This is a genomic window from Allobosea sp. Root483D1, from assembly GCF_001429505.1.
Lineage (GTDB): Bacteria > Pseudomonadota > Alphaproteobacteria > Rhizobiales > Beijerinckiaceae > Allobosea.
The window spans coordinates 1127466-1182204 of the sequence record NZ_LMJW01000022.1; the positions used below are offsets into that span (position 1 = coordinate 1127466).

A 54739-nucleotide genomic window follows, 5' to 3' on the forward strand; every position below is an offset into this window, starting at 1 on the left:
CAGCCGTCTCCGGCGCAGCGCTCGCGCTGGCCGTTCCCGCCAAGGCCGACCGCATCCGCAACCCGACCGCGGTCTTCGCCGGGCTCGACAAGATCACCGGCCGGATCATCTCCTTCGAGGTGGCGATCGACGAGACCGTGCAGTTCGGCGCGCTGCAGATCACGCCGCGCGTCTGCTGGACGCGACCGCCGACCGAGGCGCCGCAGACGACCTCCTTCACCGAGGTCGACGAGGTCACCTTCAACAACGAGTACCGCCGCATCTTCACCGGCTGGATGTACGCATCGAGCCCCGGCCTGCACGGCGTCGAGCACGCGATCTACGATGTCTGGCTGACCGACTGCAAAGGCGGCACCGAGCTGGTGGTCGATCCCAAGGAGCCGGAGGCGCCGCCGCCGCCGCTCAACCCCGATCAGCGGCGCCCCGCCCGTCCAGCTCAGCAGACACCGCCGCAAAACCAGCGCATCGATGTGGCCCCGCCGCAGGGCGTGCCCGTGCAGCCGCGCCAGACGCCCTCACAGCGCTTCTTCCCGACCAATCCGGCTCCGGGCCGCGATCCGGCCGGCGGCAACTGACTATGGCGCGGGTCACCGGCATCGGCGGCCTGTTCTTTCGCGGCAGCGACCCACAAGCCCTGGCAGCCTGGTACGAACGTCATCTCGGCATCGCCGACATGAACAAGGCCGTCTGGAGCCAGGACGCGGGGCCGACCATCTTCGGCCCCTTCGCCGCGACGACCGAGTATTTCGGCCGGCCACAGCAGCAATGGATGGTCAATTTCCGCGTCGACGATCTCGACGCGATGATGGCCTCGCTCCGCGCCGCCGGCATCGCCGTCGAGACCCGGCCGGAATGGGATTCGGACGTCGGCCGCTTCTGCCGCATCCATGATCCCGAGGGCAATCCGATCGAACTCTGGGAGCCGTCGTCGACGGCGAGCGGCGGACCGGCGGCCTGAGCGACCTCAGCCCGGCAACTCGGCCAGCACCTCGCGACCACTGACGGCCTGCCCCGGCGGCCAGCCCCACCAGTCGCCATCGGCCGCGATCGCCGCGTCGAGCAGGTCGCGATAGGCCTCGCGCGGGATTTCGCGCGTCCCGAACTGGGCGAGATGCGCGGTCTGGAACTGGGTATCGAGCAAACGGTAGCCGCCGCGGCGAAGCCGGGCGACGAGATGCGCCAGCGCCACCTTCGAGGCGTCGGTCTCACGGTGGAACATGCTCTCGCCGAAGAAGGCCCCGCCGAGCGACAGGCCATAGAGCCCGCCAACCAGCCTGTCCTCGCGCCAGCATTCGACTGTGTGGACATAGCCGAGATGGAAGAGCTCGCCATAGAGCCCCCGGATGCGGCCATTGATCCAGGTCTCGGCCCGGTCCGGGCGGCTTTCGGCGCAGGCAGCGACCACGCGGGCGAAATCATGGTCGACCCGGATCTCGAAGCGATCCGAGCGGACGGTGCGCGCCAGCCTGCCCGGCAGATGGAAGGCGTCGAGCGGAATGATGCCGCGGATTTCCGGCTCGACCCAGAAAAGTCCGGGATCGTCGGCACTCTCCGCCATCGGGAAGACGCCGGCCGCATAGGCGCGCAGCAGGATGTCCGGCGTGATCGCCGGCGCGCGCACAGGTGTGGAACGGGCCTTCATGGGGCGATGGGAGCGCGGGTGGGCGGTTGAGTCAAACCGTAGTCGTCATTCTCGGGCGAAGCGAAGCGCAGACCCGAGAATCTCAGGACGACAAGGGCTCCATTGGAGCCTCGCTCGGCCGGAGATGCTCGGGTCAAGCCCGGGCATGACGGAGTGCGCCGAGGCTCACGCCTCGCCCGGCTGGTCCATGCCGCCATTGGCGAGGAATTTCTCCAGCCAGTGGATGTTGTAGTCGCCGTTCAGCATGTCCTGGTTGCGCACCAGCGTGCGGAACAGTGGCAGCGTGGTGTCGACGCCGTCGACGACGAACTCGTCGAGCGAGCGGCGCAGACGCATCAGGCATTCAGCCCGGTTGCGGCCGTGCACGATCAGCTTGCCGACCAGCGAGTCGTAATGCGGCGGGATGACATAGCCCTGATAGGCAGCCGAATCGACGCGCACGCCGAGCCCGCCGGGCGTATGGAACGAGGCGATCTTGCCCGGCGAGGGCCGGAAGGTCGCGTGATGCTCGGCATTGACGCGGCATTCGATGGCGTGGCCCTCGATGACGACGTCCTTCTGGCTGATCGAGAGCGGCGCGCCGGCGGCGATCCGAATCTGCTCGTTGACCAGGTCGATCCCGGTGATCATCTCGGTGACCGGATGCTCGACCTGGATGCGGGTGTTCATCTCGATGAAATAGAACTCGCCATCCTCGTAGAGGAATTCGATCGTGCCGGCGCCGAGATAGCCCATGTCGGCCATCGCCTTGGCGCAGACCTCACCGATCCGTTCGCGCTCGCCGGCGTTGAGGGCCGGCGACGGGCCCTCCTCCCAGACCTTCTGGTGGCGGCGCTGCAGCGAGCAGTCGCGCTCGCCGAGATGGATCGCCCGGCCCTTGCCGTCGCCGAGCACCTGGATTTCGATATGGCGCGGCTTCTCAAGGTATTTCTCGATATAGACCGCATCGTCGCCGAAATTGGCCTTGGCCTCGGTGCGGGCGGTGGAGAGCGCGACGGACAATTCGTCCTCGCTGCGAACCACCTTCATGCCCTTGCCACCGCCGCCGGACGCCGCCTTGATGATGACGGGCAGGCCGATCTCGCGAATGATGCGCAGCGCCTCGTCGTCGTCGGTGACCCCGCCCTCCGAGCCCGGAACGCAAGGGATGCCGAGGCGCTTGGCGGTGCGCTTGGCCTCGATCTTGTCGCCCATGCTGCGGATATGCTCGGCCTTGGGGCCGATGAAGGCGATGTTATGCCGCTCGAGGATCTCGGCGAAGCGGGCGTTCTCCGAGAGGAAGCCATAGCCGGGATGGACGGCATCGGCTCCGGTGATCTCGCAGGCCGCGATCAGGGCCGGGATGTTGAGATAGCTCTCGCGCGCCGGCGGCGGACCGATGCAGACGCTCTCGTCGGCGAGGCGCACATGCATGGCGTTGGCGTCTGCGGTCGAATGGACCGCGACCGTGGCGATGCCGAGTTCCTTGGCGGCCCGCAGCACCCGCAGCGCGATCTCGCCGCGATTGGCGATCAGGATCTTGTCGAACATCTTCAGCCCGCTCCCGCCCGGATGGATCCTCACTCGATCACCAGCAGGGGCTCGCCGTATTCGACCGGCTGGCCGTCCTCGACCAGGATCGCGACGACCTTGCCGGCGCGCGGCGCGACGATGTCGTTGAAGGTCTTCATGGCTTCGACGAGGAGCACGCGCTCGCCCGCCTTCACCTCCTGGCCGACCTCGATGAAGGGCTTGGCCTCCGGCGAGGGCCGGCGATAGGCGGTACCGACCATCGGCGATGGCACCGTGCCGGGATGCGCCGCGGCGGCCTTGGCCTCGACCGGCGCGGCAGCAGCCACGACCGGCGCAGGGGCAAAGGCCGGCGCGGCTGCGACCGGCGCCATCACCGTCGCGGTGATGGTGCGGGCCACGCGGATTCGCAGGTCGCCCTTCTGGACTTCGATCTCGGTGAGATCGGTCTCGTTGATCAGCTGCGCCATCTCGCGCACGAGTTCGGGGTCGATGGGGCTCTTGGTCGCCATGGCGGATTTCACCGTCTTCGTGAGCTCGATGGGCGGGACGGCAGGTCCCGAAGGGAAAGCGCATATGCGAGGAAATGGCGCCGGATCAAGCCGGCGGCCTCGCGATGTCGCGCGTCTTTACCCGGAATGGCCCGTCAGGAAAAGGGCGCAGGCGCCGGGTGGGCGCCTTGCCTATGCAAATCACCGCCGTTCAGGCCGCTGTTCCACAGGAATGACGGGTCGAAACATGGATTCAGGAGGTTGCCGAGCCATCCATGGAGATGGCCTGGCGCTCATCCGTTCAGCCGCTGCAGGTCGTCTTGCCGCATTTGCGGACGGCGTCGATCTTCTGCTTCAGCGCCGGGGCGCCGACCGCACCGAACACCACCTCGTCGCCGATGATGAAGGCCGGCGTTCCGGTGAGGCCGAGCCGGTCGCCGAGCGCGACGGTCTGCTCGATCGTCGCGCGCGTCGCCGGAGCATCCATCTCCTTCTTGACGCGCTCGATGTCGGCGCCGGCTTCCTTGGCGATCTCTAGCGCCTTGGCGCCGTTGATCCGGCCCTTGGTGGCCATCAGCTTGAGATGGAAGTCCCAGTACTTCTGGCCCTGGAGCTGGTTCTTCACCGCGATGGCGACACGGCTGGCCTCGACCGAGTCCGGTCCGAGGATCGGGAAGTCCTTGATCACCACCTTGAGCTTGGGATCGTCCTTGGCGAGCGTGCGGACATCTTCCATCGCCCTTTTGCAGAAGCCGCAATTGTAATCCATGAACTCGACCAGCGTGACGTCGCCCTGCGGGTTGCCGGCGATCACCGAGGTCGCGGGATCGGTCAGGCTGGCCTTCTCGGCGGCGAGCGCATTGCGCTGGGCCTCGACCTGCGCGACCTGGTTGCGCTTCTCGAGCTCGACCAGCGCCTCCTGGATCAGCTCCGGATTCTTCAGCAGCGTCTCCTTGATCAGCTCGACCACGGCCGTGCGTTGCTCGGGCGAAAGCGCCTGAGCCTGTGCCGGCACTGCGGCGACGCCAAGAGCGCAGGCGGCGATGCCAGCGAGCGCCAGGCGACGAAACGAGGAGAACAACATCGAAGGAATCCTTTCAGGCGCGCGGCCGGCGACACCGGGTTCTTGTTGTCCGGCCAAGACGGAACGTCAATTCACAGCTTAGCCAGCGCTTTGCCGCATGATCGTGATGCTGGCATGGCAGGAGGCGAAAATGCTTGTCACCGGCACAAGCGCGCAGCCAGACTGAAAGCCGGAACCCGTGAGGCCTGCCATGCTGAAATCCGCTCTCTTCGCCGCCGCCATCGGGCTCGCGCTGCCTGTCCTTGCAGCCGCTACGCCTGCTGTCGCCCAGAGCTGCGAGGACCTCTGGTACCAGCGCAACGAGATCTACAAGGCGCAGGGCTACTGCTTCCGCACCCAGCGCGGCATCAGCGCCTTCGGCAATGCCGGCTGCCAGTACGACAATGTCGAGGACGTACCGCTCTCGGCGACGCAGCGCCGCGTCGTCGCCGACATCCAGCGCGCCGAGCGCACGAGCCGCTGCCCGCGCTAACCCGCCGCCCGCGCCAGTCGAAAACGCTCGCTTTCGACGGCTTGCACCACAGCCGCCACGACACCGTCGACATCGAGGCCGGCGGTCGGCAGGCCGTGATGCAGGAATTCGCCAAGATCGGCGAGCTGACCGTGCAAGGCCGCGATTACCTGCGCGTCTGTCAGCGTATCGCCACCACGCGCCTGACAGCGCCGGATCGCCTCATCCAATGGCGGGCTGAGCACGACATAGTGGACCACGGCCTCGTCGCGCCTGAACGCCGGCAGGAACCAGGGTCCGACGATGCCGTCGACGACGACGAAATAGCCCCCGCGTGCATAGGCGTAGGCAGCGGCTGCAAGGGCCTCCATCACAACTGCATTCTGAGCGTGCGCTGCCGGCAGGAAGGGTGCGACAGCGCCCTGCCCGATTGCATGCCAGAAATCGTCGGCATGGAGATGGACCTTGGCCGATCCCGGCAAGTTGACGAGGGCACGTGCCGCCGTTGTCTTGCCGGAACCGGGCGAGCCGGTGAGGACGAGAATCTGGCCGGTGCAGTCGAGCATTTGGCCCTTCTAGGATCCCCAGGCGTGACCGGCCAGATCGCCCAGCGCTTATCGGACCACCGCTAACCCGCCTGGAGCCGGACCTCGCCCTGATTCAGGAAGCAGCTCTTGTTGAAGAGCGAGAGATCCAGCGGGTTCGGCAAGCGGACGTCGTCGAGATCGGGACAGGGCTTCGTCGCCGGATCGTAGGATCGGTCGATCTGCGAGATGAAGGCCAGGATCACGCCCCTCTCCTGCGCGAAGGCCCTGAGTGCGCGGACCTGGACCATCAGCTCGGGATTGCCGCGCTTCTGGTCGAGCAGTTGCAGGTAGTCGACGATCGCCAGCGTGCCCCGTGGCGCCTCGGCCAGCGACCGCATGATGTGATCGGCGCTGATCGCGTCCGAATCGTCGAAGCCGAACAGCGTCTCGAATTGCGCCGGATCGGCGCCGAGCGCCCGGAAACGATCGACTACGTCCTTCGCCGTGTACTCCAACGTGAAGAACACCGCCCGCCGGCCGGCTTTGATCGCCTCCAGGGCCAGTTTGAGGCTGAGCAACGTCTTGCCGTGCCCCGGTCTCGCGCCGATGAGGAGCAGGTCTCCCGGGACCAGGCGGGCGAACAGCTCGTCGGCTGAGAGCGAATCGGCCGATTTCGCGGCGAGCAGGCTCCAGGCACCGAAACCTTCGCCGATTGCGACGCGGTCGAGCGCGAGATGGAGCGGGATGGCTTCCTTGCGCGCCAGAACTTTGGCCTGGCGCTTCAAGCGATAGACGGGTGCGGAGAGCTTCATCGATAAACCTCCTGATGCGAGCCTGGTCCGCAACCCCTCCTTATGCGCAGCGCTCGAACAGTCGGTTCGACGATCGGATAGGCCCTGCACGGCAGCGTGCTTCCCGGTTGGAGGGAGGAGGCGCGGGCGGCGCCAGAATCAGAGCATAACCGATGCCGCCCGCGCCGTCGCCTCGTGCCGACCCCAATCGAAGTCGCGCAGATGGTCGACGAGGGCGCGCAGCTTCGGCGCCGCGGCGCGCCGGCTCGGATAATAGAGATAGAAGCCTGCGAAATACGGGGAGAACTCCTGCAGCAGCGGCTCCAGCTCGCCACGCGCGATCGCCGGGCGGAAGCTCTCTTCCATCCCGAAGGTGATGCCGGCACCCGCGACCGCGAGCTTGATCATCAGCGCCATGTCGCTGGTGGTGATCTCCGGTGCGACGGCGACGCTGAACTCCTTGCCATCCTCGGCGAACTCCCAGCGATAAGGCGGCAGCTTCGGCCCCGGCCGCCAGCCGATGCAGCGATGCGCCGCCAGTTCGCGCGGATGCTCCGGCACACCGAAGCGCTCGCGATAGCTCGGCGCGCAGACGGCAAGCTGGCGCTCCTCGCCGCCGATCACGACCGCAACCATGTCCTGTTCGATGACCTCACCGAGCCTGACCCCGGCGTCGTAGCCGGCGGCGACGATGTCGAACTCCTCATCCGTCACCGTGATGTCGAGTTCGACCTCCGGATTGGCCGCGGCGAAGCCGGCGAGGAACGGCCCCGACAGGAAGCGCTCGGCGATCGACGACACCGCGAGGCGCAGGCGTCCGCGCGCGCCGGCACGCAAATCCCGAGTCGCCTCGACGGCAGCGCGCAGATCGGACAGCGCGGGGCCGAGATCGGCGAGAAGCCGCTCGCCCGCTTCGGTCAGGCTGACGCTGCGCGTCGTGCGCTGCACAAGCGCGATTCCGAGCCGCTCCTCCAGTTTCCGGATCGTCTGGCTGACGGCAGAGCGCGTGACGCCGATGCGGCCGGCCGCACCGCGAAAGCTCCGCTCCTCGGCGACGAGCGCGAAGACGGCGAGGGCATTGAGATCCTCCATTGGTTAGAAAAACTCTCCAGACTGGAAAGGAATGGGCGGCTTATCGCGACAATGACCTGGTCCTAGCTTTCGGGCAACCGCAACGACGCGGTTCCACGGAACATCCAGACGGAGATCGACATGCCCCTCGACAAGGTCGTCCTCATCACCGGCGCCTCCAGCGGGATCGGCGCCGGCATCGCCCGCGAGCTTGCAGCGGCCGGAGCCAGGCTGATGCTGGGCGCAAGGCGCACCGACCGGCTGGACGCGCTGGCCGAAGAGATCACGGCAAAGGGCGGCGAGGTCCGCACCCGCCGGCTCGACGTCACCGATCGCGCCGATGTCGCAGCCTTCGCCGTGGCGGCCCGGGAGGCCTTCGGCCGCGTCGACGTCATCGTCAACAATGCCGGCATCATGCCGCTCTCGCCGATGGCCTCGCTCAAGGTCGACGAGTGGGACCAGATGGTCGACGTCAATATCAAGGGCGTGCTCTACGGCATCGCCGCCGTGTTGCCGCAGATGCTGGCCCGCGGCTCCGGCCATGTCGTCAACATCGCCTCCATCGGCGCACTCGCCGTTTCGCCGACGGCCGCCGTCTACTGCGCGACGAAATACGCCGTGCGCGCGATCTCGGACGGGTTGCGCCAGGAACACGCCGACCTACGCGTCACCTGCATCCATCCCGGCGTGGTCGAGAGCGAGCTTGCCGAGACCATCACCGATCCGGCCGCGGCCGAGCTGATGAAGAGCTATCGCGCCATCGCGCTCAAGCCGGACGCGATCGGCCGCGCGGTGCGCTTCGCGATCGAGCAGCCGGACGATGTCGACGTCAACGAGATCGTCATCCGCCCCACCGCCACCCGCTGAGGAGGAACACCATGACCATGTCGATGCAGTCCCCGCTGCGCGCCGCAGCCACAGCCTTCGCCATCGCGGTGATGCCCGCACCTGCCATCGCAGAGTCGAGCGAGGAGCGCCGCAAGCGCGGCGACGCCGTCGTCCGCAGCCTGAACAACAATACCCCCCAGCCGGCGCTGGAACGCATGCGGCAGGAGTTCCCCTTCCTCGCCGACGCGACCGAGGCCTATGCGCTCGGCGATGTCTGGTCGCGGACCGGCCTCGACAGCCGGACGCGCCAGCTCGCTGCGGTGGCGGCGTTCGCCGCGACCGGCCAGACCGCCTTCATGAAGGTCCACGCCGGCTACGCGCTCAACATCGGCGTGTCCGAGGGAGAGCTGAAGGAGATCGTCTACCTGATCACCGTGCCGGCCGGCATTTCGCGGGCGATCGCGGCATCCCAGGCGCTGTCTGAACTCTTCGCCGAGCGCCGGAAGCCGTGAAGGGAACGATCATGACCCCCTTGCTCGTGAACGCCTTGCTGTTGCTGGCCGCCGGCGTCGGCCTTGCCACCACGACCATCAAGACTGAACCAGAAGGACCGACCCGCATGATGATTACCCAGGCAGCCGCTCCCGAGACCCCGCAGACCCACCCCTATGTCGGCATGTGGATCACGGCCGACGGCAATGTCCGGCACGACCTTCTGCCGAACGACCGCTATGACGAGGCGCGCGGCAATCGCGAGAGCGCCTATCGTGGCCGCTACAAGGTCACCGGCAACTATATCGAGTATTGGGACGATACCGGCTTCACCGCCGACGGGACCTTCGTCGACGCGGATACGCTGCATCATGGCGGCATGATCCTGCGCCGCCGCCCCTGACGCGAGGTGTCGGAGCCACCGCGCATTTGCTGTGGATGCGGCAACCGGCGGCACCTGCGCACTCGCGCCCGCGTGCTAGACCACGCCGCTCGCTCATCCCGCTCCGGGACGGGCCGCGGGGACCTAAGGCGACACGCTGGCTGGCATGAAGACGGGCATCGACATGGGGTCGACGCGCAGCGGCGAGCCCGCTGAGCTCGACCTGGCCGAATTGCTGGCGACGCGGCTCCTGGTCCAGGGCAATTCCGGCTCGGGCAAGTCGCATCTGCTGCGCCGCCTGCTCGAGCAGAGCGCCCCGCTGGTCCAGCAGGCCATCATCGATCCCGAGGGCGATTTCGTCTCGCTCGCCGACCAGTTCGGCCATGTCGTTGTCGATGGCACGGCGAGCCCGGTCGAACTGCAGAAGATTGCCCTGCGCGTACGCCAGCACCGCGTCTCGGTGGTGCTCAATCTCGAGGAACTCGACGCCGACGAGCAGTTGCGCGCCACTGCCGCCTTCCTCGGCGGGTTGTTCGAGATCGACCGCGCCCATTGGTATCCGATGCTGGTCGTGGTCGACGAGGCCCAGCTCTTCGCCCCCGTCATGGCCGGCGAAGCCTCGGACGAGGCGCGGCGCCAGTCGCTCGGCGCGATGACCAACCTGATGTGCCGCGGTCGCAAGCGTGGCCTCGCCGGCGTGATCGCGACGCAGCGCCTCGCCAAGCTTGCCAAGAACGTCGCGGCCGAAGCCTCCAACTTCCTGATGGGCCGCACCTTTCTCGATATCGACATGCAGCGCGCCGCCGATCTGCTCGGCATGGACCGGCGCCAGGCCGAGATGTTCCGTGATCTCGAGCGCGGCCAGTTCGTCGCGCTCGGCCCGGCTTTGTCGAAGAAGCCGCTGCCGGTCAGGATTGGCCCGGTCGCCTCGATCGATCGCGGCGGCGCACCGGGTCTTCTCCCCCTGCCCGATCAGGCGCCGGAAGATGCCAGCAAGCTGATCTTCACCGCTGGCGAGGGCGAGGTCGCACCCGCACCCTGGCCGAAGCAGCCGCGCCCGCGGCCGGTGGTGGCGCCCGAGATCATCCGCCGCATCGAGACGCACCAGCCGGTGCCACCGCCCGAGCCCGAGATCGAGATGGACCCGGCCGAGCGCGCGGCGGCGCTGGTCGAGATCCTGAACGAACTGCTCGACGATCCCGAGGCGCGCGACCGGCCGGTCGCCGTGCTCTACCAGGACTTCACCGTGCGCTGCCGGATGCGCCGCGTCAGCGGTCCGGAGACCGGGCTGGAAGCTTTCCGCAAGCGCCTCGCCGTCGCCCGCGCCGGAGCGAGCGAAGCGGTGCTGTCCTCGGAGGCCTGGGAGAAGGCGCTGACGGCGGCCGAAACCCTGCCGGAAGACTTGCACGGGCTCTTCCTGTTCATCGCCCGCAGCGCGATCGAGGGTGCGCCCTGCCCGTCCGATGCCGAACTGGCCGAGGCCTATGGCAGCCATTCGCCGAGCCGGGCGCGCCGCCTGATCGGCTATATCGAGGAGCGTGGCCTCCTCGTCTGCCATGTCGACTTCCGCGGGCAGCGCACGCTCGCCCTGCCATCGCTCGGCGTCGAGACTGCGCCGGGCCTCGCCTCGCCGCTGGTCAAGGGCCTGCCGCCAAGACGGGCGCGGGGGTAGCGAACCCGTCATTCTCGGACGAAGCGAAGCGCAGACCCGAGAATCTCAGGACGAGAAGGCACCGACCGGAGCCTCTTCCGGCCTGAGATGCTCGGGTCAAGCCCGAGCATGACGCGCTTGATCAGCCCGTCAATGTCCCTTGCTGGTGCCGCTGAGGGTCATCCGGTCGACCCAGGCGATGCCGAGCGCCGAGAAGATGAAGATGGTGTGGATCAGCGTCTGCAGCAGCACGCCCGTGGTCGTGTAGTTCGTCGCCGTCGGCCCGCCGATATTGCCGGCCTCGATGAAGGTCCGCAGCAGGTGGATCGACGAGATGCCGATGATCGCCATGGCGAGCTTGATCTTGAGGATCGAGGCGTTGACGTGGCTGAGCCATTCCGGCTGGTCGGGATGGTTCTGCAGCCGCAAGCGCGAGACGAAGGTCTCGTAGCCGCCGACGATCACCATGATCAGCAGGTTCGAGATCATCACCACGTCGATCAGGCCGAGCACGACCAGCATGATCTGCTGCTCGCTGAAATTGAAGGCGTGGGTTACGAGGTGCCAGAGTTCCTTGAGGAACAGGAAGACGTAGACGCACTGCGCCACGATCAGGCCGAGATAGAGCGGCACCTGCAGCCAGCGCGAGGCGAAGATCACCATCGGCAATGGCCTCAGCGGCCCGTTGGCGGGAAGGTCAGCGGGTTCGGCGGAGTGCGACATGGGGCTCCCGGATCGGTGCTGCAGTGCGGAAATGTCCGCCAGATGGGGCCTGGCGCGGCGACGCGCAAGTCGAAAAGCGCCGAGAGCTGTCGGAAGTCGTTGAAATTTCGCCGCGTTTTGCGTTTACTTCTGGCGGTAAGGTGACTGTGCCTGGGCCGCCGATGAGTTCGCCCGGGGAATCCTCCCAGCCGGGAGGGATAAGGAGTTCGAGATGATCAGGACGACGTTGATCGCCGCCGCCCTCGCCGGCGGTTTTGCCCTCGCCACGCCGGTTGTCGCTGCTCCGCTCGCGCCGGCCACGGCCGCCGTTGCGACGGCCGGCTCGCCTAACCTGGTCGAGCAGGTGCAGTACCGCCGCTACGGCTATCGTGGCGGCTACGGTTACCGCGGCGGCTATGCCTATCGCGGCGGCTACGGCTACCGCGGCGGCTATCGCTATAATCGCGGCGCGGCCGTCGGCGCCGGCATCGCGGCCGGTGCGCTCGGCGCTCTCGCCGCCGGCGCCCTGCTGGCGCCCGGCCCGGTCTATGCCGCGCCGCCGCCCGTCTACGCAGCGCCGGCGCCCGTCTATGCCGCACCGGATGGCGACGCGATCGCCTATTGCTCGCGCCGCTTCCGCACCTATGACCCCGAGACCGGCACCTATATCGGCTCGGGCGGCGTGGTCCGCGCCTGCCCGTAAGGCGCTGTTATAGGCTGAACCCTTCGAACCTCCCGGCGTTGGCCGGGAGGTTTTTTGTGGCCACTGCTGACTTGCATTGACGGCTTGGCCGTCTCTTAGTCTCCGCTCGTCTGAATCGGAGCCGGCCCCGTGCGCATCGCCACCTGGAACGTCAATTCGATCCGCCAGCGGCTGACCCATGTCCTCGCCTTCCTCAAGGAAGCCGAGCCCGACGCGCTCTGCCTGCAGGAGCTGAAATGCGTCGACGCCGATTTCCCGCGCGCCGAGATCGAGGACGCCGGCTGGCAGGTCGCGATCCATGGCCAGAAGGGCTTCAACGGCGTCGCCATCATCTCGCGCAGCAAGCTCGAGGATGTCAGGCGCGGCCTGCCGGGCGATGATGGCGACGAGCAGGCGCGCTATCTCGAAGGCGTGCTGCCGCATGGCTCCGGCGTGGTGCGACTGGCCTCGATCTACCTGCCCAACGGCAACCCGCCGAATACCGAGAAATACCCCTACAAGCTCGCCTGGATGGAGCGGCTCGCGGTGCACGCCAAGGGCCTGCTCGCCCATGAGGAGCCGCTGGTGCTCGCCGGCGACTACAATGTCATCCCCGAGCCGCGCGACGCCCGCGATCCCGCCGCCTGGACCGGCGATGCGCTTTTCCTGCCGCCGACCCGGACCGCCTTCCGCAAGCTGCAGAGCCTGGGCTTCACCGAGGCGCTGCGCGCCACCACCGACGCAGCCGGCCTCTACACCTTCTGGGATTATCAGGCCGGCGCCTGGCAAAGGAACAACGGCATCCGCATCGACCATCTGCTGCTTTCGCCGCAGGCCGCCGACAAGCTCGGCGCGGTCTCGATCGCCAAGCATGTCCGTGGTTGGGACAAGGCCTCGGACCATGTCCCGGTGCTGATCGAGCTGAACTGAGCATGCTGAAGGTCATCGCCCAGGACTTCATCAAGCTCGACGCTGTCGAATTGGTGAAACCGCTCTACCGGGAACTGGTCGAGAAGACGCGGGCTGAGCCGCTCTGCCTCGCCTATGATCTCTTCATCGACCAGAAGGACCCCGGCCATTTCGTCTTCGTCGAGCAATGGCCGGACCAGGCGGCGCTGGATACGCATTGCCGCTCCGAGCATTTCAGGCGACTGGTGCCACTGATCAACCAGCACCAGCGGCAGGATTGCATCGTCACGCTGATGGATGCGTTCGAAGGCTAGGGAAAGGCTGGCCTCGGGCGCCGCGCTATTCCGGCGAACCGCGCTTGACGCCTTCCTTGATGAAGACGCGAAACGGCGTCGTGCCGCTGGCGCTGCCATCGGCCGAGCGCCATTGCCCCTTGCTGCAGAGCACCCCGCCTTGCGTCTCGCTCGCCTCGAACTCGATCAGGTTGTGATAGGTCGTGCCATCAGGCTCGACCGCACGGAACCGCGTTCTGCATTTGCCGCCGGCGACGACCGGATCGTAATCATGGATCATGATGCCGCCGCCACCCGTGCTCGGGAACGGGCTCGTCAGCGGAGACCACTCTTCGAAGCGCTCCTGTGCGCCGGCATTATGGCAGGCGAGCACGGCGCAGGCGGCGATGAAGCTGAAGAATGCGGCGTCGCGCATGGCAAAGCCTCCGAGGTCGAATACCTCGGCTACGTGGCTCTACAGCACTTGGATGCAGTCGCGCACGCATCGGACCGAAAAGTGGAGTCCACTTTTCGGAAGAATCCGATGCTAAAACTACGTGATAGATCATCGTGATCGCGTCCATTCGGACGCGCGATGATCTAGCGCCGCTCGGCGCGGATGTGCTGGCGCTCGACCAGCGCCAGCGCGGCCGTCCGGTCGCTCGCGCTCGCCGTGGCGAAGGCGGCATCGTAGCGCTCGACGATCCAGCCCTCGCGGGCGGTATCGGCGCCCTCGCGCGCCAGCGCCAGCCACATCAGGCCGATGATCGGATGGCGCGGTACGCCGTCGCCGCCGCGCAGCAGCATGTCGCCGAAGACGGCGCGTGCCGGGGCATGGCCCTTCTCGGCTGCGAGCTTCATCCAGCGCGCCGCCTGGCGCGCATCGCGCGAGACGCCGGTGCCGTTGAGATAGAGCCGGGCTAGATTGTACTGGCCGTCCGGGTCGCCGAAATAGGAGGCGGCGTAATGGAACATGTCGAAGGCGCGATCGGGATTGGGCTTTACATAGCTGCCCTTGATCCCGTCGAGGAAATAGCCGCCGAGCGCGACGAAGGCGGCCGAGACGATGCGCCCATCCGAGGTGCCGGGAATCTCGTCGGCGTTCTCGTCCGCGATCTTCGAGAAATACTCGAAGGCCTTGAGATCGTTGGTCGGAACACCATCGCCGCTGGCATAAACCCGGCCGAGCTTGAACTGCGCGGCGAGATGGCCCTGCGCGGCGGCATATTCGAGCGCCTTGACCGCACCGGCCTGATCGCCGGCGGTCGAATCACGCATCCAGGCCTTCAGCGCGTCGCGGGCGCTGCTGAACGGGGCGATCGGCAAGGCGGTGTGGGCAGCAGGACCGCTCGGCGCCGGCGCAATCGCGCCGCGGCCGGGAGCGAGCGGCACCGGCGCAACACGGTTGTCCACGTCCGGCTCCGGCAGGGCGATACCGGGAATCGGGCGCGGTGGCACCGGCATGCGCTCGGCCGACCCGTCCTGCGCCCGGGCCGCCTGCTGGCAGCCCAGAGCCAGCAGGGCTCCGGCAATGATGGCCTTAGATATCCGCATAGCACTGTATCTCGGCTGCGCCTCCCGGATGGGTGACGGCGCCGCCCTTGGCGGATCCGACCGTCTGCGCATATTTCCAGAGTGCGCCCGACCGATAATCCGTCTGGCGCGGCGTCCAGGCCTTACGACGCTCCTGAAGTTCGGCATCAGAAAGGCGGACTGCGAGCTTTCCTGTGATGGCGTCGAGCTCGATGATGTCGCCGTCGCGGATCAGGCCGATCGGCCCGCCGACAGCCGCCTCGGGGCCGACATGGCCGACGCAGAAACCGCGCGTCGCACCCGAGAATCGGCCGTCCGTGATCAGTGCGACCTTGTCGCCCATGCCCTGGCCGTAGAGTGCTGCGGTGGTCGACAGCATCTCGCGCATGCCGGGGCCGCCCTTCGGCCCCTCATAGCGGATCACCAGCACGTCGCCGACCTGGTAGTCGCGATTGGTGACGGCCTTGAAGGCGTCTTCCTCGCAGTCGAAGCAGCGCGCCGGGCCGGTGAAGACCAGGCTCTCGGCCGGCATGCCGGCGATCTTCACGATCGCACCTTCGGGGGCGAGATTACCCTCGAGGCCGACGACGCCACCGGTCTGCGTGATCGGCTTGTTCGCCGGGTACACGACGTCCTGCTGGTCGTTCCATTTCACGCTGGCGAGGTTCTCGGCGATGGTGCGGCCGGTCACGGTCATGCAGTCGCCGTGCAGGTAGCCGTGGTCGAGCAGCGTCTTCATCAACAGCGGGATGCCGCCGACTTCGAACATGTCCTTGGCGACGTATTTGCCGCCCGGCTTCAGGTCGGCGACATAGGGCGTCTTCTTGAAAATCTCGGCGACGGCGAAGAGGTCGAAGTCGATGCCGCACTCATGTGCGATCGCCGGCAGGTGCAGCGCCGCATTGGTCGAGCCGCCCGAGGCCGCGACGACCATCGCCGCATTCTCCAGCGCCTTGCGGGTGACGATGTCGCGCGGCCGGATGTTCTGGGCGATCAGCTCCATCACCATCTCGCCGGCGGTGTAGCAGAAGGTGTCGCGGACATCGTAAGGCGCCGGCGCGCCGCAGCTATAGGGCAGCGCCAGGCCGATCGCCTCGGCGACGGTCGCCATGGTGTTGGCGGTGAACTGGGCGCCGCAGGAGCCGGAGGACGGACAGGCGACCTCCTCGAGCTCCTTGAGGTCTTCATCCGACATCGCGCCGACCGAGTGCTTGCCGACCGCCTCGAACACATCCTGGACGGTGACCGGCTGGCCCTTGAAATTTCCGGGCAGGATCGAGCCGCCATAGATGAAGATCGACGGCACGTTGAGGCGCACCATCGCCATCATCATGCCGGGCAGAGACTTGTCGCAGCCGGCAAGGCCGACCAGCGCGTCATAGCAATGGCCGCGCATGGTGAGCTCGACCGAGTCGGCGATGACCTCGCGCGAGGCCAGCGACGACTTCATGCCCTGGTGCCCCATGGCGATGCCGTCGGTGACGGTGATCGTGCAGAACTCGCGCGGCGTGCCGGCGGCCGAGGCGACGCCCTTCTTCACGGCCTGGGCCTGGCGCATCAGGGCGATGTTGCAGGGGGCGGCCTCGTTCCAGCAAGAGGCGACGCCGACGAAGGGCTGCGCGATCTGCTTCGCGGTCATGCCCATCGCGTAATAATAGGAGCGGTGCGGAGCACGGGCCGGCCCGACGCTGACGTGGCGGCTGGGCAGTTTTGACTTATCGAAAACGCGCGCGTCCATTCAACTCTGTCCCGCCACCCCACCTGGCGGGCGCAAGCTGTGCCACGCCGCCGCCCGCCGGTGCAATCCATTCGCCCCGAGCAAGCCGCGAAGCATTTTCCTGCTCCGCACCCTGCCTGACGGGGCTTAATTCTTCCGTATCTCAGATAGTTACTGAAATTTGCAGCTGAGGCCGCTTTGTGGCGGCTTCGCGGCAATCATGGCAGCCTGGCCGTGCAGCACTGCAATAGCTGCCGATGTTGCGCAAATATCACGAGCTCAGGCGTCGCGGCAGCACAGGCACCTGCCAAGCCTGCAATCCCAGCGTGCAGCAGGCAGAGTCGCCGGTTCACGATCATGGCACCGCTCGGCCGTCAGGCGCCGCATTTCCCCCAACACGGCGGCAGCTGGCGGAACGCCCGCCCCGCCGGCCGACGAGGCGCAGACAGTAGGCTCAATTCAAACCCTTGGAGTCGTAAGACTTTCGAGTGCATCGCCCGCCGGCGAAGCGACCTCGGGCGAAGCCCGTCAACTATTCAGTTTAGAATTTGTATAATGATCATGCAGTTTAGAATTGATATAACACATTGAAACAAAAGGGATATTTCTTGACCGACCCTGTTTCGGCCTCTACCGCTCCGTCCTGCATGGCCGATTTCAACAGCCCCGCCCGAAGGAGCGAAACATGACCATTCGAACCGCGCTTGCCGCGACAGCCCTGGCCTCCTGCCTGCTGGCCGCCCCTGCCCTTGCGCAGAGCGTCAACCTCTACACGACGCGCGAGCCGGCTCTGCTCAATCCGGTCATCGAGGCCTTCACCAAGGACACCGGCATCAAGGTCAACGCCGTCTTCCTCAAGGACGGTCTGCAGCAGCGCATCCAGGCCGAGGGCGCCAACAGCCCGGCCGACGTGATGCTGGTCGTCGACGTCGGCGAGATCCAGGCAGCGGCCGATGCCGGCATCACCCAGCCGGTCAAGTCGGCGCTGGTCGACAAGACCGTTCCCGCCGCCCTGCGCGGCGCCGGTGACAACTGGATCACGCTGACCCAGCGCGCCCGCATCGTCGTCGTCTCCAAGGACCGGGTGAAGCAGGACGCGATCACCTATGAGGATCTCGCCGACCCCAAGTGGAAGGGCAAGTTCTGCATCCGCGCCGGCCAGCACCCCTATAACAACGCCTTCTTCGCGGCCTATCTCGCCCGCAACGGCGCCGAGAAGACCGAAGCCTTCCTGAAGGCGATCAAGGCCAACACCGCCCGCAAGCCCGGTGGCGGCGACCGCGACGTCGCCCGCGACATCCTCTCCGGCCAGTGCGACATCGCCATCATCAACACCTACTATATCGGGCTGATGAGCAAGGCGACGAACGAGCAGAAGGGCTGGTACGACGCGATCAAGCCGTTGAAGACCACCTTCACCGGCGGCGGCACCCATGTGAACGTCTCGGCCGCAGCGATCGCCAAGAACGCGCCGAACAAGGAGAACGCCGTCAAGCTGATCGAGTACATGCTCGGCGAGAAGGCGCAGCACCTCTATGCCGACGGCAATTTCGAGTATCCGGTCAACGCCGCCGTCAAGGAAGCCGAAGCGGTCAAGCTGCTCGGCGCGCTGACGCCCGACACGACCCCGCTCGGCGACGTCGCCAAGAACCGCAAGGCCGCCTCCGAGCTCGTCGACAAGGTCGGCTTCGACAATTGAGCTTGAACGCCTCAGCGACACATGCAGAACGGCCGCCAGCTCGCTGGCGGCCGTCGACGCGTCTGGTCTACGTCACCGCGGCCGCCGCCGCACTGGTCGCGCTGCCGGTGCTTGCGCTTGCCTTCACCGCACTGTCGCGCGAGGCGCTGGCGATCTGGCCGCATCTGGCCGCCAATGTCCTGCCGGTCGCGCTCTGGAATACGGCGCTGCTGCTCGCCGGCATCGCCCTGTTCTGCGGCGCGGTCGGCACCGGCGCGGCCTGGCTGGTGACGCAGTACGAATTCCCAGGCCGCCGCAGCCTGGAATGGCTGCTCGTACTGCCGCTGGCGCTGCCGACCTACATCACGGCCTATGTCTACGTCGAAATCCTCGGCTTCCAGGGCCCGTTCCAGAGCGCGCTCAGGGCGCTCACCGGCTGGCGCTCGCTGCGTGACTACTGGTTCCCCGATCCGCGCAACCTGCCGGGCGCGGTCCTGATCCTCGGGCTCGTGCTCTACCCTTACGTCTATCTCAGCGTGCGCGCGCTCTTCTCGATGCAGAGCGCCGCGCTGATCGAATCCGCCCGCACCCTCGGCACGAGGCGCTGGCCGCTGTTCTGGCGCATCGGCCTGCCGATGGCCCGCCCCGCCCTCGCCGCCGGCCTTACCCTCGCTCTGCTCGAGACGCTGAACGACATCGGCGCCAGCGAGTATCTCGGCGTCCGCTCGCTGACCATCTCGGTCTACACCACCTGGATCAATCGCGGCTCGCTTGCCGGCGCCACCCAGATCGCCTGTGTCATGCTGCTCGTCGTGGTCGGACTGATGGTCGCCGAAGCGCGCACGCGCGGAGCGCGCCGCTTCGCCCTGCCAGTGAAGCGGCCCCGGCCGGTCGGTCGCATCCAGCTTTCGGGCGGCCGCGCCTGGGCAGCCTCGGTCGCCTGCGTCCTGCCGGCGCTGTTCGGCGCGGTGCTGCCGCTTTTCTACCTGCTCGGCGAATTGTGGCGCCGCGACCTCTTCGCCCAGGCCGACGCGGCGCTCTGGCGGGCACTCGCCAACACCGTCGCGATCTCGGCGCTCTCGGCCGCGCTGATCGTCGCGATCGGCCTCGGCATCGCCGCAGCGCTGCGGCTCGGGCGCGAGCGCGCCTTGCCGCTGCTCGCCCGCATCGCCTCGCTCGGCTATGCCCTGCCCGGCACGGTGCTGGCGCTGGGATTGCTGGTGCCGCTCGCCGCCTTCGACAATCTCGTCGCCGATGCGAGCCGCGCGCTCTTCGGCGCGAGCCCGGGCCTGCTGCTGCTGGGGTCGGGCGCCGCGCTGCTCATCGCCTATGTCGTGCGCTTCCTGACCATCGCCGTGAACGGGGTCGAGAGCGGCTATGCCCGCATCTCGCCGCGCATCGACGATGCGGCGCGCTCGCTCGGCGCCGACAGGCACGAGCTCCTGCACCGGCTGCACTGGCCGCTGATGCGCCCGGCCATCGCCGCCGCAGCCCTGCTCGTCTTCGTCGACTGCATGAAGGAATTGCCGGCGACACTGCTGCTGCGCCCGCTCAACTTCGACACGCTGGCGACCCTGGTCTACGGCCACGCCGCCCGCGGCGTCTTCGAGGACGGCGCCCTGGCGGCGCTGCTGATCGTCGCGATCGGCATCTATCCGGCGCTCAGGCTCGCGCGCGCCGGCGAGCAGCGGCTGGTTTCGCGCGAAAATTGAGATGTTTCCCCGGTTTTACGAAGGTCCGGCCCGTGCCGAACTCGACATTCGTGAGCCGGAGGAATAAACCCTTGCCGCGCGACGACATTCCGGCCTCTCGGTCGAATCGCTCGCGCTATCGGATTGCCTGACGACGGGGCCCCGCCGTCACGCAGATGAAGGCCAAACACCCGGCCATGTCACGACGCGCACTTCTGATCGGCCTCGCCGCTGCCGCGCTGCTGCTCACGCTCGGGCTGCGGTCGTGGAATTTGGCCTTGTCGCAGGTCGAGCGCTCCGTCGTCGCCGGCATCGAGGCGCGCACCGGCCTCAAGGTGACGGGCCTGCGCCGCGCCGAGATCGCGATCCTGCCGCTGCCCCGGATCAGCCTCTCCGACGTAACCTTCGCCGACCCGCAGGGCGTGCTCTCCGGCAAGGCGGCGCGCCTGCGCGCCCGCGCCCGCCTGCTCCCGCTGATCGCTGGACAGCTCGACTTCGACCGCATCGACCTGGTCGCTCCCGAGATCGACGTCGCAGCCGACGAGTCCGATGGTGGCTACGCCCGCTGGCTCGATCGCATCCTCGGCTATCTCGCGCGGCTCGATAGCCAGACCCGGCTGGTCCTGAGCTCCGGCAGCGTCATGATGCGCTCCGACCGCACGGTCCTGACGACGCTGCGCGACGTCAACCTGCTGATCGAGGAGCGCTCGGCCCAGGCGCCGGTCGCGCTCGCCGGCTCCTTCACCTGGCGCGGCGAGGCCACCAAGGTCGACATTCTCTGGCCGGTGGCCGGTGAGCGGGCGCGCACCGCCTTCTCGCTCGGCTCGCGCTTGATGAACCTGCGCCTCAACGGCACGCGCGCCGCTGCCCAGGGCACCACCAATGGCCAGATCGAGTTCAGCACGAAATCGCTGTCCGACGCGCTGGCCTGGATCGGCCCGCGCCCGCGTATCGCTTCCCTTATCCGGCAGGTCGAACTGACCGCGCAGGCCCAGATCAGCCAGGGCGGTATCGCGCTCGACTCGGTCGTCGCCATGGTCGACGGCGACCAGCTCGAGGGGGCGCTCAAGCTTGACGGCGCCATGCCCAACTGGGCGCTGTCCGGCACGCTCGCCGGCGCCGCGTTCGATCTCGGGCGCCTGCTGCGGCAGGCCGAGCCGCAACCGGCTGCGGCGGGCACTGAAGCGAGCGGAACCCCGCTCGAATTCGACGGCTGGACCACCAACGACGTCGACCTGCGGCTTTCACTCGATGCTGCCCGGATCGGCGCCACGCGCTTCGGCGACCTCGCGGCCCAGTTGCTGATCCGCAAGGGCCGCTTCGAAGCATCGCTGCTGCGCGCGGCAGCCTATGGCGGCTCGGCTCGCGCCCGCATCCTCGCCACGCCGGTCGCGGCCGGCGCGGACGTCAAGCTGCAGCTCGGCCTCGAAAAGGTGAATCTGGCGCTGGCGGCCGACGATCTGCCGGAACTCGCCCGCCTCAGCGGCACCGCGACCGGGCAGCTCGCCTTCGAAGGCGCCGGCGGCAGCCTGGAACAGGTCGTGAGCTCGCTGACCGGACGCGCCGGCTTGACCATCCGGCAAGGCGAGTTCCGCGGCATCGCCTTCCCCGATTTGCTGCGCAAGGCCGAGAAGCCGCCGGCCTCCGCGCGCGACTGGCGCCAGGGCAAGAGCAGTTTCGAAACACTGCAGCTCACCGCCCTCGCCAATCTCGGCGTGCTCTACGTCACCGACACGCAGATCGCCGGCTCGGGCTACAACGTCGTCCTCAACGGCACGGCCGATCTCAGCCGGCGCTGGCTCGACCTCAATGGCGCGCTCAGCTCGACCACGACCTCGACGCGCGTGCCCTTCGAGGTCCGCGGCCCCTTCTTCGGCGCCGCCTTCACCCCCGAGATCGACGCAGCGCTCAGGACGCCGGGCCCGGCGATCCCAGTGCTGCGCTAGATCATCGCGCGCCCAATCGGGCGCGATCACGATGATCTATCACATTGTTATCGCATCGGATTATTCCGAAAAGTGGATTCCACTTTTCGGTCCGATGCTATAGGCGCGCGCCATTCTCGGGCGAAGCAAAGCGCAGACCCGAGAATCCCATGACGAGAAAGCGCGCACTGGAGCCTCTTCCAGCCTGAGATGGTCGGCTCAAGGCCGACCATGACGTCACGGGACGGCGGGCTTCGCCGGGGGTGGCTCACGCCTCCCCGGCCGCCTCCTCGCCTCCGCCATTCTCGCCCTCGCCGGTCTCGCCCTCTTCCTCGGCTTCCTCGCCGATGCGCTCGACCGAGACGACCTTCTCGCCATCGCCCGTGTTGAACACGGTGACGCCTTGCGTCGAGCGGCCGGCGATGCGGATGCGGTTGTTCGGGCCGGCATCGACCGGCACCCGGATCACCTGCCCGCCATCGGTGACGAGCATGATCTGCTCCTTCTCCTCGGCCGGGAAAGAGGCCACGAGCTTGCCGTTGCGGTCATTGACGACCATGGCGACGATGCCCTTGCCGCCGCGCCCGGTCACCCGGTACTCGAAGGAGGAGCTGCGCTTGCCGTAGCCATTCTCCGACAGTGTCAGGATGAACTGCTCGGCAGCACCCATCTCGGCGTATTTCTCCTGGCCGAGCTCGATGTCGCTGCCAGCCTCCTCGGCGTCACCGCTCGTCACCGGCTCGGCTGCCTCCTCGCCTTCGCCGGTCAACGCCTTGCGGGCAGCGGCGGCGCGCTTGAGATAGGCGGCACGCTCATCCGGCGTCGCATCGAGATGGTGCAGGATCGCGAGCGAGATCACCTCGTCGCCATCGGCCAGGTTGATGCCACGCACACCGGTCGAGTCGCGGCCCTTGAAGACGCGGACCTCAGGCACGGCAAAGCGGATGCACTGGCCACCGGCCGTGGTCAGCAGCACGTCGTCATGTTCCGAGCAGATCTGCACGTCGACGATGGAATCGCCCTCGTCGAGCTTCATCGCGATCTTGCCGTTGCGGTTGACCTGGACGAAGTCGGAGAGCTTGTTGCGCCGGACATTGCCCGTCCGGGTCGCGAACATCACGTCGAGCCGCTCCCAGCTCTCCTCGTCCTCCGGCAGCGGCATCACCGTGGTGATGCGCTCGTCCTTGTCCAGCGGCAGCATGTTGTTGAGGAATTTGCCGCGCGCATTGGGCGCCGAAAGCGGCAGCCGCCAGACCTTCTCCTTGTAGGCCTGGCCCAGCGAGGAGAAGAAGATGATCGGCGTGTGCGTGTCGGCGACGAAGAGGCGGGTGACGAAATCCTCCTCGCGGGTCGACATGCCGGAGCGGCCCTTGCCGCCGCGCTTCTGCGCCCGATAGGTCGAGAGCGGCACGCGCTTGATGTAGCCGGCGTGGCTGACGGTCACGACCATGTCCTCGCGGGCGATCAGGTCCTCGTCGTCGAGATCCGAACCCCAGTCCTGGATCACGGTACGGCGCGGCGTGGCGAAGGCGGCCTTCACCTCGGAAAGCTCGGTCTTGATGATCTCCTGGATGCGGGCCCGCGAGCGCAGGATGTCGAGATAGTTGGCGATCTCCTTGGCGAGCTTCTCGAGCTCGTCGCCGATCTCGTCGCGGCCGAGGGCGGTCAGGCGGGCGAGGCGCAGCTCGAGGATCGCCTTGGCCTGCGCGTCCGACAGGCGGTAGGTGCCGTCGGCGTTGATCGGATGGCGCGGATCGTCGACGAGCGCGATCAGCGGCGCGATGTCCTCGGCCGGCCAGTTGCGCGCCATCAGCGACTCGTGCGCGGCCGACGGCGTCGGCGCCGTGCGGATCAGGCGGATCACCTCGTCGATATTGGCGACGGCGGTGGCGAGGCCGCACAGCACATGGGCACGCTCGCGCGCCTTGTTGAGCAGATAGCGCGTGCGCCGCGAAACGACTTCCTCGCGGAACTCGACGAAGGCGGAGATGAAGTCCTTGAGGTTCAGGATCTCCGGCCGGCCGCCGGTCAGCGCCACCATGTTGGCACCGAAGGAGGTCTGCAGTGGCGTGAAGCGGTAGAGCTGGTTCAGCACCACATCGGCGACGGCATCGCGCTTGATCTCGATGACGACGCGCACGCCCTCGCGGTTCGATTCGTCGCGCAGGTCGGAGATGCCCTCGATCCGCTTCTCGCGGACGAGATCGGCGATCTTCTCGACCATCGTCGCCTTGTTCACCTGATAGGGAACCTCGGTGACGATGATCGCCTCGCGCTCCTTGCGAAGCTCCTCGATATGGGTCTTCGAGCGCATCATGATCGAGCCGCGCCCGGTGTGATACGCCGAATGGATGCCGCTGCGGCCCATGATCTGGGCGCCGGTCGGAAAGTCCGGGCCGGGCACGATCTCGATCAGCTCGTCGATCGTGATCTCGGGGTTCTCGATCAGCGCGACGCAGGCGTCGATCACCTCGCCGAGATTATGCGGCGGGATGTTGGTCGCCATGCCGACGGCGATGCCGCCGGCGCCGTTGACGAGCAGGTTCGGATAGCGCGCCGGCAGGACCGTCGGTTCGTGTTCCTTGCCGTCATAGTTCGGCTGGAAGTTGACGGTGTCGAGGTCGAGGTCCTCGAGCAGCGGCATCGCCGCCTTGTCGAGGCGCGCCTCGGTGTAGCGATCGGCCGCCGGGCTGTCGCCGTCCATCGAGCCGAAATTGCCTTGGCCATCGATCAAGGGCAGGCGCAGCGAGAAGTCCTGCGCCATGCGCACAAGCGCGTCGTAGACCGCGAGATTGCCGTGCGGATGGTACTTACCCATCGTGTCGCCGACGATGCGGGCGCACTTCGTGTAGGGCCGGTCCGGCAGGTTCTTGTTCTCGTGCATCGAGAACAGGATGCGCCGGTGCACGGGCTTGAGGCCATCGCGGACATCGGGAAGAGCGCGGCTCACGATCACGCTCATCGCGTAATCGAGATAGCTCCTCTTCATCTCGTCGGTGATCGCGATCGGCTTGATGTCGCCGCCGAAATGCGGGCTGCCGTCGCGCTTGTCGTCGTTGTCTTCGCTCAAGGGAAAAAGTCCCGTTTACCGCTGGTTTTTCAACGTTCTGGCTAGCCGATTCCGGCGCGCGAAGCCAGCGAAACGCGACTCTATTCAGAGAAAATAAAACCCTTTGATCGCAGCGGCTTGCGTCGGATTTTTGATTCGCTTTCGCGCCCCTTCCGCAATCTCGCCATGTTTGGCGCGTGACGGAGGCAGCCGGCCGTGCCTAGATTGACCGCGCGCCGCTGAATCAGGCCTTGGCGACACGACCGGGAACAGGCCGAGGAAGAGACATGTTCGCCGAATATCTCTCCTCCGCCCTCGTCACCCTGCTGGTGACGCTCGATCCGCCGGGCCTGGCGCCGATCTTCCTGTCGCTGACGCGCGGCATGTCGCCGAGCGAGCGCCGGCAGGTCGCGGTGCGCGCCTGCATCATCGCCTTCTGCATCATGGCCTTCTTCGGCCTCGCCGGCGACGTCGTCTTGAAGGCGCTCGGCGTCTCGCTGCCGGCCTTCCGCATCGCCGGCGGCCTTTTGCTGTTCTGGATCTCGTTCGAGATGGTGTTCGAGCGCCGCAACGAGCGCAAGCAGCAGACGGCCGACACCGCCATCACCCAGGACCATATCCGCAACGTCGCCGCCTTCCCGCTGGCGATCCCGCTGATGGCCGGTCCGGGCGCGCTGACCGCGATGATGCTGCTCGCCGGCCGCGCCAATGGCGACATCGCGATGCTGTCCTCGCTCGCGGTGATTTGCGGGCTGGTGATCCTCTCCTGCCTCGCTGTCTTCCTCCTGGCGGTGCCGATCGCGCGCCTGCTCGGCGTCACCGGCAATGTCGTGCTGACCCGCCTGCTCGGCGTGATCCTCGCCGCGCTCGCAGTCCAGTTCGTCATCGACGGCATACGCGCCGTGATCCGGAGCGGCTGAGCCCCGGATCGCGTATCGCTCAGGCGGTTCGCGCAATCCGCCAGCGGGTGATGTCGACCAGCACGAAGAGCGCGAGGCTGACGCCGGCCAGCGGCAGCGCCCAGCCTAGTCCCGCGGCGACGAGGACCGCTATCGCCCTGCCCGTCCAGCCAAGCCGCAGCCAGGCCTGGACCAGCGTCCGCGGCAACGAGCCCGGCGCCGGCCGCTGGCGCCACCAGATCCGGTAGCCGAGTACGGTCGTCACCATCAGGGCGATGCCGAGCCCGGCCATCAGGAGCTGGTTCGGCCAGCCGAACAGGATGCCCATATGGGTGTCGATACCCCAGCGGATCAGCTTGGCTATCAGCGGGAAGGTCTCGAAATCGGCCCGGCTGACCACCGACAGATCGCGCGGATCGAGGGCAACCGTGTCGACCTGCGTCGGCCAGCTCCGGTCGTATTCGCGGACCAGCCAGGCCTGGCCCTCAGCCCGAGGCGGCCGCATCTCGACATGCGGGGACTCGATCCCCGCCGCCTTCGCCGCGGCGAGCGCAGCATCGAGCTGCCCGACACTGCCGGGCGCCGCTCCCACAGCCGGACCGTGATCGCCATGATGAGCATGCTCGTCAGCTGCGGGCGCAGCGCCGAGCTTCAGCGAGACGGAGGGCGTGACCCAGCCGAGCTTCGCCCGAAGCGCGTCGATCCGGTCGCCGGCATAGTTCGACCAGGTCAGCCCGGTGATCGACAGGAAGACCAGGCCGAGCGAGAGCGTCAGCCCGATCAGGCCGTGCCAGCGCCGGTCGCGCAGCGCCGGATTGGCTCGCGCCCGCTCGGCAGCCTTCGGATGACGCCGCCAGAACCACATCGCGACACCGCCGAGCACCACCGCCCAGAGCCAGGACGCCGCCAGCTCGCTGTAATGGCGCCCGAACTCGCCGAGCAGCAGGTTGCGATGCAGATAGTCGAGCGTCGTCCGGAACGGCAGGATGCCGCTGGTGCCGTAGATGATCAGATCGCCCTTGATCGCCAGCGAGACCGGATCGACGAAGATCGCCCGGCTCTCGGAATCGCCAAGGCCGGGCTGCGCGAACATCACGCGCGTGGTCTCGCCCGCTCTCGGAGCGGGACGGATGGCAAAGAAGCGCGGTCCCGCGCCGATATGCTTGCGTGCGGCCTCGGTCTGCGCCGCGAGCGAAGCGGGTTCGCCCGCCGTGGTCGCGCTCAGCTGCTCGCGATAGATCAGGTTCTCGATCTGCGGCGTCAGCACATAGAGCGTGCCGGTCAGCGCCGCGACCAGGATGAACGGGCCGACGAACAGCCCGGCATAGAAGTGCAGCCTTCCGATGAAGACCTTGAATTCTGACGATAATGCGAAGGCGCGGCCGGCATCGGCGCGCGTCTGGATATCCGCGTGAGCGGTCATTGCTGGGTTCCTCGATAGACCTGCCAACACTCCGCCGGCTTTTCTGGGCCAGGCGGACATTCGGGCGTTGCGACGGGGCGGCCTTCAGGGCCGCTGCGGCGTCAGGTCTGGAGGGGAGGTCCTCTGGGACGGGCAGCCAGTCGCTCCTGTCCCGGCAATGGCAGCGCTGTCAGACCGTCGAAGCGGACCAGCGCGATACGAGGCGCCGGTTCGTCGAAGGAGATTGCCCGGTCAGGCGGCGCATAGGCAGCGCCGATCCAGGCGCAACCGAGCAGGCAGCAGGCCGGCAGATGCGGCGCAGGCTCTTGCCCCGGTAGCGGCACGCTTTCGGCACCGGGCGCGCAGAGTGTCAGATGCGCGGCGCGATCGAGCAGCGCCGGCGCAAGGTTCTGTCCCGACACGACCGCGCCGAACAGCCCCTGCAGCACGAGCACATAGGCCGCGACGATCGCGACCCAGGATCTTGCTCTGATGGACTTGGCTGCGCTCAAAGGCCGGCTCCCCGGCACTGTCGATAGCGGTGCCCTGGGGACCTGTCCATCAGCCGAACCGCCGCAGCCGGGCACGCACCTCGCCATCCTAATCATCGATGAATTCGCTCGCTCGACTTGCACGCCGCAAGCGGACCGATTGCTTACACGTCGCCGCTATGCAGCTTCCAAGCAGAGAGGAGCATCATGCAGCGCATCACCAGCCTGGCCGCCATCGCCTTCGCAACCAGCATCGCACAAGCCTCGGCCGCCGGGCTCGACGGCTCGCTCTGGAACCATAACGGCTCGACCGTCCTCGTCGACGAGACTCGTGGCCGGATCGTCTATGACGAGCCCAGGGCCGCGATCGCCGGCACGGTCCGCTCCGGAACCTTGCTGTTCGAGGGACGCTTCAACGGCAAGCGGGTCAGTGGAACCGCCTATGTCTTCAAGAAGGGCTGCGAGCCGGCCGCCTACCCGGTCTCGGGCATGATGGAGACCAACCCCAACGGCTTCGGCTCGCGGATCGTCCTGACCGGGCCGGCGCCAAAGCGCGACAAGGCCTCCTGCGCGATCATCGGCAGCACCGGCGCCCATTCGCGGCTGGTCTTCGAAGAGGCGGGCGACATCTGATCATGACGAGGATCATCGAGAGCTGTACCCGCCGGCTCCACTGCGGTTACCGGAACGAAGACACGGGCAGCAAGGGCGATGCCGTTTGGGGTCACATCGCACCCGACCGGTCGACGCTGGACGAACAGATGGCGGAGCTCGTCGCCGAGCTGACCGAGGGCGGCTGGGAGATCAAGTCCGTGACGCCGCTCACCGCCAGCTATTATTATGCGGCCAGCCAGTACTCGGTTTCGCTCGATCGCACCAACTGGGGCGGCTATGGCGTCGGCTATGGCGCGCCCTATACGGAGGGGCTCGTGGTGATGGCCCAGCGCTGGGTCGAGATCAGCGAGGCTCAGCAGGCCGAGCGTGACCGGGAGAAGGCGCAGCGCCAGGCGGCGGAAGCTGCAGCCGCGCTGGAAGCGAAGCGAGAGCAGCGGCAAGGCGAGCTGGCCAGGCTCACCGCCGAGCCGGTCACCAAAGCCGGGCTGCTGCGCGACAAATGGCGCTTCCGCAGCCAGGACTACCCGACGGAAGCGCTCGCGCAGGGCGCCAAGGACGCCGCGCTCAAGGCACTGCGGGAGCGCCCGCTCTAAAACCCGCGGACCAATGCGAGGCGTTCACGCCTTGACGTAGACCCACGCCTCCTTGCCGAAGCCAGCCGGACGCTGATCCGCCTGTAGTCGGCGACCTCGTAGCGATCAGCCGCCGCGAGCTCCTCGGCGCTGATGCTGAAGACTTTGCCGGCAACGCTGTCGGCCGGCTCGTCGCTCGGCGCCACCATCGGGTGGAAGCGCTTGCCGCTGGTGCGGATCACCTCGGGATCGGTGATCTCCAGCATGGTCTGGGAAAAGCCCGGCATGGCGTCGTCATGGCCGTAGAGCAGTCGACCGAACGAGGACAGCTGGACGTTTTCCTGCTGCAGCGTGCCGTAGGAGAACAGAAGGATGCTGCGCTCGTTGGCCATGCTCGCTCCGCTTCAACGGCGGCTAGAGCGCCGCCAGCAGCTTTTCGCGCGCCGCACGCGAGCCGGCAAGACGCTGCCGTGCCGCAGCCAGGATAGGCTCCGGCGCCTCCTGCGGCGTGCCGGCCCGGAAAGGTGGCTCCGGCGCATATTCGAGCGAAAGCTGGATCAGCTGCGCCTCCTCCTCGCCGAGCAATTCGGCGATCACCGTCAGCCCGAAATCTATGCCGGAGGTGACGCCGCCGGCGGTGATCAGATTGCCGTCGCGCACGACGCGCCCCTGCGTCGGGATCGCACCGAACCGCGCCAGCAGGTCATGCGCGTTCCAGTGGCTGGTGGCGCGCTTACCCTTCAGCAACCCGGCCATTCCCAGCACCAGCGATCCCGTGCAGACCGAGGTGAGATAACGCACCTGCCCTGCCCGCTCGCGCAGGAAGGCGAGCACGGTTTCATCCTGGAGCAAGGCATTGACCCCGGCGCCGCCCGGCACGCAGAGCACGTCGAGCGGCGGGCAGTCGGCGAAGGTCGTGGTCGGCGTCAGCGTAAGCCCGGTCGCGGCCTTGAGCGGCGCAGTATCCTTCCAGATCAGGTGCACCTGCGCACCCCGGGCCGAAGCGAAGACCTCATAGGGACCGGTCAGGTCGAGCTGCTGGACCTGCGGGAAGGCGAGGATACCGAAGCTGAGAGACATGGTGCGAACTCCTGATTGACGAGAGCAACCTAGCGCGCAAAGCTCTGGCCGAACTGCCAAGCATCCCTCGCTTCAGGCCAAACATGCGCCGCATCGAGATCCTGACCTTCCCCGGCGGGCAATTGCTCGACGTCGCCGGGCCCTTGCAGGTCTTCGCCACCGCCAACGACCTGGCACACCTCGCTGGCCGGCCCCTGCCGTATGAGACTGCAGTCGTGGCCACGGAGAGCCGTGTCGTCACCAGCTCAAAACTCGAACTCGTCGCTATGCCGCTCCCCGAGCCGACCGCGCCGCTGCACACTTTGGTCGTCGCCGGCGGCTATGGCGTCAACGCCGCCTGCCACGATGCGGCACTGGTCGCCTGGGTCCGGCGGCGCTCGGCGTCAGCGCAGCGCGTCGCTTCCGTCTGCAGCGGCGCCTTCATGCTCGCAGTGGCGGGCGTGCTCGACGGCAAGCGCGCCGTGACGCATTGGGGTCGCTGCGCCGAATTCCGGGCGATGTTCCCTTCCGTACGGCTCGAGCCCGATCCGATCTATATCCGCGACGGCGATGTCTGGACCTCGGCCGGCGTCACCGCCGGGATCGACCTCGCGCTCGCTCTGGTCGAGGCCGATCTCGGCCGCGAGCCGGCGCTCGCCATCGCCCGCCAGCTCGTCGTCTTCCTGAAGCGCCCCGGCGGCCAGGCCCAGTTCAGCGCGGCGCTCACCCTGCAGGAGAAGGACGAGCGTTTCGACCGTTTGCATGGCTGGATCGTCGAGAACCTGCGCGGCGATCTCTCGCTGGAGCGGCTGGCCGGCGAGGCCAGGATGAGCCTGCGCAGCTTCGCCCGGCACTATCGCCAGGCGACCGGCCGCACGCCGGCCCGCGCCGTCGAGGAGATCAGGATCGAGACCGCGCGCCGCCTGCTCGAACAGGGTCTCTCGGTCGCGCAGGCCGGCCGTCGCTGCGGCTTCGGCTCCGAGGAAACCTTGCGCCGGGCCTTCCTGCGCCGGCTCGGGGCGAGCCCGCAGGCTTATCGCGAGCGCTTTGCCGGATAGGCCGGGATGTGCACTTCTAAAGCGCCAGCTCCATCAGCTTTTCGCCATTGGCGCGGGTCTCGCCCGTATCCAGGAAACCCCGCGCCAGATAGAAGCCATGCGGCCCAGCGCCACCGGGCACATAGCTTAGCCGGGCGAGCTTGTATCCCTGCGGCGGCAGGCTCTCCAGCCAGAGCGTGATCGCTTCGCGCCCATAGCCTTCGCCCTGATGCCGCCCGTCGATCATGAAGCGCCAGAGAAAGCAGCTCGCGCCGTCATCGTCTGGCCGCCACATGATGAAACCGACCGGCATTTCATCGGCATAGATGGCGCGGAACACCGCAGCCGGATTGAAATGGGCCTGCGCGATCGAGACCGCATTGGGCGCGACGAAGCCGCTTTGCGCCTGATGCGGCTCGAGCTCGCAGATCGCCCGCACGGTCTCGGCCGTGATCTCGCGCAGCGAGACGACAGGCTTGGTCAAGCGCTCAGCCTCACTTCTCCAGGAACGCTTTCACCGCCCCTTCGGCCTGCTTCATCGAGATCACGCCGTCGAGATGGCCGCGCGTGCCCTGGATGGTGACGTGGGTCACATCGCGGCCGGCCTTCTTCGCCTCGGCGACGGTGCGCTGGATCATCTCGTCCGGGAAGACCAGGTCCTTGGGCTGATTGACGATCAGCAGCGGTGTCTTGATCCGGCTCATCGCATCGGCAAGCGACTTGCCACCGGCGGCGTAGAGCTGGTTGGCCTTGACCAGATAGAGGAAATGGTTGGCGTCCGAGACCTTGGCACGGGCCTCACCGGCGTTATCCAAAATGCTCTGAACCTGGAACTTGTTGCCGAGCGCCTTGGCGGGGTCCTCGCCTTCCTTGGCCGGGCGGCGCCCGAAGGTACCGTTGGTCCAGTCGCCATGATTGGCCTGCAGCGTCAGCACTGTGAAGGCCTTGGCTAGGCCGGCATTGGGCGGCGTCTTGCCGTAATAGTCGCCATTGTTCCAGTTCGGATCGACCAGGATCGGCGCCGCCCAGACGTCGAGCCAGGCAATGAGCTGGGCATCGGCCTCGGCCGCCCCGATCACCGCCATCGCCTTGCCGACCATGTCGGGATAACTCGCCGCCCATTCATAGGTCTGCAGCGCGCCCATCGAGGGGCCGGCGACCAAGACCAGCTTCTTGATGCCAAGACTCTCCACCAGAGCCTTCTGGACATTGACGAAATCGCCGACGGTCACGACCGGGAAGTCGAGCGCATAGGGTTTGCCGGTATCGGGATCGATCGAAGCCGGGCCGGTGGTCGTCACCTTGGGGTCGCCGGTGTTCAGGTTCACCAGCGTATCGGAGGACAGGACGAAATACTTGTTGGTGTCGATCGCCTTGCTGGGACCGATGATCGCGTCCCAATAGCCCGGCGCCGCATCGGCAGCCGCATATTTGCCGGCGGCGTGCGAATTGGCCGAGAAGAAATGGCAGATCAGGATCGCGTTGGATTTGTCGGCGTTGAGCGTGCCGTAGCTCTCCCAGCCGACCTTGACGTTCTTCAGCGTGCGCCCGCCTTGCGTAGTGTAGCTCGGCAGCTCGAAGACCTTCTTCTCGACGATCAAATCCTGCGCGTCCGCCATTCCCGTCACCATCACGCCGACAACACCGAGCATTCCCGCGATCCAGCCCTTCATGCCGCACTCCTCCGCTCCGGCCGTCGCACGGCCTCGGGCTGGATCAGAGCGGATTTGTCCGGCTAACGGAAGGGGTGGCTTGCCCTCATTCGCGGGCGGAGCGAAGCGCAGACCCGAGAATATCGCGACGAGAAAGCGCCGGTCGAAGCTTCACGCGGCCTGAGATGCTCGGGTCAAACCCGAGCATGACGGCAGGTCCTTCTCACAGCGTCTCCAGCAGCCCCTTGATCAGCGCCCGGCGCGGCGCGATCGAGGAAATCAGCGCATATTCCTGCAAGGTGTGGGCGCCATCGCCATCGATTCCGAGGCCATCCAATGTCGGAATGCCCAGCGCCGCGGTAAAGTTGCCGTCAGAACCGCCACCGGTCATCGGGCAGTCCTGCAGATCGAAGCCGACCTTGGCCGCCACAGCCCGCGCCTGCTCGTAGAGCGCCGCGACCTCCGGCGATTTCTCGTAGGGCGGCCGGTTCATGCCGCCGGTGATGCTGAGCTTCACATCCGGATCAAAGGCCTTCAGGCTAAGGATGCGCTCTTCCATGACTTTGCCGTCAGCCAGGGAGGTGACACGGCAGTCGACGCTGAACCAGGCATGCTGCGGGATGACGTTCGCCGCCGTGCCGCCGCCGACCAGCGCGACGGTCGTGGTGATGCCGCGCGAATAATCGGTCATGCCCTCGATCGCGAGAATCTGGTGCGCCGCCTCGCGAATGGCGTTGCGTCCGTCGGCATGGCGCGAGCCGGAATGCGCCGGCCGGCCCTCGAGCTTGACCTCGAAGCGGCCGACGCCCTTGCGCGCCGTGACGATCTTGCCGCCCTCGCGCGCCGGCTCGGTCACCAGCACCGCCATCGCTTCGCGGCCGATATCCTCGATCAGCGCCCGCGAAGTCGGCGAGCCGATCTCCTCGTCCGGCGTGAACAGGAAGACCAGCGGCCGCTGCACCGTGCCGGACTTGGCGGCATCTTTGAAAGCCTGCAGCGCCAGCCAGGCGCCGCCCTTCATGTCGTAGACGCCGGGACCGTAGAGCCGGTCGCCCTCGACCCTGACGGCTAAGTCCTTGGCGCTGGTCCCGACCGGGTGGACCGTGTCGAGATGCGACATCAATGCGATCGCCTTCTCGCCGTTACGGACGCCGGCGCGCAGGATCAGGTTGTCGCCGAGCCCGTCGCGGCCGGGAACGCGCTCGACCGCGATCGGCAGGCCTTCGACCTCCTTCGCGACGAGGTCCATCATCCCGTTGACGCCGGGCACGTGATGGGTGGGGCTCTCCAGCGCTACCCAGACGGTAAGCGCGGGGACGGCGGGATCGTGAATGGTCATGATGGGGAGGGGTTTCGCAGGAAAGCGTGGCGATAACAGGACATTGGCCAATTCGCCGGCTTTGTCCATGTCGAAACGCGCCTAGCTGCCCTGCGGACCGGGCGCTTCAAAAAATCTTCAACGCCCTGTCGGCAACGTCGATCCTCGTCCGTCCTCGAAGCAAACCCGTCGAGGACCAGACGATGCGCCCGCCCGCCGCCCCAGCCACAGCCATACTGCCGGCCCTGCCCCGGCTGCGCGGCCTCGTGGCGGCGCTGGCCGGCTTCGCGGCGGTCCTCGCGCTCGCGCTCCTTGCCGACCAGCTCCTGCGCGCGCTCGGCCTGCCACCGCCGGCAGCCCAGCCCATGCCGGAACTCGGCCGCCAGGCGCTGGCGGCCTGGCTGCGGGCGGGATGCCTGCTCGTCGGCAGCCTCCTAGCCCGCGCCGCCCTCGCTAGACGCGCCTGACGTTCCAGAAGGTCGGGAAGCTCGGCAGCACGCCTGTGAGCTTGCGACTGAAGGCCGTCGGCTGGAAGTACTGGCCGAGCGGCGCGTAGGGCACGTCCTCGAAAGCCTGCTTCTGCAGCTCGGCCGCGATTGCCTGCTTGGCTGGAAGGTCGGCGGCTTCCATCCAGGCCTCGCGCAGCGCTTCGATCTTCGGCGCCACCGGCCAGCCCGGCCAGGCCGCTGCGCCATTGCCGCGCAGCGAGATGTGGCCGACCGGATCGAGGATGTCGATGCCGTTCCAGCCGGTGAAGAAGCAGTTCCAGCCGCCATTGCCGGGCGGCTCCTTGTTGGCCCGGCGTGTCACCACCGCGCCCCAGTCCATCACCTGGTAGTCGACGTTCATGCCGATGCGCTTCAGCATCTCGGCGCCGACCTCGCATTCGGCCTTGAGATTGGCGAGATCGGTGACGCCGAGCAGGACGACCTTCTCGCCCTTGTAGCCGGCCGCGGCCAGCGCCTGCTTGACCTTGGCGATGTCGCGCGGGCCGTTCAGCACCTCCATGCCGGCATCGTTCGCCATCGGCGTGCCCGGCGGGAACAGCCCGACGCCGGTGCGCCACAACTCCTTGTCGGGACCGCCGACCGCCTCCATGAACTCGGCCTGGTCGATCGCCATCATCACGGCGCGGCGGATCGCCGGATTGTCGAAGGGCGGATGCAGATGGTTCATCCGCATGATCGCGATCGAACCTGTCGTCTCCTTGATCGCGACCTCGAGCTTGGGATCCTTGGCCAGGAGCGGCAGGATGTCCGGCAAGGGCTGCTCGACCCAGTCGATCTCGCCGCTCTGCAATGCCGCCGCTGCCGTCGCCGGGTCCGGCAGGGTGTGCCATTCGATCCGCTCGACATGGACGATCTTCGGCCCGGCGGTGCGGCCCGGCCTGCCGTCGCTGCGCGGGACATAGCCCGCGAATTTCTCGTACACCGCCCGGCTCCCGGACTGGCGCTCGCTTGCGATGAAGCGGAACGGCCCGCTGCCGATCACCTCGGTGACCTGCGTCGTCGCCTCGGTCCTGGCGAGGCGCTCAGGCATGATCACCGGCACCGCGGCGGTCATCTTGGCGAGCGCGTCGGGCAGCAACGGGAACGGCTTCTTCAACCGGAAGCGCAGGGTCTTGTCGTCGACCGCGGCGAGCTCGTCGGTCTGCGCCATCAGCGTCTGGCCGAAGGAATCGCGCTTGGCCCAGCGGTTCAGGCTGGCGACACAGTCCTTCGCCAGCACCGGCGTGCCGTCATGGAAGTTGAGGCCGTCGCGCAGCTTGATCGTCCACGTCTTGCCATCAGCCTCGGCGAGCGCGCCCTCGGCCATTTGCGGCTGGGCCTTGTAGCTCTCGTCCTGGCCGAACAGCGTGTCATAGGCGAGGAAGGCGTGATTGCGGGTGACGGTCGCCGTCGTCCAGATCGGATCGACGACGGCAAGATCGCCCTGCGGCACGAACTTGATCACGTTCTTGTCGGCCCCGCGGCCGATATTGGGTTTGCTGACCGCGATGGCGGCAGCCGTGCCTGCGATGAAAGCGCGACGTGTCGGCATTTCAGGCTCCCTGGAAAGCGAGAGACGGATTCACCGATCAGATTGAGTCAATCTGATCGAATCCGGCTCTAGCAACAGGGCGTCGATCCGGGATGGTGAAGCCCTGGCGATACGGCAGCGCTCAGGCAATCAGCATGCCAGCGGCCGGTCAAGCCGGCGGCGCACGAACCTGCAGCTGGTTCAGGCCGCGTCGCGCCGGTCGTCCAGGTCGAGTTCGACCAGGAAGTCCGGATCGGCTTCGATCAGCAGCGCCAGTGCCGCGTCGTCGGCAAGCGAGTCGGCCAACATCCGCGCTTCATCGCGGGCCGCCTCGGCGTCGAGCCGGCGGAGCAGCGCCATCAGCGCATTGACTCCCGGCCCCTCCAGCGCCTCGCAGGCGATCAGCACCTGGGCCAGCAGGTCCCGATCGATGCCACCGGCACCGGTTTGGCCGGGCCCCGCCTGCTTGAGTGCCTCCACGGCGGCGGCGAAGGCCGGCAGCAAAGCCTCCGGCATCGCCGCCTTGCGGTAGAGCGCCTTCAGGCCCGCGCCACGCCGGTCCCAGAGCAGCGCACGCACGCGCTTCAGCGGCAGGTCGGACAGCGCCGCGAAGGCGGATTCGGCCAGGGCCGGTTCGCCGCTGAGCAGCGAGCGCAGGATCACGCCCGGCGTCAGCCGGCCATTCTCACGCAGGCAGTCGACGATCGCCGGGGCATCGCTCGCCTCGCCGCCGGCAGCGAGCGCGACCGCGACCCGCTCGGTCGATTCGCGGGCGAGCCGGGCGCTGCGCTCCTCGGTGAGCCAGCCGCAGCCGAAGACGAAGGCCGCAAGCGCATCGGAGACCTTGGCGGCGATCGCCTGGCGCAAGCCGGCCGGCAGATCCTCGCGCGCCAGCATGGCCTCGCGCACCGCGCCAACCTCGCCTGCGCGTTCGAAGATGCGCTCCAGCGAGAAATCCGGAATCTCGGCCGTCGGATTGGCGAGCAGCGCGACCAGCGCCTCCTCGACTGCGACCTCGCCGAGCGCAGCGCAGATGCCGGGCGACAGCCAGGGCCGCTGCGCGATCGCGCGCTGGGCGAGGCCATCGCCGATCGCGGCGGCGTCGACGAGATCGGCCTCGGTCAGCACCGGCGATTGCGCCAGCAGCAGGGCCGCGACATCGCTCTGCTCGGCGATCAGGCCGAGCACCACGTTGCGCGGTGCCAGCGGCGCGGCCGCGAATTCTTCGGCGAGCGCACGGCGCACCAGCGGCGAGGGATCGTCGACAAGCGAAATCAATGCGGTCTCGGCCTCGCGCCTGTCCTCGGGAGACATCGCCGAGCGCAGATAGGCGCCGGCCAATGCGGCAGCCCCTTTCGCCCGCGCCTCGGCGGGAGCGGTCCGTGCCCAGAGCAGGAAGCGGCGCACGATCATCCGCGCCTCCCATGGAGCATGAACTGGCTGAGATCGAGCGGCCCGCGCCGCGGCTTGCGGGTCGGGGCCATTTCGCCGGAAGCAGTCTGCGTATCCGCAACCGCAAGGTCACGCGGCCGCGACGGCGGCAGCGGGGCGTTGACGGCCATAGCCGCAGGAGGGGAAGCGCTGGCGTTTTCGGCCTTGGCAACCTTGCCAGCAGACGCGGCATCGCCTTGGCTCGCCACAGAGCCGACGCGCGGGAAATAGCGGGTCGCAGGATCGTCATCCACGGCGCGGGACGCGCCGCCGCTGCGCGGCGTGGTCCAGAGATTGGCGACTGCCTTCGAAACCGGGGTACGCGGCCCTTCGGTCGAGAACAGGCCGATCAGCCCCTTGGCCCGGCCCGGCGCCAAGGCGGCGGCGATCGGCACCACCGGCGGCTCGGCCGCATAGGCCGTAGCGGTCGTGGCCGCGCCTGTCGGCTTCGCCTGCGCCAGCATGGCGCCAGTGGTCGCCGCGACCTGGGTGTTGGCGTGGCTGGCGGCGAGCAGGCCGTAGACCTCCTGGGCGCTGCGGGCCCGGCCGGCCTTGTCGTAGAAGATCGAGCGGTTCGCTGCGGCAGCCTCCGGAAAATCGCGGGCGGCGGCACGCGTCGGATCATTCCCGGCCGTGCGGATCAGGTCGGAGGCGCCGCGCGCGCCGAGCACATGCGCCATATAGAGCTCGCCGGCCTGCGGCTGGCGCCCGAGGGCCTGGCCAAGCTGCTCGGCATTCTTCTGAGTCAGCGCGCCGGCCATCACCGTCGCGACATGCGGGTCGGTGCGCAATTGCAGGATCTTCTCGCGCAGCGCCGGGTCGGAGACCGTCAAGCGACCACTGCCATCCTCGCTGATCGCGCCGGCATAGTTGGCCATTCCCTGCTTGGGCCCCTCCTGGCGCATCATCGACAACCAGGTCTGCTCGATGAACTGGAACAGGCCGGTCGCGCTCGAGGTGCGCGCCTTCGCATCCGGCGCGAGCGCCGACTCCCGTTGCGCCGTCTTCAGGAGATAGTCGAAGCCGACGCCGGTCTTGTCGGCGCCCTCCTTGATCGCGTTGACGACCGGATTGGCAGGCGTTGTCTCGCGGGTACTCGGCGTGCTGAAAAGGAACATGAGGTCACTCGGGCCGCTGCCGTTCCAGGCGGACCGGAGCACCTGAGGAGACTGGACCGGTTATGGTAAGCGAACCGTTAAAACGGGCGTTTGCCGGCGCCGGCCCAGAACCGAAAAAATGCCATAGGAGCAAGACGATGGCGGAAGCGGCGCGGCATAAACGGGGCGGGCTCTACTTCGAGGATTTCGAGATCGGCGCCTCGATCGAACATCGGCTGACCCGCACGGTCACGCAGATGGACAACATGTTGTTCTCCAACATGACGCTGAATCCGCAGCCCCTGCACATCGACGCGCATTTCTGCGCGACCGAGACCGAATGGGGCAAGCCGCTGATGAACTCGCTGTTCACGCTCGGCCTGATGATCGGCATCTCGGTCAACGACACCACGGTCGGCACCACGATCGGCAATCTCGGCATGACCGACGTGACTTTCCCGGCCCCGCTCTTCGAGGGCGATACGGTGAACTGCGTCACCGAGATCGTCGCCAAGCGCGAATCGAAATCGCGGCCGGATGCCGGCATCGTCGACTTCCATCACCGCGCCTACAAGCAGGACGGCACGCTGGTGGCGCAGTGCCGCCGCCAGGCCTTCATGAAGAAGCGCCCAGTCGGAGGACAGGCCTGATGCGTTCGCTCCTCTTCGTCCCCGCCGACAACCAGAAGAAGCTGCAAAAGGGCCTCGATAGCGGCGCCGACGCACTGATCCTCGATCTCGAGGATTCCGTCGCGCTCAATGCCAAGCCGGCAGCCCGCGAGCTCGCCTGCGACTTCCTGAAGGAGGTCAGCGCCCGGGCCAGGCGCCCCCGCCTGATCGTGCGCGTCAACGCGCTGAGCACCGGCATGACCGAGACAGATCTCGACGTCGTCATGCAGGGCAGCCCCGACGCGATCATGCTGCCCAAATCCGAGGGCGGGCCCGATCTCAGCCACCTCGCGGCCCATATCGCCGTGCGCGAGGCCGAGTACGACCTGCCCGACGCTGCGACCAAGATCATCGCGATCGCGACCGAGACCGGCAAGGGCATCTTCGGCCTCGGCAGCTATGCCGGCGCCAGCCACCGGCTTACCGGCCTGACCTGGGGCGCTGAGGACCTTTCGGCCGATCTCGGCGCCGAGACCAACCGGCTGGAGAACGGCAGCTACACCGATCCCTACCGGATCGCCCGCTCGCTCCTGCTCTTCGCCGCCGCGGCCGCGCAGGTCGATGCGATCGACACGGTCTTCACCGCCTTCCGCGACGAGGCGGCCCTGCGCGCCGAATGCATCGCGGGACGGCGCGACGGCTTCACCGGCAAGATGGCGATCCATCCCGCCCAGGTGCCTGTCATCAACGAGGTGTTCTCGCCCTCACCCGAATCGCTCACCCGGGCCGAGGCGATCATCAAGCTCTTCGACGAGAACCCCGGGCTCGGCGTAGTCGGCCTCGACGGCGAGATGCTCGACCGGCCGCATCTGATGCGCGCCCGCCGCTTGAAGGCGCGCGCGCAGAAGCTGAGCTGAACCCAGTCGCTCAGGCATCTTGTTTTGCCGAGCCGGTGCAGGTGGCAACCGCGCCGGCCTGCGCCGGGAACCTGGCGCCGCCGAAGACCGGGACACTGATCGCAGCCAGGACACCGGCACTGATGCCGCCATACAGCATCACCCAACCGAAGCCCTGCACCAGCGCCGCATGGACACCGGTACCGGACGGGTCATGCAGCGCCAGGGCGGGATAGGCCTCTCGCAGCGAGCCGAGATTGCCGGCGGCGATCGATGAGGCCAGCGCCTGCAATTGCGATCGATCGAAGGCGGTCGAGACGACATCCGGCAGCGACTGTCTGATGCCCTCGACCAGAATCAGCCCCATCACCGCGATGTTGATCGCGAGCGCGATCAGCCGCGCGCTGATGTCGATGCTCGAAGCCATGCCCGAGCGGTTGCTCGGAACCGAGCCCGTGGTCGTGTTGGTCACGGCCGTGTTGGTCAGGCCGAGACCGATTCCAGCCAGCAGAGCACCGGGCAGCAGAGTCGCCCAGCTCGCCTGGGCAAGGCTGCTGCCGAACCACATCGCGATGAAGCCGGCCCCCATCGCAAACATCCCCAAGGGAACGACAGCTTGCGGGCCATAGCGCCGCAGCAAATGGTCGGAGACGGGCGGCATCACCATGAACGGGACGGTGTAGGCCAGCAACAGGAGCCCGGCGGCCTCGCTCCCGAGACCAAGTCCGCTCTGGAAGTAGATCGGCAGGTAGATGATGAACGGCCAGTAGCTGAAATTCATGCCGATGCAGCCGATGATTGCGCCACTGAAGCGACGGATCCGGAACACGGAGAAATCGAACATCGGCTGCGGCGCGCGCCGCTCTACCACCAGGAAGGCGATGAAGCTGGCCAGTGCCAGGCCGGCAAGGCCGAGCGCTGCGACTGCGCCGAGCTCGGCGCCCTGCGTGATGACATAAGCGAAGCCGAAGACCGCGAGGGTCAGCGTGACGATGCCGGCGACGTCGAGCGTCTTCGCCTGCGGATCGCGCGATTCGCGGATGCCGATCGCAGCGGGCACGAGCGCCAGGACGGTCAGCGGGACGTGGATCAGGAAGACCCATTGCCAGCCGGCCAGGCTCGCGATCATGCCGCCGATCACCGGGCCGAAACCGAGCCCGATGCCGCTGACGATGCCCCAGATGGTGAAGGCCCTGCCCCGCTCGCGTCCGTCCGGGAACTGATGCGAGACGATGGCGACGGCGCAGGTGAGCATGGCGCCGCCGGCCATGCCCTGCAGGAATCGGCCGGCGATCAGGATCGCTGCGCTCTCAGCCAATCCGCAGATCAGCGACGTCACGCCGAAGGCTATAGTCGTCGTGATGAAAATGCGCTTGCGGCCATAGCGGTCGGCGAGCGTGCCGGCCGCCATCAGCACCGCCGTGCAGGCGATGGTGTAGGCGTTCATGATCCATTGCAGCGCCTTGAAGTCGGCATGCAGCACCGATTCCAGCGTCGGCAGGATGACCGGCACGCTGGAGATCTCGAGGCCGAACATCAGGGTCGCCAGACAGGCGCCGGCCAGTGTCGCCGCATTTCGCGTGGAAGGAGATATCGCCATGACGAGCACCTTTCGGGGTCGATCCGCATCGATCGGGATCGACGGAGGCACTCCGTCTAGGGGCAGCTACAACATGATGGAAATGATTTAATTTCCCGCGTTTCAGTTCCTGTGATAATAAATCTCTGACATGGACTTTGCTCCCGAATTGTTGCGCGCGCTCGTCGCAGTCGCGGAAGCCGGCGGGTTCACCCGCGCCGCGGAACGCTTGCACCTCACGCAATCGGCGGTCAGCCATCAGATCCGCAGGCTGGAAGACCAGATCGGCACGCCTCTCTTCGTCCGGACGACGCGCAAGCTGGCGCTCACCGAGGATGGCGAGGAGTTTCTGCGCCATGCGAGGCAGATATTGCAGGCCCATGCGGCCTTGAGCCGGCGCTTCCAGTCGTCCTCTCTCGCGGGCTCGGTCCGTTTCGGCGTGCCAGAGAACTTCCTGGGCGATGAGCTGCCGCATTTGCTGAGCCGCTTCGCCCGCGCCTTCCCGGCCGTGCGCCTGGAAGCCTCGGTCAGCGTCTGCCAGGACTTCAGCGCCAGGATCGAGAGCGGCGAGCTCGATCTCGCGGTGGCGATGCGCCCGGCCGGCGAAGCCGGCGGGACCGTGCTGCGGCGGTCGCAATATGTCTGGGCCGCCGCCGAGGACTTCGCGGTTTCACCTGGCTCGTCGCTACCGCTCGCGCTGTCGCACCCACCCTGCTTGTGCCGTACGGTCGCGATCGAGGCCCTGGCTGGCTCCAGCGTCGAATGGCACACCGGTTTCACCTCGGCCAATCTGCACGGATTGCGGGCGGCGATGCTGGCGGGGCTCGGCGCTTCCATCATCGCCTATGACGAGATCGAGCCGGGAATGAAGGTTCTCGCCCCCAGCTATGGCCTGCCGCCGCTACCCGATCTGGAATTCGCGCTGATCTGGTCTGCCGGCGGCAAGACGCCATGCGCGCGCGAACTCGGCCGGCTGATCGCCGACGCCGCGAGGAGCCTTGGCGGCCCCGTGCTGCATCGGCCGACGCGGCTCAGGGCACTGGCTGGCAAACCGGGTTAGCCAAAGGCGCCAACCGATTCGGCCGATTCGGATTTTCCCGATTCTGGGCGGGAAGTGACGGCCTGAATCAAGCGCAGCCCGCCTTCACCTAATCTGCCGGCACTGATGCCGCGCTGCGCTCGCCAGGCACTCCTGCGCCTTCTTGGCCGCGTTGAGTTCGCGCAGCAGCCAGAACCCTGCCCCGACCATCACCAGCACGGCGATGATCGCGAGCAGATTGACGGTCATGCGCCATTGCTCGTCCGGCTCCTCGTCCTGGCGCCGGACCATGGTGCTCAGCCCCCGGCAGGCCGGGTGATCGAGAACAGTTCGCTGACCTCGGCATAGTCGCTGTAGCCGCAGCGGGCGATCGGATTGGCGCCCGCGGTATCGAAGCGCCCGTCGCGCACGAAAGCCTCGTCGACATAGGCCGCGACGACCTGGCCGAGCACCATCCAGCGCGGCACATCATTGCCGTCGACGTCCCTGAGCTGCTGGATCGACAGGAGCTTGCATTCGAGCGCGGCCGGGCTGGCCGCAACCCGCGGCGGCCGGACGATCCGCGACGGCGCCATCTCCAGCCCGGCATGGCTGTATTCGCTCTCCCCGCGCGGCAGCGGCGCCGAGGTCAGGTTCATCTGCTGGTCGAGCGCCCTGGTGACGAGGCTGCAGGTGAACTCGCCGGTCTCCTCGATGAAGGCGACCGCATCCTTCTTGTTCTCGGAGGAGAACATCACGATGTTCGGCCGCGACGAGATCGCGTTGAAGAAGCTGTAGGGCGAGAGATTGACCTCGCCCTTGGCATTCAAGGCCGTGATCCAGCCGATCGGCCGCGGTGCCACGATCGCCTTGAACGGGTCGTGCCTGAAGCCGAGATCGCGCCCCTCATTGGTGTAGTACACGGCGCTCACCCCTCGAACCGGCTGACGATCGCGGCAAGATCCGGCCGCTCGCGGTCGGCGGGGCGGCCATCGGCCTTGCCGAGATGGACGAAGCCGGCGATGCGCTCGTTCGGGTCGAGCCCGAAGGCATCCAGCACCTTGCGATCGAAGGCGAACCAGTTGGTCAGCCAGGAACCGTTGAAACCGAGCGCCTCGGCGGCGATCAGCATGTTCATGCAGACCGCGCCGGCCGAGAGCTCCTGCTCCCATTCCGGGATCTTCTCGTGCTTGCGGGCACGCGAAACTACCGCGATCACCACGGGAGCGTGGAGCAGGCGCTTGCGCTCGAACCCCACCTTGTCCTCGTCGGCCTGCGGATTGCGCTCCTTGAAGACGCCGGCGACGATCTCTGCCGCTTTCTCCTTGGCCGCGCCGGAGAAGACGATGAAGCGCCAGGGCGCGAGCTTGCCATGGTCCGGCACGCGTGCTGCCACGGTAAGGATTTCACGGAGCTGGCTCTCATCCGGCCCGGGAGCGGAGAGAAATTGCGGCGGTACCGAGCGACGGAGCTTGAGCAGGGAGAGCGTGTCGGTCATGAACGATCCGGAAAATGGCGCAGCGGCGGGGGATGGTGGTCCCCAGTTAAGGTTTCGCCATGATGAGGACAAGCGAACCTGCTCCTTCCTCGGTGCAAGGACGATGACGGCGCAGCGCATGTTTCAACGCGACGAATTCCAGATCTTGGCTGCGGCGCCTGCGAAAGCGGCGCGCGCGGCAATGGTAGCGCTGTTGGCGGCACTGATCGTATCGGCCCCTGCCCTCGCCCAGACGCCCGATGCGGCGCCCTCGTCGACGACGCCCGGCTCACCGCCGCCCGTCGCCCCGGCCACGCGCCCCGGCCAGGCGACACTCTCGCTCGGCGCCCAGTTCTCCGGCAATCGCAAGCCGATCCGCTCTGGCCTGGTCTGGCGCGTGCTGACCGAATCCTTCGACGGCTCGCCGCCGCGCATCGTCGCGCGCTCGAACGAGGCCGAGCCCAGCTTCGCGCTCGATCCCGGCGTCTACCTGCTCCACGCCGCCTATGGTTTCGCCAGCGCGACCAAGCGCATCACCCTCGGTTCGCAAGGCCTGAGCGACCGGCTCAGCGTCAGCGCCGGTGCGCTCTCGCTCGCCGGCTCGATCGGGGAGACGCCGATCGCGCCCAATCAGCTGAGCTTCTCGGTGTTCGTGCCGCTACAGGGCAATTCGGAAGGCCGCCTCGTCGCCTCCAGCGTCAAGTCCGGCGAACTGATCCGGCTGCCCGAGGGCACCTATCATATCGTTTCGACCTACGGCGATTCGAACGCGATCCAGCGCTCCGATGTCCGGGTCGAATCCGGTCAGGTCACCCAGGCGACGCTGCACCACCGCGCCGCGCAGGTGACGCTGAAGCTGGTCGCCGGCCCCGGTGGCGAGGCCTTCGCGGGTACCGCCTTCAGCGTGCTCACCCCGGGCGGCGACGTCATCCGCGAGGCGATCGGCGCCTTCCCGCAGGTGATCCTGGCCGAGGGCGACTATGTCCTGATCGCCCGGCAGGAGGGCCAGGTCTTCTCGCGCGACTTCAAGGTCGAGGCTGGGCGTGATCGCGATATCGAGGTGATCGCGCGCTGAAGCGGTTCAATTCGTCGGCTTGCCGGGCTCGCGCCCGCCCGTCAGCTCACTGACGATACCGTCGGCGAGGCGGATGCCGAAGCAGCGATAGCCGGCCTCGACCACCTGGAGCCCGTCCATGCCGACGATCTCCTCTTCGCTGAACTGCTTCGAGCCCGACCAGCTCTTCATCATGGCGTAGCGCGGGAAGACCGGGACGCCGCTGTCGCTCGCCGTCTTCGCCAGCACGGCCCGGTAGTCGTCATATTTGGGGTAGCGCCCCTCGCGCTGCAGCCAGGGCATGTCCATCAGAACGAGGTCGATCCCGGCCTCCTGCAGCTTGTGGGCGCCCTTGCGCAGGATCTTGGCGAGCTTCTCCTCGCCGATGTCGCGAATGGCGTCGTTCACCGCCGTCTGCCAGATCACCAGGGACGGCTTCTCGGGAATAATCTCACTCTCAAGCCGCAGATACATCTCGTAAGCCGACTGGCCACCGACACCTAGGTTCGTGACCTTGATCTCGCGCCCCGGCAGGCGCCGGCGAAGCTCGGCCTCGAGCACGGCGGGGTAACTGCGATCAGGGTCGCTCGCGCCGGTTCCGGCGGTGCTCGAGGAGCCGAGCGCGACGATGGTGAGCCGGTTGGTCTCGGCCAGCACACGCTTCGATGCCGATAACATGGGCTTGAATGGGTGCTGGGCCGCGCCGGCGCGGCAGCGACTATCCACCATCTGGGCAAGCGGCTTGGGCCCGGCAGATGCCGGCAAGGCCGACGCCAGGATCAGAAGAAGGGCGCTCAGGCCGTAGCGGCCTGGTCGCGCGGGGCGCTGGCGGCGCGTGCCGTGAGCGTCTTGTACCACGAGAGAAAGGTTCCTAGCCCAAGCAGGATGGTAATCCCGCTCAGGTTCATGAGCAACTGGACCCAAAGGACGAAGGAAGTCTCCGCCAGGATGATCTGGCCGGTGATCGCCAGGACGATTCCGGCGCAGAATACCTCCAAAGAGTGTCGCCCGAGTGCAGCGAGCCGCCGGCCGGCCAGTCCGCTCAGGATACCCGCATCGGACCGCAGGAAGCGCAGCACCAGCCAGGCCATCGCCGCCAGATGGACGACGCGCGGCCAGGCGAGATTGGTCTTGTCGGTGCCGATCTGCAGGCTGTCGATCCAGTCGTTCAGCAACGCGACGCCGAACGGATTGCCGGAGGACAGCTTCACCGCCGCCGCGAACAGCAGGACCATGACCGCCGCGATGTCGAGCACGCGCAATTTCGGCACGCCGGCGCCGACGAGACCGAGCCGGCCGATGACGACGCCGAAGGTGAACAGCATCTGCCAGGCGAAGGGATTGAAGAACCAGCCGCCATCGCCCGGATGGTTCGGCAGGTTGAGACCGCCAAGGGTCGCGCCCTGCCAGATCGCGACGGAAATCGCCAGCGCCGCCAGCGGGCTGGTCCGGGCGGTGACGTAGATCAACGGAAACGCCGCCAGCAGGACGATGTAGAGCGGCAGGATGTCGAGATAATAGGGCTGGTAGACCAGCCCGAGCGCGTTGACGATCGCCGCCGGCGTGTCGCTGAAGAAGGGCTGGATGTTGATCGCCTCGACATAGAGCGCGTTCTGGGTACGCACCACCGCGGTCGCGACAATGCCGCAGACCAGCACGAACAGCGCCAGATGGGCGATGTAGAGCGTCCAGATCCGCGCGCCGACCTTGAGCGAGCCGACCAGCAGCCCGCGCTGGTCGATCAGCCGGCCATAGGCGAAGGCAGCCGAGATGCCGGCCAGGAGCACGAAGACGTCGGCGGCGTCGGAGAAGCCGTAATTATGCGGCATGGCGGACGAGACGATATTGCCCGGCATGTGGTTGACGAAGATCACCAGCAGGATCAGGCCGCGGATCACGTCGATGCGCAGGTCGCGGCCGGGCGAAGCCGCTTCGCGCGGCCCCTTTCCGAACAGCATCAGGCGCCAGAATCCGCTCACGTCACCACCGCTCCGCCATGCCCGGCCTGTGAGGTGGCCACGCAATCGTTCATCTGCCGTTCATCTTAACATTGTGTTGCGAGCAAGGCTCCGCGGCCAGGGATCACAACCCTGTGCATCAACGTGAGGGACGAGCTTTGGTTCGCCGCTGGCTTGCGCACGCAGCTTTGCGATCCGTCATTGGCTTCAACGGCCTATGACGGATCGCATCGCTCTTGAGCGAGTGATGGCATGAGCTGGGCGAGTGGCGGAGCTGCGCTAGGCGCCTGCGTCCTCGGCCGCCTTCGCCGCGTCGCGCTTCTTCTCGACTCGGCGCACCGAGAATATCGAGAGCTCGTAGAGGAGCAGCATCGGGATCGCGAGCATCAGCTGAGAGATCACGTCCGGCGGGGTCAAAACCGCCGCGATCACGAAGACGAAGACGATGGCGTAGCGGCGCTTGTCCTTCAGGAACTGCGCGTCGATGATTCCCGCCTGGCCGAGCAGGGTCAGGATCACCGGCAGCTGGAAGGAAATGCCGAAGGCGAAGATCAGCGTCATGATCAGCGACAGGTACTCGCTGACCTTGGGCAGGAGCGCGATGCCGGCCTGCCCCTCGGTCGCCGCCTGCTGCATGCCGATCGAGAACTTCATCAGCACCGGCATGGCGAAGAAGAACACCAGCGCCGCGCCGAGCAGGAAGAAGATCGGTGTCGCCGCCAGATAGGGGGCGAAGGCCTGACGCTCGTTCTTGTAGAGGCCTGGCGCGACGAATTTGTAGACCTGCGTCGCGATCACCGGAAAGGCGAAGAAGCCGGCGCCGAACGCCGCGACCTTGATATGGGTGAACAGCAGCTCGAGCGGACCGGTATAGATCAGCTGCGCATTGGCGCTGGAGCCCGCCGCCCAGACATAGGGCAGCACGAGCGTGTTGTAGATCTGCGTCGAGAAGGCAAAGCAGATGAAGAACATGATCAGGAAGGCGATCAGCGACTTGATCAGTCGCGAGCGCAATTCGATCAGATGGTCGATCAGCGGCGCACGCGACGCCTCGATCTCGTCCTCGCCCGCGCGCTTCGGCTCGGTATTCGCCTCGACGACGCTCATGCCGTCTCTCCGTCCTCGGCCGCGACGGCCTTGGTCTTGCGCTTGCGTGCGGGCTTGGCCGGCCGCTCCTCAGCCGCAGCCACCTCCGCCGGCACGACCGGTTCTTCGGTCGCGACGGTCTTGCGGCGGCGCTTTGGCCTTGCTTCCGGCTCAGGCTCGGCGACGGGCGACGGCGCGATGTTGACGGGCGCCGGCAGGTCGGGCGCCGGCAGCTTGGCGAGCGTCGCCTCGGCATCCTTCATCGCCTTGTCGTCGGCGCCGGCCGGCTTCGAGGCATCAGCCGCGCCGAAATCCTTCATCGGCTCGATCGGGTCGAAATTGGTCGAGGCCTGCACCGAATTGCCGATATCCTCGACCTGCTTCTTCAGGTCGGTGAGCTCGGCCTCGCGCATGGCCTCGTTGAACTGGCCCTGGAACTCGGAGGCCATACGCCGAATCTTGCCGATCGCCTGCCCGGCGGCGCGCAGCGCCCCGGGCAAGTCCTTGGGGCCGATCACGACGAGCGCGACGCCCCCGATCAGCAGCATTTCGCTCCAGGCGATGTCGAACATCGACGGCCGGTCCTTTAGGAAATCTTGTACCGCACCCGGGAGGCGCCGGAGTCGGCACCGATCGGAGTTGTTCCGATCGGCGAGCCCGCTCCTACGAGATCAGGCCTTGGTCTCGGCCTTGGCCGGCTGCGGGGTCGCAGTCTGAGCCGTCTGGTCGATCACCTTGGGATCGGCCGGCTGCTGCGCGGCCGCCGGCGGGGTCTCGTCCTCAGCCATGCCCTTCTTGAACGACTTGATGCCCTTGGCAACGTCGCCCATCAGTTCGGACACCTTGCCACGGCCGAACAGCAGCATGACGATGACGCCGACGACGATCCAGTGCCAGATACTGACGCCACCCATGGCGGAACTCCTCCGAAATTGAATGCGCGGCCCGACTTGTCCCGACGGGCCAGATGCTTGTGCCGGAAACTAGGTGTCCCCTACAGGGAACACAAGGACTTCGTCCATCTCTATGTCGATGCCGACATCCTCGCCCTCGGCGACGGAAACTCGTCGTGTCGGCAGTCGCGCCATCAACGGCTTGTCGAGGCCATCGACCGCCAGCTCGATATGATCGACCTCGCCGAGGAAGCGTCGCGTCATCACCCGCGCCGGCAGGCAGAACCCTTTCGGCACCAGCCGGATCGCCTGGGGACGCACGCCGACGACCGCGTTCGCTCCATCGGCCAGGTCAGGCGCCGGAAACCGCCCGAGCGGGGTATCCACGGCGCCATCCCGCACAACGGCCTCGATTTCGGTAAGATCGCAGAAAAATCGGGCGGCAAAGAGGCTGGCGGGCCGGCGGTAGAGCTCTTCGGCGGTGCCGGTCTGGACGATGCGACCCTGCTGCATCAGCACGATCCGGTCGGCGACGCGCATCGCATCCTCGGGATCATGGGTGACGATGATCGAGGTCGCGCCGATCTCCTGCAGCAGTGCCATCGTCTCGTCGCGCACCACGTCACGCAGCCGGCGGTCGAGATTGGAGAAGGGCTCGTCCATCAAGAGCACGCCGGGGCGCGGCGCCACCGCGCGCGCCAGCGCCACGCGCTGCTGCTCGCCGCCCGAAAGCATGTGTGGATAGGCCTCGGCGAGGTCGGCGAGGCCGACGCGGGCGATGGCGCGCAGGGCCGTGGCATCGGCCTCGGCATTGCCGTAGCCGCGCAGGCCGAAGCGGACATTCTCGCGCACCGAAAGATGCGGAAAGAGCGCATAATCCTGGAAGACGAGACCGACCCCCCTCGCCTCCGGCTCGACGAAGCTGCCGGGCGAAGACACGTCGCGCCCTTCGAGCAGGACGCGACCCGCGCTCGGCCGTTCGACCCCGGCGGCGAGCCGCAGCAGCGTCGTCTTGCCGCAGCCGGAATGGCCGAGCAGCGCGACGATCTCGCCCGGTGCGACGTTGAGCGAGACCCCGTCCAGCGCCGTCACCGCACCGAATCGCTGAGTGACGCCTTCGAAGCCGAGCGCCATCGGGATGGCGGCGCCGGCCGTGCCGCGCCGTCCCCAACCCAGCCAACGCGGCCTGCCTTCACTACGCGCCAAGTCGTTCTCCTGAGACACACCGTCATTCCGGGGCGCGGCGCAGCCGCGAGCCCGGAATCCAGAACCTATGCCGTCGCCGGAAGGAGCGGCTGGGTGCGGTGCCCTTGCAATAGGCGGCATCGGTTCTGGATTCCGGTCTCTTCGCTCCGCGAAGCCCCGGAATGACGGCGTGGTCCGCGATCTAGTCCCCCGCGCTGTGCTAGCTGGCATCGCCGTCGTCAAGCGGCGTGAACAGGTCGCCGAGCGGATCTTCGTCGTCATGCAGGCCCGGATCGTCGTCCGGCACCGGCACGGTGAGGTCCTTGGCGAGACGCCCCTCGATGAAGCCGGCGCCCTTCAATTCCTCCAGGCCCGGCAGGTCGTCGATGCGGTCGAGCCCGAAATGATCGAGGAAGGCCGGCGTGGTACCGAAGGTCACCGGCCGTCCCGGCGAGCGCCTGCGGCCGCGCAGGCGCAGCCAGCCCGCTTCGAGCAGGATGTCGAGGGTGCCCTTGGCGGTGGCGACGCCGCGGATCTCCTCGATCTCGGCCCGCGTCACCGGCTGGTGATAGGCGATGATGGCGAGCGTCTCCAGCGCGGCACGCGAGAGCTTGCGCGGCTGCTCGGCCTCAGGCGCGAGAAGATAGGCAAGATCCGGCGCAGTGCGGAAGGCAAAGCCGCCGGCGACGCGCTGCAGCGTCACGCCGCGCATGGCATAGCTCTGCTCCAGCTCGGCGATCACCCGCTCGATCGGCACGTTGGCCGGCACCGACTTCGCCAGTTCCTGCGCCGAGAGCGGCTGCACCGAGGCGAACAGCAGCGCCTCGACGATGCGGCAGGCGCGCGCCAGCGCCTGGTCGGCATCCCACCCCTCCTCGTCCTCTTCGGCTTCGACCCAGGCCATCAGCGCCTCACAGGTCGAGCGCCGGTGGCCGCGCCGAGCGGCGGCGGACATAGAGCGGCGCAAAGGCGCCGTCCTGGCGCAGGTCGAGCACGCCCTCGCGCACCATCTCCAGCATGGCCGAGAGCGACGAGGCCCGCACCGTCGCCGTCATGGTCTCGGTCGGCAGTCCGTGGCTGCGCATGTAACGGGTGAGATAGCCGTCGATGGCGGTCCATTCGCCGGCCTCGCCGACGAGCCGCGCCAAGACCTCGCGCGCCTCGACCAGCGACAGCACCTGGCGATGACCGACGCTCATCGGCTGGCGGATGCGCTTCTGGCGCTGCTGCGCATAGGCCGCCAGCAGGTCGTAGAGCTCAGCCTCCCAGATTGGCCGCCCCTCGGAAGCGATCACCTCGGGTGCGCCGCGGGCGAAGACGTCGCGACCGAGCCGCTCTCGGGTGGCGAGCCGCTGCGCCGCGGCGCGGATCGTCTCCAGCCGCTTCAGGCGCAGCGCCAGCGCCGTCGCGAGATCAGCCGCGCTCGGCTCCTCGCCCTTGGGCGGCTCCGGCAGCAGCATGCGCGATTTCAGATAGGCGAGCCAGGCAGCCATCACGAGATAGTCGGCGGCGAGTTCCAATCGCAGCGCCCGCGCCGTCTCGATGAAGGAGAGGTACTGCTCGGCCAGCGCCAGGATCGAGATGCGGGAAAGATCGACCTTCTGGCGGCGGGCAAGATCGAGCAGCAGATCGAGCGGCCCCTCATAGCCGTCGACGTCGATCACGAGCGAGGGTTCGCCGGACGCGCGTTCCGACGTGCCGTCCTCCTGGAATGGCAGCTCAGCGGCCATCGATGGCCAATTCCCCATGTCCTGCCCCGCCCATCCGGCGAGGCCGCAACCCCGGGGAGAGAATCAGCCTAACCGCCGCTCAAAGCAAGGGTGCTGGCAAGCTGCGCGCGGGTGCTGTCCACATCGAGCGGCTCCGGCTCGTGCCTGATGCGCGCCAGCGCCATCGCGGCGCGGCGGGCGCGCTGGCCGCTCATCTCCGGGACGGCGCCGGCGACCGCGACCATCTCCTCCATGATGCCGTGGCAATGCAGCACGACATCGACGCCAGCCCGGATCGCCGCCCGCGCCTTCTCTTCGAAGGAACCGGAGAGCGCCTTCATCGAGATGTCGTCGGTCATGATCAGCCCGTCATAGCCGAGCTCGCCACGCATGATCTCGCGCACGATCTTGCGCGAGATCGTCGCCGGCCGGCGCTTGTCGAGCGCGGTGAAGACGACATGCGCCGTCATCGCCAGCGGCATGTCGGCGAGATGCCGGAACGGCCGGAAATCATGGGCGCGGAGTTCGTCGAGGCTCGCTTCGACCACCGGCAGGTCGTGATGGCTGTCGGCCTTGGCCCGGCCATGGCCCGGCATGTGCTTGATCACCGGCAGCACGCCGCCGGCCAAAAGCCCCTCGGCCGCCGCCCGGCCGAGCGTCGCCACCATGGCCGGGTCGCGCGCATAGGCGCGGTTGCCGATCACGTCGTGGCTGCCGGCGATCGGCACGTCGAGCACCGGCAGGCAGTCGACATCGATGCCGACGCTTTTGAGGTCATGCGCCATCAACCGTGCCGAGAGCCGGACGATCTCGCGCTGCTGCACGGGATCGTTGATGGCGAGGAAGGCGAGCGCCGGCGGATAGGGCGGCCAGTGCGGCGGGCCCATGCGCTGGACCCGGCCACCCTCCTGATCGATCAGGATCGGCGCCTGCCAGCCGACGCAATCGCGCATTTGCGCCGTCAGCGCCGCGACCTGCGCCGGATCCTGCGTATTGCGCTTGAACAGGATGAAGCCCCAGGGCCGGGCGTCGCGGAAGAAGGCCCGCTCGTCGGGGTTGAGGCTCGTGCCGAGGCAGCCGGCGATGAAAGCGCGCGAGGTCATGGACGCGTTATCGCCGATTCGGAAGCGGGCCGCATTGCGTCATTCTCGGGCGGAGCGAAGCACAGACCCGAGAACTCTCATGACGAGAGGGCGCAGGCCGGAGCTTCCTCCGGCCTGAGATGCTCGGGTCAAGCCCGAGCATGACGCCACCTACCGCAGCGACTGCGACGCCTGCGCATTGAAGGCGTCGAAGGGCAGCTCGGCGACGCGGAACCAGAGCTGCTCCTTCTTCCAGTACGGCAGGAAGGAATCCCACAGCGCCTTGAAGGCCGGGTTCTTCGCTGCCTGGTCGGCATAGAGCGCGAAGGCTTCCTTGAAGGCCGCCTGCATCACATCCTGCGGGAACGCACGCAGTTCAGCGCCCGACGCGATCAGGCGCAGCAGGGCGTCCGGGTTGCCATGGTCGTATTTCGCCATGCAGAGCGCATTCGCCTCGGCGCAGGCCGCCTCGACGATGGCTCGGTAATGCGCCGGCAGCCCGGCCCACTTCTCGTTGTTGACGATGAAGCTGACATTGGCGCAGCCTTCCCAGAAGCCGGGATAGTAATAATACTTCGCCACCTTCACGAAGCCAAGCTTCTCGTCGTCATAGGGGCCGGAGAACTCGGCCGCGTCGATCGTGCCGCGCTCCAGCGCCGGGTAGATGTCGCCGCCACCCAATGTCTGCGGCACCACGCCGAGCTTGGCCATGATCTGGCCGCCGAGGCCGGCGATGCGGAACTTCAGGCCCTGCAGGTCCGCGACGCTCTTGATCTCCTTGCGGAACCAGCCGCCCATCTGGGCGCCGGTATTGCCGGAGGGAATCGTGTGGACGCCGAACTTCTTCATCAGCTCGCGGCAGAGCTCGAGCCCGCCGCCCTGATAGAGCCAGGCGTTCTGCTGGCGCGTGTTGAGGCCGAAGGGCAGCGAGGTCTCGAAGGCGAAGGCGGTGTCCTTGCCGATATAGAAGCTCGACAGCGTGTGGCTGCATTCGACCGTGCCGTTCTGCACCGCGTCGAGCGCCTGCAGCGCCGGCACGATCTCGCCGGCGGCGAAGGTCTGGATCTGGAACTGGCCCTCCGTCGCCTCCGCCACGCGCTTGGCGACCTGGGTCGAGATGCCGAACAGCGTGTCCAGGCTCTTCGGATAGCTCGAGGTCAGGCGCCAGTTGATCTTCGGATTGGTCTGCGCGATCGCCGGTGCGGCAATGGTCGCGGCGGCGGCCCCGACGGCCGAGGTCTTGAGAAGCTTGCGGCGGTCCATGGTGTTTCCTCTTGCTTGCCGGCTTCGGCATTCTTCGAACGCGCTATGCCCGATGGCCTGACGCGACGCTAGGGCACGCGGCGGCCGCGCTCCAGCCACGGACCTGCAACGCGAGCATGTCGGGATAGCGGGAGCAATTCGGGATTCCTGCACGGCGGCATGGGGATGCGGTTCAGCCGCCTGCGCTGCCAGCAAGCAGGCCGGCCCCAAGCATGGCCAGTCGGCAGACGCTCCGCGCACCGAGACCGCCAATGTCCTCCTC

At 67.3% G+C, this 54739-nt stretch carries 59 protein-coding genes (2 of these 59 only partly in view); 22 read left to right on the plus strand and 37 right to left on the minus strand.

What is annotated here, in order from left to right; all coding sequences use genetic code 11:
- Positions 1 to 575, plus strand: the 3' portion of a protein-coding gene (locus ASE66_RS27980; RefSeq protein ID WP_057192961.1) for a DUF2155 domain-containing protein. It extends 31 nt beyond the left edge of the window; the window shows 575 of its 606 coding nt (coding positions 32-606); the start codon falls outside the window, past its left edge; the stop codon is at positions 573 to 575.
- 2 nt (positions 576 to 577) lie between these two features.
- Complete coding sequence (locus tag ASE66_RS27985) at positions 578 to 958, plus strand: VOC family protein (RefSeq protein WP_057192962.1); 381 nt, start codon at positions 578 to 580, stop codon at positions 956 to 958.
- A gap of 6 nt (positions 959 to 964) precedes the next feature.
- On the opposite strand, the gene aat is transcribed toward ASE66_RS27985, so the two are convergent.
- From aat to ASE66_RS28005, 4 genes are all read right to left on the minus strand, one after another.
- Entirely contained in the window at positions 965 to 1642 is a 678-nt protein-coding gene (gene aat / locus ASE66_RS27990) for a leucyl/phenylalanyl-tRNA--protein transferase (RefSeq protein WP_057192963.1), read from the minus strand.
- Positions 1643 to 1807: 165 nt separating this feature from the next.
- Positions 1808 to 3172: an acetyl-CoA carboxylase biotin carboxylase subunit gene (accC, locus tag ASE66_RS27995; RefSeq protein WP_057192964.1), complete on the minus strand. Its 1365-nt coding sequence runs from the start codon at positions 3170 to 3172 to the stop codon at positions 1808 to 1810.
- A gap of 29 nt (positions 3173 to 3201) precedes the next feature.
- The gene (gene accB / locus ASE66_RS28000) at positions 3202 to 3663 is read right to left on the minus strand and encodes an acetyl-CoA carboxylase biotin carboxyl carrier protein (RefSeq protein ID WP_057192965.1); all 462 of its coding nucleotides are present in this window, start codon (positions 3661 to 3663) and stop codon (positions 3202 to 3204) included.
- A gap of 280 nt (positions 3664 to 3943) precedes the next feature.
- Positions 3944 to 4726: a DsbA family protein gene (locus tag ASE66_RS28005; RefSeq protein ID WP_057192966.1), complete on the minus strand. Its 783-nt coding sequence runs from the start codon at positions 4724 to 4726 to the stop codon at positions 3944 to 3946.
- A 190-nt stretch (positions 4727 to 4916) separates the two neighbouring features.
- Here ASE66_RS28005 and ASE66_RS28010 point away from each other — a divergent pair, with 190 nt between their 5' ends.
- Positions 4917 to 5198 (plus strand): YARHG domain-containing protein, encoded by a 282-nt coding sequence (locus tag ASE66_RS28010; RefSeq protein ID WP_057192967.1) that lies wholly within the window; start codon positions 4917 to 4919, stop codon positions 5196 to 5198.
- Here the strand turns inward: ASE66_RS28010 and ASE66_RS28015 are convergent.
- From ASE66_RS28015 to ASE66_RS28025, 3 genes are all read right to left on the minus strand, one after another.
- Positions 5195 to 5743, minus strand: coding sequence for an AAA family ATPase (locus ASE66_RS28015; RefSeq protein WP_057192968.1), 549 nt, complete (start codon positions 5741 to 5743; stop codon positions 5195 to 5197). The two genes, ASE66_RS28010 and ASE66_RS28015, sit on opposite strands and share 4 nt — an antisense overlap.
- A 62-nt stretch (positions 5744 to 5805) precedes the next feature.
- The gene (locus ASE66_RS28020) at positions 5806 to 6516 is read right to left on the minus strand and encodes a DNA helicase (RefSeq protein ID WP_057192969.1); all 711 of its coding nucleotides are present in this window, start codon (positions 6514 to 6516) and stop codon (positions 5806 to 5808) included.
- Between the two features lie 138 nt (positions 6517 to 6654).
- Positions 6655 to 7587, minus strand: coding sequence for a LysR substrate-binding domain-containing protein (locus ASE66_RS28025; protein ID WP_057192970.1), 933 nt, complete (start codon positions 7585 to 7587; stop codon positions 6655 to 6657).
- A gap of 120 nt (positions 7588 to 7707) precedes the next feature.
- Here ASE66_RS28025 and ASE66_RS28030 point away from each other — a divergent pair, with 120 nt between their 5' ends.
- The 4 genes from ASE66_RS28030 to ASE66_RS28045 all read left to right on the plus strand — a co-directional run bounded on the left by ASE66_RS28030 (position 7708) and on the right by ASE66_RS28045 (position 10940).
- Complete coding sequence (locus ASE66_RS28030; RefSeq protein ID WP_057192971.1) at positions 7708 to 8433, plus strand: SDR family oxidoreductase; 726 nt, start codon at positions 7708 to 7710, stop codon at positions 8431 to 8433.
- Positions 8434 to 8444: 11 nt separating this feature from the next.
- A complete protein-coding gene (locus tag ASE66_RS28035; protein ID WP_057192972.1) occupies positions 8445 to 8906 on the plus strand; it encodes a carboxymuconolactone decarboxylase family protein in 462 nt (153 codons plus the stop codon).
- Positions 8907 to 8917: 11 nt separating this feature from the next.
- Positions 8918 to 9289 carry an Atu4866 domain-containing protein gene (locus ASE66_RS28040; RefSeq protein WP_057193475.1) on the plus strand — a complete coding sequence of 124 codons (372 nt, stop codon included), beginning with the start codon at positions 8918 to 8920 and terminating at the stop codon, positions 9287 to 9289.
- Positions 9290 to 9434: 145 nt separating this feature from the next.
- The gene (locus ASE66_RS28045) at positions 9435 to 10940 is read left to right on the plus strand and encodes an ATP-binding protein (RefSeq protein WP_057192973.1); all 1506 of its coding nucleotides are present in this window, start codon (positions 9435 to 9437) and stop codon (positions 10938 to 10940) included.
- A 129-nt stretch (positions 10941 to 11069) separates the two neighbouring features.
- Here ASE66_RS28045 and ASE66_RS28050 read toward each other — a convergent pair whose 3' ends face one another.
- Positions 11070 to 11642, minus strand: a complete 573-nt coding sequence (locus tag ASE66_RS28050; protein WP_057192974.1) for a TIGR00645 family protein — start codon at positions 11640 to 11642, stop codon at positions 11070 to 11072.
- Between the two features lie 211 nt (positions 11643 to 11853).
- Between ASE66_RS28050 and ASE66_RS28055 the strand changes: the two genes are divergently transcribed.
- The 3 genes from ASE66_RS28055 to ASE66_RS28065 all read left to right on the plus strand — a co-directional run bounded on the left by ASE66_RS28055 (position 11854) and on the right by ASE66_RS28065 (position 13526).
- The gene (locus ASE66_RS28055) at positions 11854 to 12324 is read left to right on the plus strand and encodes a BA14K family protein (protein ID WP_057192975.1); all 471 of its coding nucleotides are present in this window, start codon (positions 11854 to 11856) and stop codon (positions 12322 to 12324) included.
- Positions 12325 to 12453: 129 nt separating this feature from the next.
- Positions 12454 to 13233, plus strand: a complete 780-nt coding sequence (gene xth / locus ASE66_RS28060) for an exodeoxyribonuclease III (RefSeq protein WP_057192977.1) — start codon at positions 12454 to 12456, stop codon at positions 13231 to 13233.
- Between the two features lie 2 nt (positions 13234 to 13235).
- On the plus strand, positions 13236 to 13526 hold the full coding sequence (locus ASE66_RS28065; protein ID WP_057192979.1) for a putative quinol monooxygenase: 291 nt from the start codon (positions 13236 to 13238) through the stop codon (positions 13524 to 13526).
- A 25-nt stretch (positions 13527 to 13551) separates the two neighbouring features.
- On the opposite strand, the gene ASE66_RS28070 is transcribed toward ASE66_RS28065, so the two are convergent.
- From ASE66_RS28070 to ilvD, 3 genes are all read right to left on the minus strand, one after another.
- Positions 13552 to 13920: a hypothetical protein gene (locus ASE66_RS28070; protein WP_057192981.1), complete on the minus strand. Its 369-nt coding sequence runs from the start codon at positions 13918 to 13920 to the stop codon at positions 13552 to 13554.
- Positions 13921 to 14084: 164 nt separating this feature from the next.
- Positions 14085 to 15038 carry a tetratricopeptide repeat protein gene (locus tag ASE66_RS28075; protein WP_244495081.1) on the minus strand — a complete coding sequence of 318 codons (954 nt, stop codon included), beginning with the start codon at positions 15036 to 15038 and terminating at the stop codon, positions 14085 to 14087.
- Positions 15025 to 16755, minus strand: a complete 1731-nt coding sequence (gene ilvD, locus ASE66_RS28080) for a dihydroxy-acid dehydratase (protein ID WP_057192982.1) — start codon at positions 16753 to 16755, stop codon at positions 15025 to 15027. Before ilvD ends, ASE66_RS28075 begins: the two co-directional genes overlap by 14 nt.
- A gap of 664 nt (positions 16756 to 17419) precedes the next feature.
- Here ilvD and ASE66_RS28085 point away from each other — a divergent pair.
- The 3 genes from ASE66_RS28085 to ASE66_RS28095 all read left to right on the plus strand — a co-directional run bounded on the left by ASE66_RS28085 (position 17420) and on the right by ASE66_RS28095 (position 22049).
- Positions 17420 to 18433 carry an extracellular solute-binding protein gene (locus ASE66_RS28085; RefSeq protein ID WP_057192984.1) on the plus strand — a complete coding sequence of 338 codons (1014 nt, stop codon included), beginning with the start codon at positions 17420 to 17422 and terminating at the stop codon, positions 18431 to 18433.
- Between the two features lie 2 nt (positions 18434 to 18435).
- Positions 18436 to 20124 carry an ABC transporter permease gene (locus ASE66_RS28090; protein ID WP_156412356.1) on the plus strand — a complete coding sequence of 563 codons (1689 nt, stop codon included), beginning with the start codon at positions 18436 to 18438 and terminating at the stop codon, positions 20122 to 20124.
- Between the two features lie 176 nt (positions 20125 to 20300).
- Complete coding sequence (locus ASE66_RS28095; RefSeq protein ID WP_057192987.1) at positions 20301 to 22049, plus strand: AsmA family protein; 1749 nt, start codon at positions 20301 to 20303, stop codon at positions 22047 to 22049.
- Positions 22050 to 22296: 247 nt separating this feature from the next.
- On the opposite strand, the gene gyrA is transcribed toward ASE66_RS28095, so the two are convergent.
- A complete protein-coding gene (gene gyrA, locus ASE66_RS28100) occupies positions 22297 to 25098 on the minus strand; it encodes a DNA gyrase subunit A (protein WP_057192988.1) in 2802 nt (933 codons plus the stop codon).
- 266 nt (positions 25099 to 25364) lie between these two features.
- On the opposite strand from gyrA, the gene ASE66_RS28105 reads away from it, so the two are divergent.
- Positions 25365 to 25997 (plus strand): MarC family protein, encoded by a 633-nt coding sequence (locus tag ASE66_RS28105; protein WP_057192989.1) that lies wholly within the window; start codon positions 25365 to 25367, stop codon positions 25995 to 25997.
- A gap of 19 nt (positions 25998 to 26016) precedes the next feature.
- On the opposite strand, the gene ASE66_RS28110 is transcribed toward ASE66_RS28105, so the two are convergent.
- Positions 26017 to 27399, minus strand: coding sequence for a PepSY-associated TM helix domain-containing protein (locus ASE66_RS28110; RefSeq protein ID WP_057192990.1), 1383 nt, complete (start codon positions 27397 to 27399; stop codon positions 26017 to 26019).
- Positions 27400 to 27500: 101 nt separating this feature from the next.
- Entirely contained in the window at positions 27501 to 27890 is a 390-nt protein-coding gene (locus ASE66_RS28115; protein ID WP_057192991.1) for a hypothetical protein, read from the minus strand.
- A gap of 186 nt (positions 27891 to 28076) precedes the next feature.
- Between ASE66_RS28115 and ASE66_RS28120 the strand changes: the two genes are divergently transcribed.
- Both ASE66_RS28120 and ASE66_RS28125 read left to right on the plus strand, forming a co-directional pair.
- Positions 28077 to 28502 (plus strand): hypothetical protein, encoded by a 426-nt coding sequence (locus ASE66_RS28120; RefSeq protein WP_057192992.1) that lies wholly within the window; start codon positions 28077 to 28079, stop codon positions 28500 to 28502.
- A gap of 2 nt (positions 28503 to 28504) precedes the next feature.
- Positions 28505 to 29077: a hypothetical protein gene (locus ASE66_RS28125; protein ID WP_057192993.1), complete on the plus strand. Its 573-nt coding sequence runs from the start codon at positions 28505 to 28507 to the stop codon at positions 29075 to 29077.
- On the opposite strand, the gene ASE66_RS28130 is transcribed toward ASE66_RS28125, so the two are convergent.
- Both ASE66_RS28130 and ASE66_RS28135 read right to left on the minus strand, forming a co-directional pair.
- Positions 29074 to 29448 (minus strand): gamma-glutamylcyclotransferase family protein, encoded by a 375-nt coding sequence (locus ASE66_RS28130; RefSeq protein ID WP_244495082.1) that lies wholly within the window; start codon positions 29446 to 29448, stop codon positions 29074 to 29076. The two genes, ASE66_RS28125 and ASE66_RS28130, sit on opposite strands and share 4 nt — an antisense overlap.
- Positions 29449 to 29470: 22 nt before the next feature.
- Entirely contained in the window at positions 29471 to 30136 is a 666-nt protein-coding gene (locus ASE66_RS28135; protein WP_057192994.1) for a DJ-1/PfpI family protein, read from the minus strand.
- Between the two features lie 83 nt (positions 30137 to 30219).
- Here ASE66_RS28135 and ASE66_RS28140 point away from each other — a divergent pair, with 83 nt between their 5' ends.
- Positions 30220 to 31173, plus strand: a complete 954-nt coding sequence (locus ASE66_RS28140; RefSeq protein WP_057192995.1) for a GlxA family transcriptional regulator — start codon at positions 30220 to 30222, stop codon at positions 31171 to 31173.
- 16 nt (positions 31174 to 31189) lie between these two features.
- Here the strand turns inward: ASE66_RS28140 and ASE66_RS28145 are convergent, their stop codons facing one another.
- From ASE66_RS28145 to ASE66_RS28155, 3 genes are all read right to left on the minus strand, one after another.
- A complete protein-coding gene (locus ASE66_RS28145) occupies positions 31190 to 31636 on the minus strand; it encodes a GNAT family N-acetyltransferase (RefSeq protein ID WP_057192996.1) in 447 nt (148 codons plus the stop codon).
- 10 nt (positions 31637 to 31646) lie between these two features.
- A complete protein-coding gene (locus ASE66_RS28150) occupies positions 31647 to 32825 on the minus strand; it encodes an E22 family MetX-like putative esterase (protein ID WP_082613779.1) in 1179 nt (392 codons plus the stop codon).
- Positions 32826 to 33027: 202 nt separating this feature from the next.
- On the minus strand, positions 33028 to 34143 hold the full coding sequence (locus ASE66_RS28155; RefSeq protein WP_057192997.1) for a M20 family metallopeptidase: 1116 nt from the start codon (positions 34141 to 34143) through the stop codon (positions 33028 to 33030).
- Between the two features lie 182 nt (positions 34144 to 34325).
- Here ASE66_RS28155 and ASE66_RS28160 point away from each other — a divergent pair, with 182 nt between their 5' ends.
- A complete protein-coding gene (locus tag ASE66_RS28160) occupies positions 34326 to 34589 on the plus strand; it encodes a hypothetical protein (RefSeq protein WP_057192998.1) in 264 nt (87 codons plus the stop codon).
- On the opposite strand, the gene ASE66_RS28165 is transcribed toward ASE66_RS28160, so the two are convergent.
- The 3 genes from ASE66_RS28165 to ASE66_RS28175 form a co-directional block, all read right to left on the minus strand.
- Complete coding sequence (locus tag ASE66_RS28165; RefSeq protein WP_057192999.1) at positions 34576 to 36162, minus strand: ABC transporter substrate-binding protein; 1587 nt, start codon at positions 36160 to 36162, stop codon at positions 34576 to 34578. The genes ASE66_RS28160 and ASE66_RS28165 overlap by 14 nt on opposite strands.
- Before the next feature lie 180 nt (positions 36163 to 36342).
- Positions 36343 to 37554, minus strand: a complete 1212-nt coding sequence (locus tag ASE66_RS28170) for a DUF2336 domain-containing protein (protein WP_057193000.1) — start codon at positions 37552 to 37554, stop codon at positions 36343 to 36345.
- The gene (locus ASE66_RS28175) at positions 37551 to 38690 is read right to left on the minus strand and encodes a hypothetical protein (RefSeq protein ID WP_057193001.1); all 1140 of its coding nucleotides are present in this window, start codon (positions 38688 to 38690) and stop codon (positions 37551 to 37553) included. Before ASE66_RS28175 ends, ASE66_RS28170 begins: the two co-directional genes overlap by 4 nt.
- A 137-nt stretch (positions 38691 to 38827) precedes the next feature.
- Between ASE66_RS28175 and ASE66_RS28180 the strand changes: the two genes are divergently transcribed.
- Together ASE66_RS28180 and ASE66_RS28185 are read left to right on the plus strand one after the other, a co-directional pair.
- On the plus strand, positions 38828 to 39319 hold the full coding sequence (locus ASE66_RS28180) for a MaoC family dehydratase (RefSeq protein WP_057193003.1): 492 nt from the start codon (positions 38828 to 38830) through the stop codon (positions 39317 to 39319).
- A complete protein-coding gene (locus tag ASE66_RS28185; protein ID WP_057193005.1) occupies positions 39319 to 40194 on the plus strand; it encodes an HpcH/HpaI aldolase/citrate lyase family protein in 876 nt (291 codons plus the stop codon). The genes ASE66_RS28180 and ASE66_RS28185 overlap by 1 nt, the downstream gene beginning before the upstream one ends.
- Before the next feature lie 10 nt (positions 40195 to 40204).
- Here ASE66_RS28185 and ASE66_RS28190 read toward each other — a convergent pair whose 3' ends face one another.
- Positions 40205 to 41773, minus strand: a complete 1569-nt coding sequence (locus ASE66_RS28190) for an MFS transporter (protein WP_057193007.1) — start codon at positions 41771 to 41773, stop codon at positions 40205 to 40207.
- A gap of 130 nt (positions 41774 to 41903) precedes the next feature.
- Here ASE66_RS28190 and ASE66_RS28195 point away from each other — a divergent pair, with 130 nt between their 5' ends.
- Positions 41904 to 42812 carry a LysR family transcriptional regulator gene (locus ASE66_RS28195; protein ID WP_057193008.1) on the plus strand — a complete coding sequence of 303 codons (909 nt, stop codon included), beginning with the start codon at positions 41904 to 41906 and terminating at the stop codon, positions 42810 to 42812.
- A gap of 84 nt (positions 42813 to 42896) precedes the next feature.
- Here the strand turns inward: ASE66_RS28195 and ASE66_RS28200 are convergent, their stop codons facing one another.
- The 3 genes from ASE66_RS28200 to ASE66_RS28210 are packed head-to-tail and all read right to left on the minus strand — an operon-like array spanning position 42897 to position 44268.
- A complete protein-coding gene (locus ASE66_RS28200; RefSeq protein WP_057193010.1) occupies positions 42897 to 43082 on the minus strand; it encodes a hypothetical protein in 186 nt (61 codons plus the stop codon).
- Between the two features lie 5 nt (positions 43083 to 43087).
- Positions 43088 to 43693 carry a flavin reductase family protein gene (locus tag ASE66_RS28205; RefSeq protein WP_057193478.1) on the minus strand — a complete coding sequence of 202 codons (606 nt, stop codon included), beginning with the start codon at positions 43691 to 43693 and terminating at the stop codon, positions 43088 to 43090.
- 5 nt (positions 43694 to 43698) lie between these two features.
- The gene (locus tag ASE66_RS28210; RefSeq protein ID WP_057193012.1) at positions 43699 to 44268 is read right to left on the minus strand and encodes a nitroreductase; all 570 of its coding nucleotides are present in this window, start codon (positions 44266 to 44268) and stop codon (positions 43699 to 43701) included.
- 181 nt (positions 44269 to 44449) lie between these two features.
- On the opposite strand from ASE66_RS28210, the gene ASE66_RS28215 reads away from it, so the two are divergent.
- A complete protein-coding gene (locus ASE66_RS28215) occupies positions 44450 to 45322 on the plus strand; it encodes a hypothetical protein (RefSeq protein ID WP_057193479.1) in 873 nt (290 codons plus the stop codon).
- Between the two features lie 6 nt (positions 45323 to 45328).
- On the opposite strand, the gene ASE66_RS28220 is transcribed toward ASE66_RS28215, so the two are convergent.
- The 11 genes from ASE66_RS28220 to ASE66_RS28270 all read right to left on the minus strand — a co-directional run.
- Positions 45329 to 45979: an SGNH/GDSL hydrolase family protein gene (locus ASE66_RS28220; protein ID WP_162262541.1), complete on the minus strand. Its 651-nt coding sequence runs from the start codon at positions 45977 to 45979 to the stop codon at positions 45329 to 45331.
- A 116-nt stretch (positions 45980 to 46095) separates the two neighbouring features.
- Positions 46096 to 47280: an OpgC family protein gene (locus ASE66_RS28225; protein WP_057193015.1), complete on the minus strand. Its 1185-nt coding sequence runs from the start codon at positions 47278 to 47280 to the stop codon at positions 46096 to 46098.
- Positions 47281 to 47538: 258 nt separating this feature from the next.
- Positions 47539 to 48366 (minus strand): twin-arginine translocase subunit TatC, encoded by an 828-nt coding sequence (tatC, locus tag ASE66_RS28230; RefSeq protein WP_057193017.1) that lies wholly within the window; start codon positions 48364 to 48366, stop codon positions 47539 to 47541.
- A complete protein-coding gene (gene tatB / locus ASE66_RS28235) occupies positions 48363 to 48917 on the minus strand; it encodes a Sec-independent protein translocase protein TatB (protein WP_057193019.1) in 555 nt (184 codons plus the stop codon). The genes tatC and tatB overlap by 4 nt, the downstream gene beginning before the upstream one ends.
- Positions 48918 to 49016: 99 nt before the next feature.
- Complete coding sequence (locus ASE66_RS28240; protein ID WP_057193021.1) at positions 49017 to 49259, minus strand: twin-arginine translocase TatA/TatE family subunit; 243 nt, start codon at positions 49257 to 49259, stop codon at positions 49017 to 49019.
- A gap of 69 nt (positions 49260 to 49328) precedes the next feature.
- Positions 49329 to 50372, minus strand: coding sequence for an ABC transporter ATP-binding protein (locus tag ASE66_RS28245; protein ID WP_057193480.1), 1044 nt, complete (start codon positions 50370 to 50372; stop codon positions 49329 to 49331).
- A gap of 271 nt (positions 50373 to 50643) precedes the next feature.
- Complete coding sequence (gene scpB, locus ASE66_RS28250) at positions 50644 to 51327, minus strand: SMC-Scp complex subunit ScpB (RefSeq protein WP_057193481.1); 684 nt, start codon at positions 51325 to 51327, stop codon at positions 50644 to 50646.
- A 7-nt stretch (positions 51328 to 51334) separates the two neighbouring features.
- On the minus strand, positions 51335 to 52153 hold the full coding sequence (locus tag ASE66_RS28255) for a segregation and condensation protein A (protein ID WP_057193023.1): 819 nt from the start codon (positions 52151 to 52153) through the stop codon (positions 51335 to 51337).
- A 68-nt stretch (positions 52154 to 52221) separates the two neighbouring features.
- On the minus strand, positions 52222 to 53235 hold the full coding sequence (nagZ, locus tag ASE66_RS28260) for a beta-N-acetylhexosaminidase (protein WP_057193024.1): 1014 nt from the start codon (positions 53233 to 53235) through the stop codon (positions 52222 to 52224).
- A 150-nt stretch (positions 53236 to 53385) separates the two neighbouring features.
- Positions 53386 to 54477 (minus strand): TRAP transporter substrate-binding protein, encoded by a 1092-nt coding sequence (locus ASE66_RS28265; RefSeq protein ID WP_057193025.1) that lies wholly within the window; start codon positions 54475 to 54477, stop codon positions 53386 to 53388.
- A gap of 172 nt (positions 54478 to 54649) precedes the next feature.
- Positions 54650 to 54739: the 3' portion of an arginase family protein gene (locus ASE66_RS28270; RefSeq protein ID WP_057193026.1), read on the minus strand. It continues 843 nt past the right edge of the window; only the last 90 of its 933 coding nucleotides appear in the window; its start codon lies off the right edge, out of view; the stop codon is at positions 54650 to 54652.

Coding starts and splice junctions, on each gene's coding strand:
- ASE66_RS27985 (WP_057192962.1), top strand. CDS start 578: ATGGCGCGGGTCACCGGCATCGGCGGCCTGTTCTTTCGCGGCAGCGAC.
- aat (WP_057192963.1), bottom strand. CDS start 1,642: ATGAAGGCCCGTTCCACACCTGTGCGCGCGCCGGCGATCACGCCGGAC.
- accC (WP_057192964.1), bottom strand. CDS start 3,172: ATGTTCGACAAGATCCTGATCGCCAATCGCGGCGAGATCGCGCTGCGG.
- accB (WP_057192965.1), bottom strand. CDS start 3,663: ATGGCGACCAAGAGCCCCATCGACCCCGAACTCGTGCGCGAGATGGCG.
- ASE66_RS28005 (WP_057192966.1), bottom strand. CDS start 4,726: ATGTTGTTCTCCTCGTTTCGTCGCCTGGCGCTCGCTGGCATCGCCGCC.
- ASE66_RS28010 (WP_057192967.1), top strand. CDS start 4,917: ATGCTGAAATCCGCTCTCTTCGCCGCCGCCATCGGGCTCGCGCTGCCT.
- ASE66_RS28015 (WP_057192968.1), bottom strand. CDS start 5,743: ATGCTCGACTGCACCGGCCAGATTCTCGTCCTCACCGGCTCGCCCGGT.
- ASE66_RS28020 (WP_057192969.1), bottom strand. CDS start 6,516: ATGAAGCTCTCCGCACCCGTCTATCGCTTGAAGCGCCAGGCCAAAGTT.
- ASE66_RS28025 (WP_057192970.1), bottom strand. CDS start 7,587: ATGGAGGATCTCAATGCCCTCGCCGTCTTCGCGCTCGTCGCCGAGGAG.
- ASE66_RS28030 (WP_057192971.1), top strand. CDS start 7,708: ATGCCCCTCGACAAGGTCGTCCTCATCACCGGCGCCTCCAGCGGGATC.
- ASE66_RS28035 (WP_057192972.1), top strand. CDS start 8,445: ATGACCATGTCGATGCAGTCCCCGCTGCGCGCCGCAGCCACAGCCTTC.
- ASE66_RS28040 (WP_057193475.1), top strand. CDS start 8,918: ATGACCCCCTTGCTCGTGAACGCCTTGCTGTTGCTGGCCGCCGGCGTC.
- ASE66_RS28045 (WP_057192973.1), top strand. CDS start 9,435: ATGAAGACGGGCATCGACATGGGGTCGACGCGCAGCGGCGAGCCCGCT.
- ASE66_RS28050 (WP_057192974.1), bottom strand. CDS start 11,642: ATGTCGCACTCCGCCGAACCCGCTGACCTTCCCGCCAACGGGCCGCTG.
- ASE66_RS28055 (WP_057192975.1), top strand. CDS start 11,854: ATGATCAGGACGACGTTGATCGCCGCCGCCCTCGCCGGCGGTTTTGCC.
- ASE66_RS28065 (WP_057192979.1), top strand. CDS start 13,236: ATGCTGAAGGTCATCGCCCAGGACTTCATCAAGCTCGACGCTGTCGAA.
- ASE66_RS28070 (WP_057192981.1), bottom strand. CDS start 13,920: ATGCGCGACGCCGCATTCTTCAGCTTCATCGCCGCCTGCGCCGTGCTC.
- ASE66_RS28075 (WP_244495081.1), bottom strand. CDS start 15,038: ATGCGGATATCTAAGGCCATCATTGCCGGAGCCCTGCTGGCTCTGGGC.
- ilvD (WP_057192982.1), bottom strand. CDS start 16,755: ATGGACGCGCGCGTTTTCGATAAGTCAAAACTGCCCAGCCGCCACGTC.
- ASE66_RS28085 (WP_057192984.1), top strand. CDS start 17,420: ATGACCATTCGAACCGCGCTTGCCGCGACAGCCCTGGCCTCCTGCCTG.
- ASE66_RS28095 (WP_057192987.1), top strand. CDS start 20,301: ATGTCACGACGCGCACTTCTGATCGGCCTCGCCGCTGCCGCGCTGCTG.
- ASE66_RS28105 (WP_057192989.1), top strand. CDS start 25,365: ATGTTCGCCGAATATCTCTCCTCCGCCCTCGTCACCCTGCTGGTGACG.
- ASE66_RS28110 (WP_057192990.1), bottom strand. CDS start 27,399: ATGACCGCTCACGCGGATATCCAGACGCGCGCCGATGCCGGCCGCGCC.
- ASE66_RS28120 (WP_057192992.1), top strand. CDS start 28,077: ATGCAGCGCATCACCAGCCTGGCCGCCATCGCCTTCGCAACCAGCATC.
- ASE66_RS28125 (WP_057192993.1), top strand. CDS start 28,505: ATGACGAGGATCATCGAGAGCTGTACCCGCCGGCTCCACTGCGGTTAC.
- ASE66_RS28130 (WP_244495082.1), bottom strand. CDS start 29,448: ATGGCCAACGAGCGCAGCATCCTTCTGTTCTCCTACGGCACGCTGCAG.
- ASE66_RS28135 (WP_057192994.1), bottom strand. CDS start 30,136: ATGTCTCTCAGCTTCGGTATCCTCGCCTTCCCGCAGGTCCAGCAGCTC.
- ASE66_RS28140 (WP_057192995.1), top strand. CDS start 30,220: ATGCGCCGCATCGAGATCCTGACCTTCCCCGGCGGGCAATTGCTCGAC.
- ASE66_RS28150 (WP_082613779.1), bottom strand. CDS start 32,825: ATGAAGGGCTGGATCGCGGGAATGCTCGGTGTTGTCGGCGTGATGGTG.
- ASE66_RS28155 (WP_057192997.1), bottom strand. CDS start 34,143: ATGACCATTCACGATCCCGCCGTCCCCGCGCTTACCGTCTGGGTAGCG.
- ASE66_RS28160 (WP_057192998.1), top strand. CDS start 34,326: ATGCGCCCGCCCGCCGCCCCAGCCACAGCCATACTGCCGGCCCTGCCC.
- ASE66_RS28165 (WP_057192999.1), bottom strand. CDS start 36,162: ATGCCGACACGTCGCGCTTTCATCGCAGGCACGGCTGCCGCCATCGCG.
- ASE66_RS28170 (WP_057193000.1), bottom strand. CDS start 37,554: ATGATCGTGCGCCGCTTCCTGCTCTGGGCACGGACCGCTCCCGCCGAG.
- ASE66_RS28175 (WP_057193001.1), bottom strand. CDS start 38,690: ATGTTCCTTTTCAGCACGCCGAGTACCCGCGAGACAACGCCTGCCAAT.
- ASE66_RS28180 (WP_057193003.1), top strand. CDS start 38,828: ATGGCGGAAGCGGCGCGGCATAAACGGGGCGGGCTCTACTTCGAGGAT.
- ASE66_RS28185 (WP_057193005.1), top strand. CDS start 39,319: ATGCGTTCGCTCCTCTTCGTCCCCGCCGACAACCAGAAGAAGCTGCAA.
- ASE66_RS28190 (WP_057193007.1), bottom strand. CDS start 41,773: ATGGCGATATCTCCTTCCACGCGAAATGCGGCGACACTGGCCGGCGCC.
- ASE66_RS28195 (WP_057193008.1), top strand. CDS start 41,904: ATGGACTTTGCTCCCGAATTGTTGCGCGCGCTCGTCGCAGTCGCGGAA.
- ASE66_RS28200 (WP_057193010.1), bottom strand. CDS start 43,082: ATGGTCCGGCGCCAGGACGAGGAGCCGGACGAGCAATGGCGCATGACC.
- ASE66_RS28210 (WP_057193012.1), bottom strand. CDS start 44,268: ATGACCGACACGCTCTCCCTGCTCAAGCTCCGTCGCTCGGTACCGCCG.
- ASE66_RS28215 (WP_057193479.1), top strand. CDS start 44,450: ATGGTAGCGCTGTTGGCGGCACTGATCGTATCGGCCCCTGCCCTCGCC.
- ASE66_RS28220 (WP_162262541.1), bottom strand. CDS start 45,979: ATGTTATCGGCATCGAAGCGTGTGCTGGCCGAGACCAACCGGCTCACC.
- tatC (WP_057193017.1), bottom strand. CDS start 48,366: ATGAGCGTCGTCGAGGCGAATACCGAGCCGAAGCGCGCGGGCGAGGAC.
- tatB (WP_057193019.1), bottom strand. CDS start 48,917: ATGTTCGACATCGCCTGGAGCGAAATGCTGCTGATCGGGGGCGTCGCG.
- ASE66_RS28240 (WP_057193021.1), bottom strand. CDS start 49,259: ATGGGTGGCGTCAGTATCTGGCACTGGATCGTCGTCGGCGTCATCGTC.
- ASE66_RS28245 (WP_057193480.1), bottom strand. CDS start 50,372: ATGGCGCTCGGCTTCGAAGGCGTCACTCAGCGATTCGGTGCGGTGACG.
- scpB (WP_057193481.1), bottom strand. CDS start 51,327: ATGGCCTGGGTCGAAGCCGAAGAGGACGAGGAGGGGTGGGATGCCGAC.
- ASE66_RS28255 (WP_057193023.1), bottom strand. CDS start 52,153: ATGGCCGCTGAGCTGCCATTCCAGGAGGACGGCACGTCGGAACGCGCG.
- nagZ (WP_057193024.1), bottom strand. CDS start 53,235: ATGACCTCGCGCGCTTTCATCGCCGGCTGCCTCGGCACGAGCCTCAAC.
- ASE66_RS28265 (WP_057193025.1), bottom strand. CDS start 54,477: ATGGACCGCCGCAAGCTTCTCAAGACCTCGGCCGTCGGGGCCGCCGCC.